Source organism: Shewanella sp. Shew256, assembly GCF_002196695.1.
Classification (GTDB): domain Bacteria; phylum Pseudomonadota; class Gammaproteobacteria; order Enterobacterales; family Shewanellaceae; genus Shewanella; species Shewanella mangrovisoli.
In genome coordinates, this window is the sequence record NZ_NAJR01000001.1 from 1 (window position 1) to 57,671 (window position 57,671).

General features: G+C 48.7%; 54 protein-coding genes and 2 rRNA genes (1 of these 56 running past the window's edge). 22 read left to right on the plus strand and 34 right to left on the minus strand.

Annotation, left to right across the window (positions count from 1 at the left end):
* Window positions 1-106: ribosomal RNA gene (locus B5P39_RS00005) — 23S ribosomal RNA — on the plus strand; the annotation flags it as partial.
* A gap of 128 nt (window positions 107-234) precedes the next feature.
* Window positions 235-350 (plus strand): 5S ribosomal RNA (gene rrf, locus B5P39_RS00010).
* Window positions 351-578: 228 nt separating this feature from the next.
* Here rrf and hemB read toward each other — a convergent pair.
* From hemB to rraA, 12 genes are all read right to left on the minus strand, one after another.
* Entirely contained in the window at window positions 579-1,589 is a 1,011-nt protein-coding gene (gene hemB / locus B5P39_RS00015) for a porphobilinogen synthase (protein ID WP_088209981.1), read from the minus strand.
* 9 nt (window positions 1,590-1,598) lie between these two features.
* Window positions 1,599-3,476 carry a sensor domain-containing diguanylate cyclase gene (locus B5P39_RS00020; protein WP_088209982.1) on the minus strand — a complete coding sequence of 626 codons (1,878 nt, stop codon included), beginning with the start codon at window positions 3,474-3,476 and terminating at the stop codon, window positions 1,599-1,601.
* Window positions 3,469-4,272, minus strand: a complete 804-nt coding sequence (locus B5P39_RS00025) for a TatD family hydrolase (protein ID WP_088209983.1) — start codon at window positions 4,270-4,272, stop codon at window positions 3,469-3,471. The genes B5P39_RS00020 and B5P39_RS00025 overlap by 8 nt, the downstream gene beginning before the upstream one ends.
* A complete protein-coding gene (locus tag B5P39_RS00030; RefSeq protein ID WP_088209984.1) occupies window positions 4,272-4,808 on the minus strand; it encodes a hypothetical protein in 537 nt (178 codons plus the stop codon). The genes B5P39_RS00025 and B5P39_RS00030 overlap by 1 nt, the downstream gene beginning before the upstream one ends.
* A 44-nt stretch (window positions 4,809-4,852) precedes the next feature.
* A complete protein-coding gene (gene tatC, locus B5P39_RS00035; RefSeq protein WP_011718487.1) occupies window positions 4,853-5,602 on the minus strand; it encodes a twin-arginine translocase subunit TatC in 750 nt (249 codons plus the stop codon).
* A 3-nt stretch (window positions 5,603-5,605) separates the two neighbouring features.
* A complete protein-coding gene (gene tatB / locus B5P39_RS00040) occupies window positions 5,606-6,049 on the minus strand; it encodes a Sec-independent protein translocase protein TatB (protein WP_086902291.1) in 444 nt (147 codons plus the stop codon).
* Window positions 6,050-6,055: 6 nt separating this feature from the next.
* Complete coding sequence (tatA, locus tag B5P39_RS00045; RefSeq protein ID WP_011718485.1) at window positions 6,056-6,313, minus strand: Sec-independent protein translocase subunit TatA; 258 nt, start codon at window positions 6,311-6,313, stop codon at window positions 6,056-6,058.
* 59 nt (window positions 6,314-6,372) lie between these two features.
* The gene (gene ubiB / locus B5P39_RS00050) at window positions 6,373-8,022 is read right to left on the minus strand and encodes a ubiquinone biosynthesis regulatory protein kinase UbiB (RefSeq protein WP_011718484.1); all 1,650 of its coding nucleotides are present in this window, start codon (window positions 8,020-8,022) and stop codon (window positions 6,373-6,375) included.
* Window positions 8,019-8,639, minus strand: coding sequence for a ubiquinone biosynthesis accessory factor UbiJ (locus tag B5P39_RS00055; protein ID WP_088209985.1), 621 nt, complete (start codon window positions 8,637-8,639; stop codon window positions 8,019-8,021). Before B5P39_RS00055 ends, ubiB begins: the two co-directional genes overlap by 4 nt.
* Window positions 8,639-9,394, minus strand: a complete 756-nt coding sequence (gene ubiE / locus B5P39_RS00060) for a bifunctional demethylmenaquinone methyltransferase/2-methoxy-6-polyprenyl-1,4-benzoquinol methylase UbiE (protein ID WP_011624280.1) — start codon at window positions 9,392-9,394, stop codon at window positions 8,639-8,641. The genes B5P39_RS00055 and ubiE overlap by 1 nt, the downstream gene beginning before the upstream one ends.
* Before the next feature lie 241 nt (window positions 9,395-9,635).
* Window positions 9,636-10,688: a formimidoylglutamase gene (locus tag B5P39_RS00065; protein ID WP_088209986.1), complete on the minus strand. Its 1,053-nt coding sequence runs from the start codon at window positions 10,686-10,688 to the stop codon at window positions 9,636-9,638.
* 130 nt (window positions 10,689-10,818) lie between these two features.
* A complete protein-coding gene (gene rraA, locus B5P39_RS00070) occupies window positions 10,819-11,304 on the minus strand; it encodes a ribonuclease E activity regulator RraA (RefSeq protein ID WP_011624278.1) in 486 nt (161 codons plus the stop codon).
* Window positions 11,305-11,627: 323 nt separating this feature from the next.
* Between rraA and B5P39_RS00075 the strand changes: the two genes are divergently transcribed.
* The 4 genes from B5P39_RS00075 to B5P39_RS00090 all read left to right on the plus strand — a co-directional run bounded on the left by B5P39_RS00075 (window position 11,628) and on the right by B5P39_RS00090 (window position 15,535).
* Window positions 11,628-11,876: a YgjV family protein gene (locus B5P39_RS00075; protein ID WP_011073879.1), complete on the plus strand. Its 249-nt coding sequence runs from the start codon at window positions 11,628-11,630 to the stop codon at window positions 11,874-11,876.
* Window positions 11,877-12,233: 357 nt separating this feature from the next.
* Window positions 12,234-12,746, plus strand: a complete 513-nt coding sequence (locus tag B5P39_RS00080; protein ID WP_088209987.1) for a phosphatase PAP2 family protein — start codon at window positions 12,234-12,236, stop codon at window positions 12,744-12,746.
* Window positions 12,747-12,819: 73 nt separating this feature from the next.
* The gene (locus tag B5P39_RS00085; RefSeq protein WP_088209988.1) at window positions 12,820-13,860 is read left to right on the plus strand and encodes an MJ1255/VC2487 family glycosyltransferase; all 1,041 of its coding nucleotides are present in this window, start codon (window positions 12,820-12,822) and stop codon (window positions 13,858-13,860) included.
* Between the two features lie 139 nt (window positions 13,861-13,999).
* On the plus strand, window positions 14,000-15,535 hold the full coding sequence (locus B5P39_RS00090) for a thioesterase (RefSeq protein WP_088209989.1): 1,536 nt from the start codon (window positions 14,000-14,002) through the stop codon (window positions 15,533-15,535).
* A gap of 15 nt (window positions 15,536-15,550) precedes the next feature.
* On the opposite strand, the gene B5P39_RS00095 is transcribed toward B5P39_RS00090, so the two are convergent.
* The 4 genes from B5P39_RS00095 to B5P39_RS00110 form a co-directional block, all read right to left on the minus strand.
* The gene (locus tag B5P39_RS00095) at window positions 15,551-16,162 is read right to left on the minus strand and encodes a DedA family protein (RefSeq protein WP_088209990.1); all 612 of its coding nucleotides are present in this window, start codon (window positions 16,160-16,162) and stop codon (window positions 15,551-15,553) included.
* A gap of 168 nt (window positions 16,163-16,330) precedes the next feature.
* Entirely contained in the window at window positions 16,331-17,251 is a 921-nt protein-coding gene (locus B5P39_RS00100) for a manganese-dependent inorganic pyrophosphatase (protein WP_011624271.1), read from the minus strand.
* 143 nt (window positions 17,252-17,394) lie between these two features.
* The gene (locus B5P39_RS00105) at window positions 17,395-17,856 is read right to left on the minus strand and encodes a YhcH/YjgK/YiaL family protein (RefSeq protein ID WP_011718475.1); all 462 of its coding nucleotides are present in this window, start codon (window positions 17,854-17,856) and stop codon (window positions 17,395-17,397) included.
* 127 nt (window positions 17,857-17,983) lie between these two features.
* On the minus strand, window positions 17,984-20,377 hold the full coding sequence (locus B5P39_RS00110; RefSeq protein ID WP_088209991.1) for a TonB-dependent receptor plug domain-containing protein: 2,394 nt from the start codon (window positions 20,375-20,377) through the stop codon (window positions 17,984-17,986).
* Window positions 20,378-20,683: 306 nt separating this feature from the next.
* On the opposite strand from B5P39_RS00110, the gene B5P39_RS00115 reads away from it, so the two are divergent.
* From B5P39_RS00115 to B5P39_RS00145, 7 genes are all read left to right on the plus strand, one after another.
* Window positions 20,684-21,739 (plus strand): alpha/beta hydrolase, encoded by a 1,056-nt coding sequence (locus B5P39_RS00115; RefSeq protein WP_088209992.1) that lies wholly within the window; start codon window positions 20,684-20,686, stop codon window positions 21,737-21,739.
* 143 nt (window positions 21,740-21,882) lie between these two features.
* On the plus strand, window positions 21,883-22,458 hold the full coding sequence (locus B5P39_RS00120; protein ID WP_088209993.1) for an LON peptidase substrate-binding domain-containing protein: 576 nt from the start codon (window positions 21,883-21,885) through the stop codon (window positions 22,456-22,458).
* Window positions 22,459-22,510: 52 nt separating this feature from the next.
* A complete protein-coding gene (locus B5P39_RS00125; protein WP_088209994.1) occupies window positions 22,511-23,437 on the plus strand; it encodes a pseudouridine synthase in 927 nt (308 codons plus the stop codon).
* A 308-nt stretch (window positions 23,438-23,745) separates the two neighbouring features.
* Window positions 23,746-25,134, plus strand: coding sequence for a hypothetical protein (locus B5P39_RS00130; protein WP_088210388.1), 1,389 nt, complete (start codon window positions 23,746-23,748; stop codon window positions 25,132-25,134).
* On the plus strand, window positions 25,131-26,459 hold the full coding sequence (locus tag B5P39_RS00135; RefSeq protein WP_088209995.1) for a glycosyltransferase family 2 protein: 1,329 nt from the start codon (window positions 25,131-25,133) through the stop codon (window positions 26,457-26,459). The genes B5P39_RS00130 and B5P39_RS00135 overlap by 4 nt, the downstream gene beginning before the upstream one ends.
* Entirely contained in the window at window positions 26,459-27,514 is a 1,056-nt protein-coding gene (locus B5P39_RS00140) for an HlyD family secretion protein (protein ID WP_088209996.1), read from the plus strand. Before B5P39_RS00135 ends, B5P39_RS00140 begins: the two co-directional genes overlap by 1 nt.
* 207 nt (window positions 27,515-27,721) lie before the next feature.
* On the plus strand, window positions 27,722-28,087 hold the full coding sequence (locus tag B5P39_RS00145; protein ID WP_088209997.1) for a hypothetical protein: 366 nt from the start codon (window positions 27,722-27,724) through the stop codon (window positions 28,085-28,087).
* A gap of 1 nt (window position 28,088) precedes the next feature.
* Here B5P39_RS00145 and B5P39_RS00150 read toward each other — a convergent pair whose 3' ends face one another.
* Window positions 28,089-29,936 (minus strand): alkaline phosphatase D family protein, encoded by a 1,848-nt coding sequence (locus tag B5P39_RS00150; protein WP_088209998.1) that lies wholly within the window; start codon window positions 29,934-29,936, stop codon window positions 28,089-28,091.
* Between the two features lie 180 nt (window positions 29,937-30,116).
* Between B5P39_RS00150 and B5P39_RS00155 the strand changes: the two genes are divergently transcribed.
* The 4 genes from B5P39_RS00155 to B5P39_RS00170 are packed head-to-tail and all read left to right on the plus strand — an operon-like array spanning window position 30,117 to window position 33,384.
* Window positions 30,117-31,046, plus strand: coding sequence for a dTDP-4-dehydrorhamnose reductase family protein (locus tag B5P39_RS00155; protein WP_088209999.1), 930 nt, complete (start codon window positions 30,117-30,119; stop codon window positions 31,044-31,046).
* Window positions 31,039-32,328, plus strand: coding sequence for an ATP-binding protein (locus tag B5P39_RS00160; RefSeq protein WP_088210000.1), 1,290 nt, complete (start codon window positions 31,039-31,041; stop codon window positions 32,326-32,328). Before B5P39_RS00155 ends, B5P39_RS00160 begins: the two co-directional genes overlap by 8 nt.
* A complete protein-coding gene (locus tag B5P39_RS00165; protein WP_086902272.1) occupies window positions 32,325-32,876 on the plus strand; it encodes a response regulator transcription factor in 552 nt (183 codons plus the stop codon). Before B5P39_RS00160 ends, B5P39_RS00165 begins: the two co-directional genes overlap by 4 nt.
* 31 nt (window positions 32,877-32,907) lie before the next feature.
* On the plus strand, window positions 32,908-33,384 hold the full coding sequence (locus B5P39_RS00170; protein WP_088210001.1) for a hypothetical protein: 477 nt from the start codon (window positions 32,908-32,910) through the stop codon (window positions 33,382-33,384).
* A gap of 64 nt (window positions 33,385-33,448) precedes the next feature.
* On the opposite strand, the gene B5P39_RS00175 is transcribed toward B5P39_RS00170, so the two are convergent.
* From B5P39_RS00175 to B5P39_RS00220, 9 genes are all read right to left on the minus strand, one after another.
* Entirely contained in the window at window positions 33,449-34,159 is a 711-nt protein-coding gene (locus tag B5P39_RS00175) for an SDR family oxidoreductase (protein ID WP_088210002.1), read from the minus strand.
* Between the two features lie 25 nt (window positions 34,160-34,184).
* On the minus strand, window positions 34,185-35,762 hold the full coding sequence (locus B5P39_RS00180) for a cryptochrome/photolyase family protein (RefSeq protein WP_088210003.1): 1,578 nt from the start codon (window positions 35,760-35,762) through the stop codon (window positions 34,185-34,187).
* A gap of 591 nt (window positions 35,763-36,353) precedes the next feature.
* Window positions 36,354-37,223 (minus strand): hypothetical protein, encoded by an 870-nt coding sequence (locus B5P39_RS00185; RefSeq protein WP_088210004.1) that lies wholly within the window; start codon window positions 37,221-37,223, stop codon window positions 36,354-36,356.
* A 496-nt stretch (window positions 37,224-37,719) separates the two neighbouring features.
* Window positions 37,720-38,307: a DMP19 family protein gene (locus tag B5P39_RS00195; RefSeq protein ID WP_088210005.1), complete on the minus strand. Its 588-nt coding sequence runs from the start codon at window positions 38,305-38,307 to the stop codon at window positions 37,720-37,722.
* A 79-nt stretch (window positions 38,308-38,386) separates the two neighbouring features.
* A complete protein-coding gene (locus B5P39_RS00200; protein ID WP_011624252.1) occupies window positions 38,387-38,773 on the minus strand; it encodes a gamma-butyrobetaine hydroxylase-like domain-containing protein in 387 nt (128 codons plus the stop codon).
* A gap of 153 nt (window positions 38,774-38,926) precedes the next feature.
* The gene (gene hslU / locus B5P39_RS00205) at window positions 38,927-40,255 is read right to left on the minus strand and encodes an ATP-dependent protease ATPase subunit HslU (RefSeq protein ID WP_088210006.1); all 1,329 of its coding nucleotides are present in this window, start codon (window positions 40,253-40,255) and stop codon (window positions 38,927-38,929) included.
* Window positions 40,256-40,273: 18 nt separating this feature from the next.
* Window positions 40,274-40,798, minus strand: coding sequence for an ATP-dependent protease subunit HslV (hslV, locus tag B5P39_RS00210; RefSeq protein WP_011073856.1), 525 nt, complete (start codon window positions 40,796-40,798; stop codon window positions 40,274-40,276).
* A 157-nt stretch (window positions 40,799-40,955) separates the two neighbouring features.
* Window positions 40,956-41,549: a type II secretion system protein gene (locus tag B5P39_RS00215; RefSeq protein WP_088210007.1), complete on the minus strand. Its 594-nt coding sequence runs from the start codon at window positions 41,547-41,549 to the stop codon at window positions 40,956-40,958.
* Window positions 41,550-41,970: 421 nt separating this feature from the next.
* Window positions 41,971-42,576: a response regulator transcription factor gene (locus B5P39_RS00220; protein ID WP_088210008.1), complete on the minus strand. Its 606-nt coding sequence runs from the start codon at window positions 42,574-42,576 to the stop codon at window positions 41,971-41,973.
* Window positions 42,577-42,783: 207 nt separating this feature from the next.
* Here B5P39_RS00220 and B5P39_RS00225 point away from each other — a divergent pair, with 207 nt between their 5' ends.
* On the plus strand, window positions 42,784-44,589 hold the full coding sequence (locus tag B5P39_RS00225) for a sensor histidine kinase (protein ID WP_088210009.1): 1,806 nt from the start codon (window positions 42,784-42,786) through the stop codon (window positions 44,587-44,589).
* An 85-nt stretch (window positions 44,590-44,674) separates the two neighbouring features.
* Here B5P39_RS00225 and B5P39_RS00230 read toward each other — a convergent pair whose 3' ends face one another.
* Window positions 44,675-45,586, minus strand: a complete 912-nt coding sequence (locus B5P39_RS00230) for a LysR family transcriptional regulator (protein ID WP_088210010.1) — start codon at window positions 45,584-45,586, stop codon at window positions 44,675-44,677.
* Window positions 45,587-45,696: 110 nt separating this feature from the next.
* Between B5P39_RS00230 and B5P39_RS00235 the strand changes: the two genes are divergently transcribed.
* From B5P39_RS00235 to B5P39_RS00245, 3 genes are read left to right on the plus strand one after another with little or no spacing between them, the layout of a single operon-like run.
* Window positions 45,697-46,833, plus strand: coding sequence for an alkene reductase (locus B5P39_RS00235; RefSeq protein ID WP_088210011.1), 1,137 nt, complete (start codon window positions 45,697-45,699; stop codon window positions 46,831-46,833).
* Window positions 46,833-47,477, plus strand: coding sequence for an ester cyclase (locus B5P39_RS00240; RefSeq protein ID WP_088210012.1), 645 nt, complete (start codon window positions 46,833-46,835; stop codon window positions 47,475-47,477). The genes B5P39_RS00235 and B5P39_RS00240 overlap by 1 nt, the downstream gene beginning before the upstream one ends.
* A complete protein-coding gene (locus B5P39_RS00245) occupies window positions 47,474-48,478 on the plus strand; it encodes a polysaccharide deacetylase family protein (protein ID WP_088210013.1) in 1,005 nt (334 codons plus the stop codon). Before B5P39_RS00240 ends, B5P39_RS00245 begins: the two co-directional genes overlap by 4 nt.
* A gap of 60 nt (window positions 48,479-48,538) precedes the next feature.
* On the opposite strand, the gene B5P39_RS00250 is transcribed toward B5P39_RS00245, so the two are convergent.
* The 5 genes from B5P39_RS00250 to B5P39_RS00270 all read right to left on the minus strand — a co-directional run bounded on the left by B5P39_RS00250 (window position 48,539) and on the right by B5P39_RS00270 (window position 54,889).
* Window positions 48,539-49,699, minus strand: a complete 1,161-nt coding sequence (locus B5P39_RS00250; protein ID WP_176399842.1) for a putative sulfate/molybdate transporter — start codon at window positions 49,697-49,699, stop codon at window positions 48,539-48,541.
* Window positions 49,700-49,977: 278 nt separating this feature from the next.
* Complete coding sequence (locus tag B5P39_RS00255; RefSeq protein WP_088210015.1) at window positions 49,978-51,366, minus strand: tetrathionate reductase family octaheme c-type cytochrome; 1,389 nt, start codon at window positions 51,364-51,366, stop codon at window positions 49,978-49,980.
* 47 nt (window positions 51,367-51,413) lie between these two features.
* Complete coding sequence (locus tag B5P39_RS00260; protein WP_088210016.1) at window positions 51,414-53,144, minus strand: DUF3373 domain-containing protein; 1,731 nt, start codon at window positions 53,142-53,144, stop codon at window positions 51,414-51,416.
* 178 nt (window positions 53,145-53,322) lie between these two features.
* Complete coding sequence (locus tag B5P39_RS00265; protein ID WP_088210017.1) at window positions 53,323-53,652, minus strand: c-type cytochrome; 330 nt, start codon at window positions 53,650-53,652, stop codon at window positions 53,323-53,325.
* Between the two features lie 505 nt (window positions 53,653-54,157).
* Window positions 54,158-54,889 (minus strand): SDR family oxidoreductase, encoded by a 732-nt coding sequence (locus tag B5P39_RS00270; RefSeq protein WP_088210018.1) that lies wholly within the window; start codon window positions 54,887-54,889, stop codon window positions 54,158-54,160.
* Window positions 54,890-55,050: 161 nt separating this feature from the next.
* Between B5P39_RS00270 and B5P39_RS00275 the strand changes: the two genes are divergently transcribed.
* Window positions 55,051-55,890, plus strand: a complete 840-nt coding sequence (locus tag B5P39_RS00275) for a LysR family transcriptional regulator (protein ID WP_011718450.1) — start codon at window positions 55,051-55,053, stop codon at window positions 55,888-55,890.
* A 63-nt stretch (window positions 55,891-55,953) separates the two neighbouring features.
* On the opposite strand, the gene B5P39_RS00280 is transcribed toward B5P39_RS00275, so the two are convergent.
* Together B5P39_RS00280 and B5P39_RS00285 are read right to left on the minus strand one after the other, a co-directional pair.
* On the minus strand, window positions 55,954-57,492 hold the full coding sequence (locus B5P39_RS00280) for a tetratricopeptide repeat protein (RefSeq protein ID WP_088210019.1): 1,539 nt from the start codon (window positions 57,490-57,492) through the stop codon (window positions 55,954-55,956).
* A gap of 117 nt (window positions 57,493-57,609) precedes the next feature.
* Window positions 57,610-57,671, minus strand: partial view of a mechanosensitive ion channel family protein gene (locus tag B5P39_RS00285; protein WP_088210020.1) — the 3' portion only. 775 nt of this gene lie beyond the right edge of the window; only the last 62 of its 837 coding nucleotides appear in the window; the start codon falls outside the window, past its right edge — the gene reads right to left on this strand; it ends in the stop codon at window positions 57,610-57,612.

Consider the following 57,671-nt stretch of genomic DNA (forward strand, 5'->3'; position numbering starts at 1 on the left):
AAGTCCACTAAAGAGCCGTTCGAGACTAGGACGTTGATAGGTCAGGTGTGTAAGCGTTGTGAGGCGTTGAGCTAACTGATACTAATGACTCGAGAGGCTTAACCATACAACCCAGATGGGTTTTACTAAGTAGTACTTAGCTTGAATACAAACACTTAAGAAGTGCAACTCAAACAGCTTTCCGAATTTAATTTACTGCCTGCAAAACAAGACGGGTAGTGAATAACAAATTTGCTTGGTGACAATAGCATTGTGGTCCCACCTGATCCCATCCCGAACTCAGAAGTGAAACGCAATCGCGCCGATGGTAGTGTGGGGTCTCCCCATGTGAGAGTAGGTCATCGCCAAGCGCCTAATTTTCTCGTGAAGAGAGCATGAAGCCAGCTGAATAAGCTGGCTTTTTTGTTTTTGGCTTTTTCAATTTCTTCTATTCTTCCTTTTATTCGCCTCTGCGAAAACTATACTCATTGCCTGCTTATCGATTTGAACGATAAAGAGTCGTTCCAAGAGCTTTGTTCGAGCCAATAAAAAGGGCAGCGTATGGCTGCCCTATGCTTAGAATTGTTTTCTAAACCCGATTATTTAGCTTCTTTTAGCCACTGTGCTGCACGTTTGGCAAAGTAGGTTAGGATGCCATCTGCGCCAGCGCGTTTGAAGCATAGCAGCGATTCCATGACGATGGCCTTTTCCGCTAACCAACCATTTTGAATGGCCGCCATATGCATGGCATATTCGCCACTCACTTGGTATGCGAAAGTGGGCACTGCTAATTCGGTTTTTACGCGGTGAACGATATCTAGGTAAGGCATACCAGGCTTCACCATCACCATGTCTGCGCCTTCTTGGATGTCTAGCGCAACTTCATGCAGCGCTTCATCGCTGTTGGCCGGATCCATTTGGTAGCTATGTTTATTGCCACCTTTTAGGTTGCCTGCTGAGCCGACGGCATCACGGAAGGGACCATAGTAGCTTGAGGAGTATTTGGCTGAATAGGCCATGATTTGGGTGTTTACATGGCCTGCAGCTTCCAGGGCTTGGCGAATCGCACCAATACGACCATCCATCATGTCCGATGGCGCAACAATGTCTGCACCCGCTTCGGCATGGGATAATGCTTGTTTCACTAAGATCTCAGTAGTGATGTCATTCAGGATATAGCCTGTTTCATCGATAATGCCGTCTTGACCGTGGGTTGTAAAAGGATCTAAAGCCACGTCAGTCATGATACCCAGCTGTGGGAAGGCCTTTTTCAGTTCACGCACGGCGCGTTGCACTAAAGCGTCGGTATTGTAGGCTTCTTCTGCCATCAGCGATTTCTTCTCTGCTGGCGTAACTGGGAACAGGGCAATTAACGGAATACCGAGTTCGACTAGCTCTTCGGCTTCTTTTAACAGTAAGTCGATAGAGTAGCGCTCAACCCCTGGCATTGAAGCAACTTTTTCACTGCGATTAGTGCCTTCGAGCACAAACATGGGATAGATCAAGTCATTGACTGTTAGATGGTTTTCAGCCATCAGGCGACGGCTAAAGTCATGTTTACGCATGCGGCGCATTCTGCGCTGAGGGAAGGCACTGGTAATGATGTTCACATTAGACTCCTAAGTAGGTTCTGTTTGTGCTGGCGCATACAATTTGACTTGATTGCGTCCGCTATTTTTTGCCTGATAGAGTGCCTTGTCGGCTTGCTCTAATAATTCGGTACTGTGTTGGTCGTTACTGATCACGTCGGCACTGACACCGATACTCACGGTCAAGGGAATGGGCTTTCCTTCCCATTCTAGGCCGATGCTAGTCACTGCATCTCTTATGCTTTCAGCGACTTGAATGGCGCCTTCCGCAGTCGTATTGGGGAGAATAATAGCAAACTCTTCACCACCAAAACGTGATACTAGATCGGTTGGTCGTTTTAAATGTTGCTGCAAGGTTGTCGCAATCACTTTTAAGGCCTGATCCCCTGCTAGGTGGCCGAATTGATCGTTAATCGATTTAAAGCGGTCGATATCCAGCATCAGTAAGGCGATGGGGGTTTCTTGGCGACGGCTGATCCGGCTCTCGGCGAGTAGTCGTTTATCAAAGGCGCTGCGGTTTTTCACGCCGGTTAAGCTATCGATAGTGCTCTGTTCGGTAAGTTTTTGGTTAACTTCATGCAATTCGCGCAGGGTGATCTCAAGCTCTAGGGTACGCTCTTGCACCATCTGTTCGAGTCTTTCATTGGTTTCCGCTTCCACTTTTAAGGCTTCTTCGCGCGCACTACGGATCTTTTGTGCTTGCTTGAGGGCTTCCTGTTGAATGCGGAGCTTAGATTTGCGCTCATCGTTATAGCGGATAGCGAGGACCAGCGACATAAAGATGATTTCGAAGGTGAGCCCAAGCATCACCGGCGTTTGCGGCTTGATATTGAACTCGATAACACTCAAATAGAGTAGGCTGCTGATGCAGGCGCCAGTAAGCATACTCACCCAGCCGATGGTATAGAGCTTTGCCAGCTTTTGACCGTTAATGGCTTGTATGATGGCGAGTATCATCATGATGATGCTGAGTATCGCTACCGAGATTATCTCGATATACAGCACGGTTCCGTAGCGCAAAAAGGGGACTAAAAGCCCAACAAGAATAATGTAGACCGCGCTGTAGCGGCACATTAATAACATCCGGCGGTTATAGTATTTCAGTTGCAGGATTTTCTCGGTGAACATTAGGGCAAAGGCCATCACTAGAGGTAACAGCACGGGCACCATCAGTTGCTGTAACGCTGGCCAATTGGGCCAGAGAAAACGGAATGCATAACCATTGATCGTGGCCACTAATAGCGTCATGCATAGGACATAACCTGAGTAATAGCTATAGCTGAATGAACCAGAGGCCAAGGCGATAAACAGACTGAAAATCCCTATCGCGGCGAGCACGCCGAGCTGAAAGCCATGCTCAACGGCAGTTGATTCGGCAATTTGAGCTAAATCATTGGCTGACCAAAGGCTGAGAGGTATTGCCGCACTGCCTTCGGTAACGATGTGTAGATAGAAGGTATGTTGCTCATTGCTGCTTAGTTTAAAAGGATACAGAAAGATATTGCTCGGCAGTGGGCGGTTCTTATAGAGCAGTGTATCCCCCATCTCTGTGGTGTTGATGAGTTGGTTATTCACCAAATGGAAGATGGTCACTCTATCCAATAGCGGATTATCGAGGGCGAGAATGCGTGCAAGACTCTCATCACCACTCGTCAGGTTTACGCGAAGCCAAAAATCATGTTGGCTGAGGCGTTGAATATCATCACTGGTAAACTTGTGCCATTGCGACTTGGGCAACGCCTGAATATCGTCTAGCTGAGAGTTAGCATTGGAGTGCGTCACCATCAACCACGGGGTTAGGTTTAGTGGTGTAGGCGTGTGCTCATCTATGCTCATTGTATTGGCAAAGCTGCCAAATGATATGAGCATACCGAGTAACAAAACCAATAAACTGCCGAACTTAGCCATTCGCTTGACTCAAATTAAAAAAGGCTAGGCTATTTTGATAGCACTGTTTGGCAAATTCAGCCGCATTTTCACCCCGCAGATTGGCAATATATTGCGCGATATAGGGTAAGTATTCGGGTTTATTTTTACTGGACTTAGGCTTGGGCCGCATACTGCGTGGCAGCAGGTAAGGGCTGTCTGTTTCAATCAATAAACGCTCTTTCGGAATAAACGGGACGAGCTCGGCAAGTTCCTGGCCGCGCCTCTCATCACATACCCATCCTGTAATGCCTAGATGTAGATCGAGCTCAATATAGGCTTCCATCTGGGCATGTGTGCCAGTAAAGCAGTGCAGTAATGCTCCGCTGAGATGAGGGCGGTATTCTTTAACAATACTTAAAAAATCAGCGTGGGCATCTCGTTCATGCATGAGTACCGGTTTTTTGAGTTCAACCGCGAGTTCGAGCTGGTCGATAAACGCTTGGCGCTGGGCCGGGCGAGGGGAGAAGTCCCGGTTGTAGTCTAGTCCGCATTCACCGACGGCAACGACTTGTGGCGCTTGGCAGAGTGTGGTTTGTAACTGTTTGGAGTCCGTCTGCCATTCGCTAGCATGGTGGGGATGTACGCCTGCGGTGCAGTAAAGCTGGTTGGGATACTGTTGGCATAATTGAATGGCGGCGGTGCTTTCAGTTAAATCGCTGCCAATAACAATTAACGGCGAAACCCCTTGGTCCGCCGCTGCTTGTACGATTTGCGCTATGTCTGGTTCGAGTGCGCTGCCAAGCAAGTTGACAGCGATATCTATATAAGATGACATTATTTTAGGCGCTTTACCCTCACCTTAGCATTACGACTTTCAGTGCCCATTAAGAAAGAGCCAAGCGCGGCTTTTTCGATAAATACCTTTTCACCGACTTTTAGATTGAATTTACGGTTTTCGGTTTGTTTCCAAACTTGGCCATTGGTAAAGGTAACTTTTAAAGCGCCGTAGGCATCTTCTGCTATTGACTCCACATCGAGATAAATCTTGTCGGTCGTATTTTCTTGGACGCGTTTAACTTCCATACCGAAATTATCTTCGATATTGGTCGCGGCAGCTGCAGCTGCAACAGGAGCTGCAGTCGCCACAGCTGCAGGGGCTGCTGTGGGTGTGACAACGGGGGCGACCGCTATCGGTGCCGTGGTGTTATTGGTCACTGTGGTGACTTGAATGCTTGCCGCGAGGTTGTCATAACATACCAAGCGCTCGAGCTTGTCCGTTATCCCTGCACATTGAGTTAATTGCTGCTCAATCGCGGCATTAGCCTGTGCAGATACCAGTAACACTGCACCTGTCAGTAGAGTAAAACGCATCCCAGTTTCCTTATTATTATTTTCCTCTAATGCCGATTAAGGCATTAGTCGTTCGTTGATTCTTCTTCGTCGGACTCGTCATCAGCTTTACTGTAAAAACGAGCCGCAAATAATCCGCCTTCGAACAATAACAGCATTGGTACGGCAAGCATAGTCTGGGAGATAACATCCGGTGGCGTTAACAGCATGCCCACCACGAATGCGCCGACAATGATATAAGGGCGTTTTTGTTTGAGATCTTCAGGCGTGGTGACACCCGCCCAGCAAAGCAGGACTACGGCAACCGGGATTTCAAAGGACAGGCCAAAGGCAAAAAACAATTTCAGCACAAAGTCGAGATAGCTGCTGATGTCGGTTGCTACCTGCACACCCTCGGGGGCCGTGTTGGCAAAGAAGCCAAATACCACAGGGAATACAACGAAATACGCAAAGGCGATCCCTAAGTAAAACAGCACTGTGCTACTGAATAGTAGCGGCATGACTAAGCGTTTTTCATGCTTATACAAACCCGGCGCCACGAAGGACCAAATTTGATAGAGCACGTAGGGTACTGCCACAAAAAATGACAGGACTAACGTCAGTTTGAAAGGGGCGAAGAAAGGTGCGGCGACATCGGTCGCAATCATGCTGCCACCTAAGGGCAAAGACTGCATTAAAGGGATTGCCATGTAGTGGTAAATATCATTTGCCCAATACACGCTACAAATGAACACGATTAACACACTGGCAATGGATTTAAGCAGCTTGGACCTGAGTTCAAGCAAATGGCTGATAAGTGGCTGCTGTTGCGACATGAATTATCCGTTAGCTTTCGGGTTGGAACGGGTATCCTCGCCCTGATTGGATTCGCTAGTGGGGGCGGAGGAAGCCGAAGGGCTCGCCTCTGTAGAAACACTCTGGCTCGCAGGGTTGTGGATCTGGTTTTCCGGTGCGGGAACATCTTGCACTTGGTAAGGACGATTCACAGACTGTGCTGCTTGCTTTAACTGGTCGATCGACTCTTGCAGTTCGGGTGAGAGGTTAGATAGACCTTTACTCTCTGCTTTTTTGAGGTCGGCGTGCAACTGCTCGATCTTTAGCTCTTGCTCAAGTTCTTCTTTGACTGAGTTGGCCATGCGTTTCATCGCGCGGATCCAACCTGTTACTGAACGTACTGCAACCGGTAGACGTTCGGGGCCAAGTACCACAAGCCCCAGAACACCGATCAGCAGCAGCTCCATAAAGCCGATACCGTCAAACATAAAGAGTTACGCCTGTTCTTTGTTAGACTCAGGTTTCTTTTCAGTCGCCTGTTGGGTTGGTTGTGCAGTTTGTGCTGTTTGCACTGATTTTGCTGCTTCAGCATCTTCTAACGCTTTTTTATCTTCATCTGAAGACATGGCGTTTTTAAAGCCCTTAACAGCACCACCTAAATCACCACCCAAAGAGCGTAATTTCTTTGTTCCAAACAATAAGACAACGATTAACGCGATGATAAGAAGTTGCCAAATACTAATGCCACCCATGAAGGTATCCTCTTAATTGATATCGGTTCTATTATGAACCTCTGATTAATTAGTGCTAGCTAAAATTTACGATTCTTTGGCCTAGATCGCCATCCGATAATCCACAACACCGCGCCTGAAATCAGACACACGTAAGGGCTCCACAGTGTAGCGTCTTGGTTGAACAATAACGTGCCGCAGATCAATAAAATTGCAGAAGTGATGAGCAAGTAATTACTCTTGTGTGCTTGCTGCTGATATTTCAGATACTTATCTAGCATTTGTTGCTGAGAACTCAGCAATTTCCTGCCTAATTTAAGGTTATCGTAAATTAGCTCAGGGAATTCCGGAAGCTTATCAGACCAATATGGCAGTTTTGTGGATACCTTTTTAAACATTGCCTTAGGGCCCACTTGCTCGGCCATCCACTGTTCTAAAAAGGGTTTCGCCGTTTGCCAGAGATCCAGCTGCGGATAGAGCTGACGTCCTAAGCCTTCGATATAGAGTAATGTCTTCTCGAGCAGCACGAGTTGAGGCTGCACGACGATATCGAAGTGGCGTGCGGTGCGGAATAGTTCTAATAACACATGGCCGAAGGAGATTTCATCTAAGGGCTTGTTAAACATAGGTTCACAAACGACTTTGATGGCTTGTTCGAAGGCTTGTAGATCGGTTTTTTCCGATACCCAACCCGACTCGATATACAGCTGCGCGATACGGTGGTAATCACGATTGAAAAACGCGAGGAAATTTTCCGCTAAATAGCGCTTATCGACTTCGCTGAGAGTGCCCATAATGCCGCAATCAAGGCCGATATAATAAGGATTCTCGGGATGTTCGCGGGAGATAAAAATATTCCCTGGATGCATATCGGCATGGAAAAAGTTATCGCGGAACACTTGGGTGAAAAACAGCTCCACGCCACGCTCGGCCAAGAGTTTAAAGTTAGTGCCCTGTGCCTTCAGCGCGGCGATATCCGACACCGGAATACCGTAAATGCGCTCCATCACCATTAAACGTGGATAGCAAAACTCTTCGTAAACATACGGAATATAGAGCGCGTCTGAGTCGAGGAAGTTATTGCGCAGCTTAATGGCATTGAGTGCTTCAAGCTTAAGATTGAGCTCACCTAAAATAGTCACGCGGTAATCTTCAATCACCTCAGAGGGGCGCAGGCGATTCCCTTCACCGAGGAGATAATCGATGACCTTAGCCGTTTGCGACATCAACAATAAGTCGGCTTGGATTTTAGTTTCTACATTCGGGCGCAGCACTTTTAATACCACGGCCTTGCCGTTGGATTTAAGCGTGGCGGTATGCACTTGGGAAATCGAGGCTGAGGCTAATGGTGTTTCGTCAAAGTCGTCGAAGTAGCTCTCGATGGGGGCTTTAAGTTCGGCTTCAATCGCTTGACGCGCCAAAGCGCCATCGAAGGGCGGAACTTTATCCTGCAACATGGCAAGCTCATTGGCCCACTCATCGCTGAGTAAGTCACGGCGGGTTGACAGCATTTGCCCGAGCTTAATATACACGGGGCCAAGCTCTTGCATCGCCAGCTTTAAACGCTCGCCACCGGATTTGCCTTTGTGCTTATTGCGGATCCAAAAAAGGCTGTTGCGTGCGAGTTTAAAGTACCAAGGGGTCATCTTTGGCGGTAATACGTCATCTAACCCATATTGCAGTAGGGTTTTAATGACATGATAACCGCGGCGGATACTGGCAAGGGTCATGGCTTAATTTGGTCTCTTAATTTGGCAATCCGTTGTTCGAGCGCACGAGTATCGTCAACTAAGTCATCCATTTGATCGCAAAAATGAATGAGTTCAATCCGGTGTGGCGCAAGGCGATATTCTTCGATAGCAAGTTGCCCCAAATGCGAGCGGGTCTTACGCAGTACCTCAAGTGCTAAGGTTTTAGCCTGCAGTCCCGTGCTCAGCAGTTTATGGGTCGGCCCATCGCCTAAATAGCGCGACAGTGGCTCGGCAAAATCAAACTCTATGCTACGCAGATAATGGCTGAAGCTTTGTAACAGATTGAGGTCACCTTCGAGGCTGAGCTTATCTTGCTTGATGAGTTCGGTGAGGTTAGCACCCTCTGTCACGCGGTAGAGCGTCGTAGCATCGGCATGCAGACTGACATCCACATCGCCTTCATAGCGACTCAGCACTTGAATTTCTTTGGCGAAGACTAAGTAAATTGGCCAGCTGAGTTGTGATAATTGAATGCGAAAGACTTTGCCATGTAACTGACGCTGGCGAGCATAGGCGTCGCCAGCTTGGGTCTGAAGTTGCTTCAGACCCATCTCAATGGCGGCGCAGGCAAGTAACACCACTTCTTGCGGCATCATTAGAATTTATAACCGCGGTGCAGGGCAACAATGCCGTCGGTCATGTTGGTGTAATCGACCTGTTCAAAGCCCGCATCGACCATCATTTGCTTGAGGGTCTCTTGGTCTGGGTGCATACGAATCGACTCGGCTAAATACTCATAGCTGTCCGCGTCTTTCGTAATGATTTCACCCATTTTCGGCAGCACTTTAAAGCTGTATAAGTCATAGACTTTACGCATCAACTCGTGCTGTGGCTTAGAAAACTCTAACACTAATAACTTACCGCCAGGCTTAAGCACGCGGTTCATTGAACGCAGCGCCGCGTCTTTATCGGTCACGTTACGCAGACCAAAGGCGATCGTGATGATATCGAAGTGGTTATCGGGGAAAGGCAGCGCTTCGGCGTTGGCTTGCACATAGCTCACATTGCCAACGATGCCGCGGTCACGCAGTTTAGTGCGGCCCACTTTCAGCATAGAATCGTTGATATCCGCTAATACCACTTCACCTTTTTCGCCCACTAAATGGGAGAACTTAGCGGTTAAATCGCCAGTACCACCCGCAAGGTCGAGTACTTTCATGCCGGGGCGCGCGCCAGAGACTTCAATGGTGTAACGCTTCCAAAAACGGTGAATACCGAAGGACATAACGTCATTCATGATATCGTACTTGGCGGCAACCGAATGAAACACGCCGGCAACGAGATCGGCTTTTTTATCCGCCTCTACGGTTTTATAACCAAAGTGGGTATTTTTAGATTCGCCCTCAGACATCAATGTATTCCTATTGTTTTGCAAAGTATTAGTGGCGAGTGTAAGCCATCGCCTGCATTTGCTGAATCTTTGATCTATCACTCTGTGATCGAGTTAGTAAACTCTCCTCAAGGCGTTGGCTTGAGGCGTTTGGCATTGGCCAATGTTGAGTGCGCCGACCCGATAAAATGGATTGGCATTAGACCACAATATCAGGATTTGGTGAATAGCTTAGCGCCCACAAGGGCGCAAGCTTAACATGCTATTGGGCTAAAAAATGACGCCTTGCCTGCACATAGGCATAGATTAACTCGCTGATACTCTGGCCGACATCCCTAAATCCGGCTTCAATTCCCGCCTCATGGCAGCTCGGCGCGGCTTCGGCTAAGTGCAAATAAGCACAGGGACAATGGCTGGCGATGTAACTGATATAGTGCGCGGCATCGAGCAGCGGAATGCCCGCCGCCGTTGAGGCGCTGCTGGGCATTTTTGCTATGGCATCGACATCGAGCTCTAATCCAACGGGCAGGGCGGTGTGATTGAGTTTGCCGGCAATCTCCTGTAGCGCCTCAGCGAGGCTCACTTCGCGACGAATCCAAATCTGTTGCAGGCTATGCCAAGTGCCACCAAAGTCAGACAGTTGCTGTAAATTTGCCTCGCTGTTTTTGAGCTCGTGTAAACCGAGCACATGGTAATAACCCAGCGCGCCGCGATCGGCCGCATAACTAAAGCCATTACCGCTGTGGCGCCCTTCGAGTAAGCGAAAATCACTGTGCGGATCTAAATTCACCGCGGCAACTTGGCGTTGATAATGGGCCGAAGTCGCCATTAACAGACCGTAGGCATTGTTGTGACCGCCGCCAATCAGTATGGGTTCAAGCCCTGCTGCTTGTATGGCGCTAACGATGCTAATCACCCGTTCATCGAGTTGCTCAACCGCCTGGCGTAGTTGGGTTAGGCTCGCGCCTTCGCCATCTTGCGCCTGTAATTGCAGATCCGCCGTATGAACTTGCCCTAAAATCAAGCATTCGGCGCCCGAAAGAAAACGATTCGACTGTAAATTCAACCATTGGCGCATGCTGGTGGTAAAGGCATCGGTGGCACCGCCTCGACCTAGGTTAGCTCTAGGGCCGATATCTTCCCCAACACCTAAAATGGCAAATTGCGCCCCGTGGGCTTTAGCGGTGGCGAGTATCGCCTCGAGCGGATGTTCGTGATTGGCCAAATGCACACATTGACCAATTTTGGTTTCACCCGCTCTTGGGCTCACTAAGCTGGCGACATCGGCTTGTGTAAATGGAATAAATTCAGACATGGATTCGTATTCTTATCGGTAGGGACTGGGATATTGTGGCGTACCCAAGGACGAATATTCAATGGGACTTAGCGAAAAACAGCCAATAAAAAAGCCAGCTTAGCTGGCTTTCTTGATAGGTAATTTGTCATTACTCAATGTCGAGTGGTTCTGGCGACAGGATAATGCCAGTGTTGTCGGCATAGATATGATCGCCTGGGAGGAAGGTTACGCCGCCAAAGTTGACCGGAATTTCCACTTCGCCCACTGAATTGCCATCGGCACCCACTGGAATTGAGGCAAGGGCTTGAATGCCGATATCTAATTCTTCCAGCGCATCCACATCGCGTACTGAACCGTAAACGATAATGCCTTCCCAGTTGTTGTTGACTGCGATTTCAGCGATAGATGCATCGATCAGGGCGCGGCGTAATGAGCCACCACCGTCAACCAGTAAGACTTTACCTTGGCCATCTTCTTGTAAGACCTCGGTGATTAGGCCGTTGTCTTCAAAGCACTTAATTGTGCTGATAGAACCGCCAAAAGAGCTACAACCACCGTAGTTACTGAACATGGGCTCGACTACATCTACGACATCTAAGTACATGTCACATAGTTCTGAGGTGTTGTATTCCATATTTACACTCCTATTGATCCGCGTTGCGTACAGTTTAGCGAGTTTACGCCAGTATAAAAGGGATTACTGAAAAGAAAAGTGTTATCAATCACGGTATTGTTGCACTTGGGGGTTAACACTTCTGTTGTAAACTTTCGTCACTTAACAGGGGGTTGTCCTCAAAACTTGATATCGGTCATTAAATAACGGTTTTTTATTACAACTCTGTTGCGTGTTTTGGTATTATATCCCAAGTTTAAATTAACTTACTTAACTTAATTTGCTTTAGGGGCAAGGACCCCCCGTTACGCTTATGGACGGTAGAGGGCCTTCGAGAGGTGCCTATGGAAGCTGTAAACACAATTGAAATTATTGGTTATTTTGCCTCAGTGATGGTGGCAATTTCACTTATGATGAAGAACATCATCTGGTTAAGATGGTTAAACTTTGTCGGCTGTACCCTGTTTGTAATCTACGGCGTATTTATTTCAGCCTGGCCAGTTGCAGGTATGAACGCTTTCGTAGCCTGTATTAATATCTATCATCTGACGAAAATTTACCGCGCCAAAGCGTTGGAACAAGCCGTCGCTTGAAGGTTTTCTGACAGTGTTGCCCAAGCTTAGCATCAGGGCAGCACTGTATCTCCCGGCACGTTTTCCTTAATCTTTGCAGTCATTACTTCATCCCTCGCGATTCATTCCCTCTGCGCTAGTGTCATAAAACTTTAGGCCTGATGTCACTTTGCCGTCATCGGGAGTTCTTAGTCTCACCTTAACACTGAGTACTTAAGCAATATCTGTTTAAGTCGCCATAGGGTTTAGCGTGGGGTTCTATCGTGAAATAGTCGTCTGACAGGGCGTTAAAATATGCAGACGCTAACGGTTGTCGAGAGAATGCACTCATTAACATCGCCATGATACTCGCTGGCATGCCAGCAAGGAGCCTGTTTTATGTTGAGTTACATTACAGACTTAGATAAGCGCATGTTTTATCGCATTGTAGGTTTGAGCCAACGTCACGGTGTTTATGACTGGGCGAAGCGGATATCGGCAACTGGAGATGGGCATGTGTATTTGTATCTTGCCGTCGGGTTGATGCTGACACACTCCCAAGGACAGAGCCTGTTCAATCTGCTGTTGGCGAGTTTTTTGGTTGAATTGCCGCTGTACTTATTACTCAAAAATAGCATTCGCCGCACTCGGCCCTGTCACGCATTGGTTGGGTTTGAGAAGGGATTCGAACCTTCAGACAGATTCAGCCTACCTTCGGGGCACACGGCGGCCGCCTTTGTGATGGCCACGAGTGTGGCGCAGGTGTATCCCGTGGCTGCGCCTCTTGCTTACCTGTGGGCACTCAGTATTGGTGCTTCACGCATCGCACTTGGGGTGCATTACCCTTCTGATATTGCTGCAGGCGCCGTGTTAGGTACGGGTGCTGTGCTGCTCGTGCATCCTGTGATTTAACCCAAATCAGGCGCTTATTCGTTGGATATCTCCTTGATTCACCACTCTTTCATTCACAATTAAAGGATAAGCAATGCGAATACTCTACGGAGTTCAAGGCACAGGGAATGGCCACCTAAGTCGTGCTCGAGTGATGGCAAAAGCCTTAATTGAGCACAATATTCAAGTCGACTTTTTGTTTTCGGGGCGTAAGCCTGAGCATTTTTTCGATATGGAGTGTTTTGGGGAGTATCGCGTACAGGCGGGAATGACCTTTGCAACCCACTCTGGGCGGGTGAATGTGCCACAAACGGTAAGACAAAATTGCTCCTTGTCATTGCTTAAGGATATCCAAGCATTGGATTTGAGTTGCTACGACCTAGTGCTGAATGATTTTGAACCCGTATCCGCATGGGCGGCGAGGCGTCAAGGAGTCCCTTCTATTGGGATAAGTCATCAAGCGGCCTTGACGCATCCTGTACCTAAGTTGGGAAGCACTTGGTTTAATGAGTTACTACTCAACTATTTTGCGCCAGTAGATGTGGCACTGGGGTGTCATTGGCATCATTTTGGTTTTCCGATCCTACCTCCCTTTGTTGAAGTCGATGCCAGTCCGATTGAACATACCCATCAAATCTTGGTGTATTTACCCTTCGAAGAGGCGGATGCGATCGCCGCATTTTTTAAGCCATTTACGGATTATCAGTTCTTGGTGTATCACGCTAAGCAGCCGACTGCACCGCTCGCCGACCATATTCAATGGCATGGTTTTAACCGTGACGGATTTAAACAGCACTTAGCGAGCTGCGGTGGGGTGATTGGTAATGCGGGATTTGAGCTGGCGAGCGAGGCGCTGACCTTAGGTAAGAAGTTGTTGGTCAAGCCGCTGATTGGGCAATTTGAACAGTTGTCGAATGTTGCAGCGCTCCAATTATTGGGCGCGGGTGACAGTATGATGAGTCTGGACATGGGCGTGGTTAAACGTTGGCTCAAGGCGGCATCGCCAAATCCCATCGCCTATCCGCAGGTGGGCGATGCCTTAGTGAAATGGATTTGCAGCGGTCAGTGGCAACATACCGCGCCATTGTGCGATGACCTTTGGAGTCAAGTAAAGCTGCCCGACACCTGGCGCTAACTCGAGTAAGCATGATGATAAAAGGCGTCGTCGACTCTAGCTGGAAATTTGGGGTTAGCGTATAATTTGGCCAATTTTGCTGTTAGCCCCAGCAGCGTGTCTATATTGGCCTAGTCTGGCCACAATTTAGTTGTCATAAATGAGCCTTAAGAAGTTTACGCAGTACAAGTTACTGTTTTTAATGTTGTTGTCCCTCGGTATTTTGCTTCCTTTTATTCCTGACCAAGCCTATCACATCCCCGGCCCTGATATTGCTACGCAAAATCTGCATGTGATTGAATTTAATGATCAAGGTCAGCCCCATAACGATGGACAATGGCAAGGACTCAAGGCGCGGATTTTACAACCCAATAATGGCACGGCTCCCGAACTGCTGATTTTTGTCCACGGCTGGCACCACAGCGCTAATCCAACGGACGAAAACTTTGTCGCGTTCGAGCAGTTTTATCAGCAGATGGCGGCATCCGACTCCCAGCGTAATCTATTGGGTTTATACATAGGCTGGCGAGGCGACAAGCTGGATCCCTTCTGGCTCGATGGCTCAGAGGATGCCACCAGTTGGATTGAGCCGCTGGATTTTCCGACCATTTTACAGCGTAAAGCCGTGGCCAAGCGCATAGGGAAAACTGGGCTATCGCAGTTGCTGGATAAGCTGGATGGGTTAGTAGCTGAGCATCAATTACTGCGTTATACCGTTATTGGTCACAGCCTTGGCGGCTTAGTGGTGCTGCACGCCAGTAAAGATAGAATCAAGGCGGCCATCGATAATGAGCAGGATAATCCGAATCTTTTCTTACTGTTAAATCCTGCCGCGCCGGCGCAGGATTTTAAGCCACTCGATACGCTGATGAGCTTAGATAGGCAAAAACCGAGTATGGTAGTGCTGCAATCTAAGGGTGATTTTGCGGTAAAAGAGGCCTTTAATTACATCAAGGACGGCGAGCGGGCGCTGGGTAACTCTTGGGCTATTACCCACGATATCGATAAATGCTCTGGCGGTAATTGTTCGACTCCAATGAAGATGCCTTCGGCATTAATGGCTCACGATCAAATTCCAGGTTGTATGATGACCTTGCCGCATTCGGGCTGGAAAATCCGTGCTCGCCTGCAGGCGCGGCGCAGCGTGCAAACCTGTCCTGACGCCAATATGCAGGCAGTATGGGTGCTGGCCGTGTCCGATGAAATTGTCTCTGGGCATAATGGTATTTTAACGCCTGACCACGCCAAGGCGCTGTCTGAAGTCATGGGTATGATTGATTTATATCGAAATCAACTGCCTAAACATGCGGTCGAAAGCCCTGCGAATGAAGATTTAGCCACGTTGGCACCAGACTCTGAGACAACAAATACCAGCGATACACAAACCAGTGCCCCAGCAGAACCCATGGTGCTAGTCGAGCCGCTACCTGAAGGCGAACAACCTAAGCCACAAGAGGCTCAAGCACCGAGTGAGGTGAGTCCCCCAGTTACGCCGTCACAAGCCGATGAACAAATACAGCCGCAAGCGACGGATGGTAAACCGAGTGACGTTGATGATAAGACCAAACAAGAGGCAACAGAGTCCACGGACAAGCAATCAATAATCAATGCCGAACCTCAATCTCAGAAAAATACTGCTAACGAGACTCCGTCGAATGAACCGACTCAGCCTCAACCTAAGGTAGAGACTGAGTAAAGGATCGTATTCGCCTTACTGATTTTTAACCTGCCATTTACGCCAGCTAAAATGAAGTAAAAGGACTAAAAGCAGGCTAACGATCGCCCATGTAGGGTATTTATGTTGATGATAAAACGCGAGTATTGGGGCGATTTCATCGCGGATTAATACTGGGCCTAAGCCAAAAAGTGTTACCCAAATGCTGGTGGCGAGTAGGTTGCCCATCACGAATCGCTTAAAGGGCATTTTTGCTAGCCCACAGCCAATAAACATAAACTGCTTAAGCCCCTCGACAAAACGGCTGAGCACTAAGGCTGCAATACCATATTGGCCAATTACACAGTGAATTTTGTCTTCTAGCTGCTGCTTTATCCAACCTTTTCGTAGCAATACCTCGCCGAAGCGGCGACCGATAAAGTAGCCTAAACTGTTGCCACTTAGGGCAGCGGCGCAGGCAACAATGAGGACTAATGGCAGCGACATTTGCCCCGTCGCGGCTAATAAACTGGCAACAATAAGTAATGATTGTCCCGGTGCAGGAATCCCAAATCCCTCGACGGCAATGGCCACGAATAGCAGCAGATAACCGTATTGCTGCAACCAAGGTGTCATTTCGGTGATTAGGTGTTGTAAGGCTTCTGGCATGATGAAAACAGAGTGCGAGAATGAATCATCCCATCTTACTCGGCGTTGCCAAATTTAGGATAGCTTTATGAGCAAAGTTTCATGCCGATTTTATGGTGGTGACTAAACCGAAGGCACAAAAAAGCCGAACTGAGTTCGGCTTTTTATGTATTACAACTAAATGGTCGCCTAAGCGAAAGCGGCCTGCAGTTGTGGCACAACTTGCTTCTTACGGCTTAATACGCCGTCTAACCACACTTTGCCATCGACTGGGGTTTTGCCGTAGGCACGGTTAACCAGATCTGCATCGTCAGACACCACTAACAGCTCTGAGCCTTCTTTCATAATGTCGGTCAGCAGTAACAGTACGCTGTGACGGTTGCCTTCAACCTTCAGGGCTTTGATATCGGCTTCCAGCTCGGCTTTGATTGAATCAAATACTGACAGATCAATCACTTCTAACTGGCCGATACCCACTAAGTTACCGTTCATGTTGAAGTCTTTAAAGTCGCGCATTACGAGGTCACGGGCTGGCGTGCCTTCAACAGCCGATTTTACCTTGAACATTTCCATGCCCAGCGCTTTAAAGTCTTCAACGCCAGCGATTTCGGCTAAGGCTTCAACGCAGCGGATGTCTGCTGTGGTGCAGGTAGGTGATTTGAAGATCACTGTGTCGCTCAGAATGGCGCACATCATGATGCCAGCGATATTTTTAGGGATGGCAACTTGGTGGAAGTCGTACATCATCTTGATCACTGTGTTGCTGCAACCAACAGGGCGGATCCAGCACTCTAAAGGCGTATCAGTGGTCAGATCGCCTAATTTGTGGTGATCAACGATACCTACGATAGTCGCTTGAGCGATATCGTCCGGTGCTTGAGTCAGTTCAGAGTGGTCAACAATGTAGACCTGCTCGCCAGCATAGCTGGTTTTGTATTCTGGCGCTTCAAAGCCAAAACGCTCCAGAATGAAAGCGGTTTCGGGTGATAATTCACCTAAACGTGCGGCAACGGCTTCTTCACCGATTTGGTTTTTTAAATAAGCTAACGCGATAGCACCGCAGATTGAATCAGAATCGGGGATCTTGTGACCGACAACGTACATAGGCATTTCAGGGACTCTCCTTTAAATTTGTGGCAATTTTAACAATATTTCGCCCGATTCGGAAATAGCCAAAGCGCATATCACTGCGCCCTTAAGTCGCTATTCCACTAAAAACCGACCGCTGGCTGTGGCCATCATTCACACAGCTGTTAGATCTTCACTTTAATCACGACTTTACGCACCGCTGTCGGTGTATCACTCGTGCCGGGCATATGCATATCGCCGGGGAAAAATAATGCGAACATACCCGCCTTTAGCTGAATGTAGGAGGCGTTGGCTTTATTCGACTCGTAATCGAACTCGGCGTAATCGTGCTTTTCGAAATAAGGTTTTGATGGGGTTTGGCCGGCCAATGGTAGATAACCAAACTCTTCTTCGCCACTGACCACATACTGCACATCGATGTATTTTTGATGTACTTCAAAGGGTTCGGTTGATTGTGGTTTGGTGTGGTAATCGTTGACTATCACGAAAATATCTTCGCCATCGAGGGGATAATTGCCAACGGGCAATTGGCTAAAGTCAGTGCTGGCAAGATGCGCTAATGCCGTGGCAATGCGCGGGCTGAGTGATTGATAAATATGGCGATTAGCTAAGGTATCGACAATCATGGGGTACTCGATATGGCGTAAGTAAATGAGTGAATTGTAAAGATTATAATCAGTTCACCGCCGTTAGAACATAAGCGATAGACATAAAAAAACAGGCCATAAATGGCCTGTTTTCATTGTTTGCGGCTTAGTAAGTGTACTTGGCCTCGAGGAAGTAGTATCCCCCATTAAATCCAAACGGTGTATTGGTTAACGGATAGACGAAAATACCATTGAAGTTATTGTCATCTGGGCGTTTTTCAGGATACACATCAAACAAGTTTTGTACGCCAGCGGTGAAGCTTAAGGCATCGGTTGCGGCGTAGCGCACGGATAAATCCATCACCCATTGGTCACTGTAATTCACATCACCCGTTGAGTAACCCACAGTGTAATCGCCGAAGTAGCTGAGGCGAATGTTCGTCTTAAAGTCGCCTAATTCATGGGTCAGACCTAGGTTACCCGTATTGTGTGGCGTGGCCGAGGTCATGCGGGTTTGTTCGATATTATCGAAGAGTTTAGGGCCGAGTCCGTCCAAAATTTCAGGGAAATGAATATCTTGGATTTCAGTTTTGTTATAGGCGTATGCCAAGTTGGCGCGTAAATCGCCCCAATTGCCGAGATCAAAATCTTGGCTCACCACTAGATCGACACCGCGAGTACGAGTATCGACGGCGTTAATAAAGAAGCGCGCAGATTCAGCATTGGTATTGGCCAGCGCCGCAGCAACTGCCGGTGAGTCGTTTGGCGTCACTGAGCTTGAGAGGATAATCCTGTCATCGATTGAAATCTGATAGGCATCCAAGGTTAGGGCTAGACCCGTATCATTGGTGTACACCAAGCCTAAGCTGAAGGATTGCGACAGCTCTGGGTCGAGCTCGTTAATGCCTAGGGCTTTAGTCACTGGCGATAAGGTGTTGAAAGTGCCTGATTCTGTTGGCACTAACTGGCCCGTAGTCGGATCAGGATTAAACAGGGTCGAGATATTGCTGAAGTACAGCTGTTGCACGCTCGGCGCTCTAAAGCCTGTGTTCACTGTGCCGCGCAGGGCTAAATGGTCGGTGAAGTCGTAACGGCCCGCGAGCTTCCAACTGGTGTTGCCGCCAAAGTCTGAATAGTTTTCGTAACGCAGCGCCGCCGCCCAATAAAACTCTGTGGTTAATTGGTTTTCAAGCTCGACATAAACACCGGTATTGTCGCGAGTCTCATCGACTTCCGATTCAGGCGTAAAGCCAGTGAAGCCTTGGCTGCCCGCAGCACGGTTATCATAACCGCCATTGGTATATGAACCCGGTTCGCCCGCCTCAATCTGATAACCGTTTTGGCGCCAAGAGACGCCCGTCGCCACTAAGATCTCTGAGTCATTGGCAAAGTTATAGTAGCGTGAGGCATCGATATTCAGATTTGCTTCGCTGGTGGACAGGGTTCCAGCATCGAATTCCGTCGGGCTATCTGGGCCGAGTGATGCGTTTAAGGTGTTTACAATGTTGTATTCGAACGAGTTTCCGCCATAGCCCGCTGAGGTGTCGATATTCCATTCACCGAGGGTGAATTCATAACCTAGGACTAATGATGAATCGATGATCTTAGGATTGATCTGCGGTAAAAAGCCGTCGGGATACAGTTCGGTCAAGTTACGAGCATCGAGCGCGCGGCGATAAAATGCGCCGGATTTGGTTTCACGCTGGCTAATGCCACCGAAGGCATAGAGTTTACTGTCGCTTGAGAAAGGCTGCGCTGCGTTGATAAATAAGCCTAAGTTATCGTATTCGGCGTCGCCCACTTGGTGGCTCTTGCGGTTGAAAGTCGCTTCACGCGGATCATCTGAACCGTCTGGCAGCTTAGGATATTGTTGGCGTGGATCTAAGCCTGCGCGGTTGGTGCTGTCTTTATGGTGAGCTTCAACGCCAATATTCACAAACCCGTCGTTGTTTAGGCTGATCCCGTGGTTTACACCAACGCGCCATTGTTCACCGTCACCCAGATAGGTTTGTCCCGCTTGAGCCGAGACGTTACCGCCTTGGTCGTTGTCTTTTAAGACTACGTTGATAACACCAGCAATTGCATCTGAGCCGTATTGTGCCGAGGCGCCATCACGCAGGATTTCGATGCGTTTAATTGATGTCATCGGGATTGCGTTCAAATCGACGTTAGATGAGCCCTTGCCGACAGTGCCACTTAAATGCACCAGCGCTGAACCATGGCGGCGTTTGCCGTTTACCAGTACGAGCGTGTGATCAGGTGACAGACCGCGCAAGCTGGCAGGACGCACCGCATCTGAGCCATCGGTGACCGATGAGAAGGGGAAACTGTAACTTGGCGCGGCAAATTGCAGCGCCTTAGCGGTTTCGGTCATACCGGTGGATTCGAGTTGCTCCGCAGTAATGATATCGACGGGGGCAACGCTGTCGGTTGCGGTGCGCAGGGCGATCCGCGAGCCAACCACTTCAATTTTCTCAAAGCTGCTGGCCTGTTCTTCTGCGTGTACGACAGGAAAAACCAAAGTTGAAGATACTGCTAATGCGATAACGGCTGGACGCATAAAACCTCTCAATGTGGAGTAACCTTTAGGCTGGAACGAAAACATTGAACCAACGAAAGTAACAATTCGATAGGGCGAAGGTTATCACTGTAACAATTGTTACATCTAGACAGAAAAGAACTAACTCAGAGCTTACTGTTCTAGATAATTCTTTAAAGCCAGTCGAATATGTCGCCACTTGGGTGTGATGGGCTAAGTGAATAAAATCATCTAGATCCATTAGGTGTGTTGAAGGTTTATCGCGCTTGGCGGCTGTGTTTTAATGGCACGAAACATCAGGTTTGAGGTACTTTAAGGAGTTAAGTTTTGCCCGCATTACGCTTTCTTGCAGGTCCTACGGCCTTTAACATTATCAGGGAACAAGGTCTGCATCCCGATGCTTTTACACAACTATTGGCTGCATCCGGTGGACCCAAATGGTTAGGGATTGCGGGTCTTGATAAGTATCTCTTCACGGAATTTTTTAAGCAGCGTAAGACACCGCTTTATACCTTAGGGGCGTCCTCTGGGGCGTGGCGTTTAGCCTGTTTGGCGCAGCAGGATCCACTACAAGCCTACGGACGTTTAGAGGATTACTATATTGGCCAGCGGTATGAAACCATACCGACACCGCAGGAAGTGAGCGAGCAGGTAAAAGGTATAGTCCAAGGCATTCTCGGCGAGACGGGCGGGCGCGAGATAGTGAATCATCCCTTTATTCACAGTCACTTAATTGCATGCCGGGCTAAACATATCAATCGCCTTAGCCATAAATTGCCCTTGGCAGCAGGGCTAGCGATGACGGCCGCGACCAACCTCATTAGCCGTAAAACCTTGGGCTGGCATTTCGAGCGAGTGGTCTTTAGCCAGCAAGTGGCATCATCGCCCTTTAAGCAACTTGCGGATTTACCCAGCCAGCAGGCGCAGCTCACCGAAACCAATATGAATTCAGTGATGTTAGCGACGGGATCGATTCCCCTAGTGCTCGCACCCGTGTCTCAAATTGAGGGCGTTGCCACAGGGCAATACTATGATGGTGGCATCACCGACTACCACTTCGATTTGCCCTTATCCCATGCTACGGGCTTAACCTTGTATCCGCATTTTTATCCCCATATGAGCCCAGGATGGTTCGATAAATCCTTAACCTGGCGCCGTGCAAGCACCAATTACCATAACGCCTTGGTACTGGCGCCTTCGGCGGAATTTGTGGCTTCGCTACCCTTTGGTAAGGTGCCCGACCGTGAAGACTTTAAGCAATTGGATACGGCGCAGCGAATGCAGTATTGGCGCCGCTCTGTTGCCTTGAGCGAGCGCTTAGCCGATGAATTTGCCGAGGTGTGTGCAAAAGGAAATATCACCGCACACTTAGCACCGCTGTAAGGCGAGAGCGGCAAGCAAGCCTAAATTCTTTTTTGCTGTCAGCGACTTTAGGAAGGAAATTATTTCTCCTGCTACACTCTAAACTAATAAGGGATGCGGCTAGTTTTTGAGCGTTTCCTTCTATGAGTGGGCAGGAGGTTGCTATGCAAACACGAGAAATGGCGTTAATTATGCGCGATGCCTTGTTGCTGCCACAGGGAAGGATTGAGGTTCGCGTGGTAGAGCCGGGTCAATTACGCATGGTCGCGGATGTGTTAAAAGGCAAATACGATTTGGCCTTTGCGGCGATGAAACCCAGTGGGACTCCGCCCTGTTATCCCACTGCCACTCAGTGTGACATCATCGATTTTAATCAGCTGGAAGATGACTCCCTCAGCATAGTGTTAGAGGGGCGTCAAAGAGTCAGTATTCTCTCGGCGGCACAGACGAAAGATAAGCTGTGGATATCCCGCACTTTGCCCTGCCAAAATTGGCAGGAAGAGCCAATAGAAGGGGAGTTCGAGCTGATCAGTGCCGCATTGGAACAATTCTACGAGGTCAATCCTGACTTGCTGGAACTCTATTCCCAAGTGCATTTAGAGGATGCGGCTTGGGTGAGCCAACGTTGGTTAGAAGTGCTGCCCATGTATAACCGCGATAAGCTAGTGCTGGTGAATCAACCCGACTGCCACAAAACCATGGATTTTGTCCTGCAACTCATCAAGTCCCATGTGGACTGAAAAACCACACAGAGGCTAAAATAGCGGTTCATTATCGCCGCTAGTTGTTTCTATGACTCAAACCGCCCGTGCCGCCCAACCTTCCTTTGTAGTGCTTCCCTTAGAAGTGGTTGATAAACCAACCGTATTTGCTTTTTTGATCGAGCATTATGCCCATATTGGCGAAGCTGTTTGGCGCCAGCGGATCCTCGATGGCAAAGTGCATTGGCAAGACGGCAGCTTAATTGGGTTGGATACTCCCTATCGCCCGACGGCGAGGGCTTACTACTACCGTGAAGTCCCCGTCGAGGCACAAGTCCCCTTCGAGTCGCCGATTTTGTTTCAAGATGACAATCTTATCTTGGCCTACAAACCGCATTTTTTACCTGTCACCCCGAGCGGCGATTATGTGAATGAGTGCCTAGTACACAGATTACGCTTAAGCACTGGGATAGACACTATCGCTCCAGCCCATAGGTTAGACCGGGAAACTGCAGGCGTTATCCTGATGACGACTCGCCCTGAGACGCGGCATATTTATCATCAGCTATTTATCGATGATGCGATCCGTAAAGATTATCAAGCGATTGCCAAACTCACCCCAGAGATTATGGCGCAATATGCCTGTGGCGAATTAACCTTGCCACTGCATTGGACGGTGAAAAATCGCATGCAACGCAGTGAGCCCAGTTTCACCATGAAGATAGTCGAAGGTGAGGCAAATACGCACTCTGAAATCAGCTTAGTAGCGATTCATGGGGAGTTTGGTTTATTCGAGTTAAGCCCGATTACGGGTAAGACGCACCAGCTGCGGGTCCATATGCAAAGCCTCGGTATGCCATTGTTAAATGACCGCTTTTATCCGACCTTATACCCTAAAGGACCGGATGATTTTACCAAGCCGCTACAACTCTTGGCGCAGCGATTACGTTTTGTCGATCCTGTCTCTGGCAACAAACATGATATTCAATGCGAACATTTGTGCCTGAAAGTTGATTAATGATGCATATTTGTTATTGGCGAGTGTTTTATTGGTGGCAATAGATCTGGTTTTGAGTAATTAATTTATTTTTTATGTTTTAATTTAATACTGTTTATAAATAATTAAAATCAATATTCGTTTTGTGACTTATGATTTGATATCTTATTTTTGCATCTAATATGATGCCCTCATTCTTCCTGCCTTCTCAATGCTAAATGCGTTAACTATCTCCTAATGAATATCTAGGTGGGGACTATTCTTTGTTTATTACATGGAACTTTATATTTAGCTGATAAATATATTCCTACTTAGTGCAAGGTTTTGATATGGCAACAGTATATACCGCAAATGTTGTAGATAATTGTTCTTACGACGATTTTGTTTGGATCGGTCCCTATAATCACTGTGTGTGGCATCCGCAGTTTGAAGCATTTAACTCGGTCGAGGCTCTGCTAGAGCTAAAACTGTCTCCCCAATGCATAGTCTTATCATTACAGGCCGAAGAACAAGATAAGTGTTTACGAGCACTTAGGAAAAATGACGCCACCTTTTTAAGCCATATATTGGTATGTCATGAGAGTGCGTTGTCACCCTATTTAGCCAATGGAATATGGAATGCGGAATATGATGAAGGCTATCAAATATATCAACTGAAGAGACAACAAATTAAATTAGATTATCAGGATGACCCTCGTTATAAGTTGCTGGCTTATTTATGGAGTCATCAGGATGCGATATTAGAACCGCATTCCGTACCAGAAAAGTCTTATCTCTATGATTATCCGTTATTACGCTGTTTTGGAATTAATCCAGAGGAGAGTTTTAGCTGGTTGGGCGAATTACAAAAATCTCAGTTAATTGAAAAGGCTGAATTATCTAATCGATTACGTTTTTGCCCTGGTTGTCATTCGGGGCATCTTAATTACATCGATGTGTGTCCCCAATGTCATAGCATAGATACCGAGCTGCAGAGTAGTTTGCACTGCTTTAATTGCGGTCATGTGGGGGCTCAGGCTTCTTTTCGTAAGTTGAATACGCTGTGCTGCCCTAACTGCTTGCAGAATCTGCGGCATATTGGGGTGGATTACGATCGCCCGATAGAAAATCAACATTGTAATAGCTGCCAGACCTTATTCGTTGATGCCGTAGTCGAGGCGAAATGTCTGCATTGTCAGCTCAGCAGTAAGCTTGATTATTTACACGTGAGAAATGTTTACAGCTTTAAGCTGGCGATCCCGGGACGGACCTTAGTGCGTCAGGGGCGCTCGCAATCTTGGTTTGCCCTAGAGCCGGGCGAGCAAATGACCAGTGCTCAGTTTTATTGGCTGCTGGATTGGCAGAATAAATTAGCAAAACGTCACCATCAAACCCATTCCATTTTGTCGATTCAAATGTTGAACGTGGATGAGTTTTTGGCAACAGAAGGTGAGGCCAAGGGCTTTGCCCAGCTCGATGCCTTGCAAGAGCGTCTGCGGAGCGTGATCCGAGTAACCGATGCCTGCAGCAACTATACCCGCGACGGTTTGTTGATGTTATTACCCATGACGGAGATGGGTCAGCTTAAGAGTATCTATAGCAAGTTGTTCAATCTCAAAGAGCTGCAATCGGCATCCAAAATTGAATTAAGTGTAAAAGCCCTGACCTTACCCGCAGACATGGGTGAGAATGTGGGTGAGTGGCTAACGGATCAATTACTCAAAGCTAAGCCAATATGAGTGAATTCAACACCATCAGCTATATGGTGCTCGATATCTGGCACCAATTGGATGAACATTTAAGCTTTTTCGCTTGGCTAGTGCCGCTTATTTTGCTGTATGAGGCACCGCTGATGTTGTTGGTGCTCACTGGCATTATGCGGTTTTACTACACCCACTTTGTGCAGGTGCCTCGGCAGTCGCTGTATCACCCTAAAGTGTCCTGCGTGATCACTTGTTATGCCGAGGGTGAGGCCGTCAAATCGACCATAGATTCCTTTATCGAACAGGTATATGACGGTGAGATTGAGATCATCGCCGTTGTCGATGGTGCAGTGCAAAACGCGCTGACCTATCAAGTGGCGATGGCGGCGGCCAAGGCCTGCCAAGCACCAAATCGCAAGGTGGTGGTGTTGCCAAAGTGGCAACGTGGTGGCCGAGTGTCGACTCTCAATGCTGGCCTCTCGGTTGCCACGGGGGAGATAGTGATCAATGCCGATGCGGATACTTCCTTCGATAACGATATGGTGTCGCAAATCGTGCCCTATTTTGAAGATCCTAATGTGCCCGCCGTGGGTGGCGCATTAAGGGTGCGCAATGTGAATGAATCGATACTGACGCGCATGCAGTCAATTGAATATCTGATCTCCATGCAGGGCGGCAAGACAGGACTTGGCCAATGGAATCTGCTGAACAATATCTCCGGCGCTTTTGGCGCCTTTAGGCGGACATTTTTAATTCAAATTGGCGGCTGGGATACCCATACCGCCGAAGATTTAGATTTAACTGTAAGGATAAAGCAGTACTTTAAGCGTTATCCCAATTGGCATATTCCGTTTGCGACCTTAGCCATAGGCCACACCGATGCACCGGCCGATCTCAAAACCTTAGTGTTACAGCGCCTACGTTGGGATGGGGATTTGTTGTTCCTGTATTTTCGCAAACACTGGCCAGCTTTTACGCCTAAGTTGCTGGGCACTGGGACCTTTATCTTTACCTTGCTCTATGGCTTCTTACAAAACGTGTTGATGCCCTTTGTCATCGTTTTTTATTCCATTGGGATAGTGATGAGTTATCCGTGGCAGTTTATTACCTCGATTTCGTTCACGATTTACGGCTTCTATTTTGCCATCTTAGTGTTCTTCTACTTGATGGTGTTGTTGGCGATTTCGGAGCGGCTGTCACAGGACTTACGTTTAGCCATTTGGTTACCTTTATATCCGTTCTATGCGCTGTTTATGCGTATGGTGTGCCTGTTTGCAATCTTGAACGAAGTTTTTCGCCGCTCCCATGAAGAAAGCTCAATGGCGCCATGGTGGGTATTGAAACGTGGGAGAAAGTTTTAATGAAAATCAACTATCAGCCGAGCGACAAGGCGCAGCGTCCAACGGATGACAACGGCATTGGGGTAAAATACGCCGCGGCTAAACGTGGCGGTTTTAAGGGGCGCTGGTATTTGTTATTAGCCCTGGTCATTACGCCCGTTGTTGTGGTTGGCTGGATATTGCTGCGTCCGCATTTGTTTATCTTAGCCAGTGGCATAGTGACGACCGAGCCCTTAGAAGTACGCGCTCCCAGTGCGGGAGATGTGGCTTCGATCCTAGTGAAACGGGGCGATGTGCTTACTCGTGGCGCAAATATTTTGACCTTAGTCGATGCACAGTTAGATGCGCAAATTCGCGAGTTGGAGAAGCAACTCGCTCAGCTGGAGCAGGATAATCTCAGCCTTAATGCCGAGATCCTCACGCAATTACAGCAGCGTATCTATGTGGCTGCCGAGGGGGTCACTCGACAGAATGGGTTGCTCGACAGTTTTGAGCGTTATCAGCGTAAAGGGGTGGTTCCTACTGCGGATATGGCAGCCGTGTTACAGGCGCACACGGCTTCAAAAATGGCGCTCGAACAGGCCAAAGTCGATTTAATGCAGGCGCGCCAAGGGCAGAAAACGGAGGTGCTCGCGGGGCCAATCGCACAGTCCAAATACAATGTTGAGTTGCAGCTTGCAAGGTTAAAAGCGCAGGAATCGCAATTGCATATCAAGGCGCTTAATTCGACGCGGGTCGTCGATGTATTAGTGCAAGCGGGCGAGCATATTGTCGAAGATAGACCCTTAGTCTTGCTCTCGGGCCGTGAAACTGCGGTGATCTTCGCTTACCTTGAACCTAAGTACTTGGAATACACTGATATAGGTCAAAAGGCGACGATAAAACTCCCTAATGGCACGCGGATCCGCGCCGAAATTTCAGAGCCAACCGAGTTAGTGGGGCGTTTACCTAAACAGTTGTCAGGTCCCTTCGATGGGGAAAAGCCAGTATTGCAAATTACCTTAAAGCCAGAGGTCGTCGTACCAACGTCGATCGAGGGCGTGCCAGTTGAAGTGAGCTTTGATTATCTTTGGTAGTTCGCCTTCTTAAAGTGAATGCTTTAAGACTCATGCCGCTTGCAAGGGATGGCGAGCGGAGCGTCAAATTATGGGTGTACAAATTTTAATACTCTTCTGCGGACATCAGCTTAGGCCTTAAACTGGTGAGAGGAGCGCTTCTATGGTTATGATACTGTCCGACTAAAGTTTCAGTGCTGCGTTTTATCGGCCAATTAGGATGGTAAGATGACCAAATCTGCAATCGTTTCAATTTTACTCTGTGCCGCTGTGTTGCTGGGCGCCATGTATTTTGGCGGCTGGACTAAGCATCCCTATGTGCAAGAGCTAACGACGGAAATCCGTAAAGCCAGCGCGGTGATCGAGCCGAAGAAACCGAATGCCGAGGCGATGCAGAACGCTGACAATCAAACTGATGTGTCGTTACAGCCCAAGGGCGTTTGGGACCAGATGCGTGATGATGCAACGCCGCAAAAACGCCTCGAGTCCCAGCTATTTAAACAGAGCTTGCCAAATCAAGAAGCCACCGCTAAACCTGTGGATTCAGGTGCGGGTGCAACTAGCGCAGAAGCGGCAAAACACAACCCTGTTTAAGCTATTCCTGCCTCGGTGGTTCGAACCGAGTCTCGGTCATATCCCCATGTAAAACAGCAATTTTTGTCGGTTCACCATCTTCAGCTAACACCAAAATTCCTATCCCACTGCGGTTGACTAAACGCTTGCTGCGCTCGCCATTAGGGCGCCGACCACGCAGCGACATTCGCTTACGTTTAGTGAAGAGATTTAACGGCGAGAAGTGGCCGTACAGCCAGCCATTGAGCTTATCGAAGAGTGGCAGTAGCTTCTCGGGGAACTGGTTTTTAATCCCGCTACAGGTAATTTGATAAATATTCGGGCTACTACGACGAAAGCGAATGCTGATGTCATAGGCGAAGGAGTAGTGCACATCCCCCGAGAGGATCACAAATTGCTCTGGGGTCTTGCGGTGCATAAAGATGCTCAGTAGGGCATTGGCGGCGCCAGGATGTGCCATCCAGTTTTCGGCATCGACCAGCAGCGAGGCGCCCATTAGCGTCGCCATGCGTTGCACGGCTTCAATCACCTTGACCCCAAACATGGGCGCAGGGGAGACGATAATCACCTTAGATTGACCGAGTAGCGCCTGTTGTAAATCCATCAAGGCCTCCCAGTCCATTAACCCCGAGGGTTTAGCGAGATTGGATTCACTGCGCCAGCGGCGGGTGCGGGTATCTAACACGACCAGCTTAGGCGAAGTGTCTAAGGTGTAATGCCATTGCTCGAATCTGAGTAACAGATCGATTAATTCATCTTGAGTTTCTGGCGCTGGGCGGGTGAAAAAACCATCTAACAACGGCCGAACCTCGGCATCAAACTGGCCCGGTGCGTTGCCTAAACCTTGGAATAAGGTATAGGCAATCAAGGCGTTACCAATAATGCGCTTCGAAAAGGCATGGCCGTAGGCCGCCTGCTCCCACTTGGCGGTGAGGTTCCAATCGTCGGTGATGTCATGGTCATCGAACATCATATACACAGGAATATGCGCCATCAGGCGCCTAACCTGTTTTAGCCCCGCCTTAAAGGCCAATAGGTTTTGCCATTCCCGCTGCCAACGTAGCTGATTCGCCGCCGAGAGTCCCTCAACCTCCTTGGGTAAGTCGATAAGCTCCCATAATTCGGGCGACCAAGTCAGCAGATACAGGGCAATCATCTCATTGAGACTGACTAAATGGTTTTCGGCAATCGATGAAGTAAAAATCGGATGATTGATATACCAGCGCCAGAGCGCGGTTTTGGCGGGATATTCGGTGCGTGGCAGTAGGTCCTTATGGCGTAAATATAAATGCTCGTGCTGGTAACTTAATGCTTCGCTTCCCGCAATATTGGCGCCCTGAAAGGCTTCATGGTGCAAACCCAGTTTTTCAATCACTTGACCTATGGCGCATAGCATAGGGCCTGCCACATCATCCACATAGACCTGATCGCCGCTGAGCATCAATAGCGCAGGGCGTTCGTTATTGCCTTTATCGATAAGCTGGGCGAGTTTGGTATCGGCGGCGACTAAGGCATCTTCACTGTGGTGATGGGGATTGCGGCATGAGCCATGCCATACCTGTGTCAGTGCTTGGCTAAAGTAAAGATGAGGCGAGTTAGCATCGCCATAACTCAACGCTTTGACGTTACTAAATAGGTCATCAATGCCCTTGGCCGAGACGCGATATTGGATAACCATTTGAGGCGCAAGTAATTCGGGGCGCGACAGGCGAAGTAAATACTGAAAGGCATGCTGACCGAGCGGCACACAGTGCACTTCTTCCTCTGTTAACGAATAACTTTGCTCCCCTAAGGTAAGCTGTAATTCGCTTAACGGCTCGCGGCTCACAAACCAGAGAGTAAAGTGTGAGGCGTCGCAGTGGCGCAGCATGGGGCCTGCAAGAATGAGGGGAAGTGCTTGAGTCAAATTCAGCCTTTTGGTCGTTAATCGGGTTAAGTGGTACAAACTCGATGAGGTTGAGCACAAGCAAATAAGAGTAAACAAGTGCGTTGAATATGAAAAGCTTTTAGAATTATGAACCAAATGAATGGCTAAGGATCGCGGGGCAATATGGCAAACATTATGGTAACGGGCGCAACCGGATTACTCGGCAGGGCGGTCGTCAAACAGTTAACCGCCGTGGGTCATAGGGTGATTGCCACTGGTTTTAGCCGCGCCGAGGCGGGGATTTATCGGCTCGATTTAACCCAAGCCGCCGAGGTTGAAGCCTTTATTGCCCGTGAGCAGCCCGAGGTGATAGTGCACTGCGCCGCCGAGCGTCGCCCCGATGTGTCCGAGCGCTCACCAGAACATGCCTTAGTGCTGAATTTGAGCGCCAGCCAAACCTTAGCCGAGGTCGCTAAAACTCACCAAGCTTGGTTGCTTTATATTTCCACCGACTATGTGTTTGATGGCACTACGCCGCCCTATGCCGAAGATGCTGCGCCCAATCCGGTCAATTTTTATGGTGAGTCTAAATTGCAGGGCGAAACCTGTGTGCTGAACGCCGACAGCGGTTTTGCGGTGTTACGTTTACCTATCCTCTACGGCGAAGTGACTCAACTGAGCGAGTCTGCGGTATTGGTACTAATCAACCAATTGTTGGATAGCAGACCGCAGCGGGTCGACCATTGGGCCATTCGCGCGCCAACATCGACGGCAGATATTGCCAATGCCATCGCTAAGCTCATCCAGCGGCAGAGTGACGGCGCCTATGTATCGGGGATCTACCATTTTAGTGCCAAGCAAACCATGACTAAATACCAAATGCTGCTCAGCTTAGGTGAACTGCTAGGGATAGATACTGCGCATTTACTTCCTGAGCAAACACCCATGGATAGCGCCAAAAGGCCGCAAAATTGCACCTTAAGTTGTGGGCGTTTAGCGGCATTGGGGATCCACTCTGAGCTTGATTTTAAGGCTGGGCTTAGTCAGGCACTTAGCCAATCCTGCGCGGCACTGGCGGCGGTAGGCTGTCGTTTAAGGAATCACCATGGTTAAGATTTTAGGCACCAATTTACAAGCCGCCGACCAAGTGGCACTGCTTCGAACCTTAGGCTTATTGTTGCAAATCGGTTTGACGCTGTTTGCCGCCGACACCTTTGGCCTGAGTTTGCAAATGGAGCCCCTAGTGCATGTGTTTGTACTGGAGGTGTTGTATTTGTCGCTCACCTTGGCATTGCGTAAACCCTTGTTTGCGAAAGAGCGTGGCCTGTTTATTGCCCTGAGTCTCGATACCTTGTTTTGGATCTCTTGGCTGTATTTTTCGGGCGGGGCGACCAATGCGTTTATCTCCTTACTGCTATTACCCATAGCGCTCGCCGCCGTGACTCTGCCGATTTGGGCACCTTGGAGCCTAACGGCGATCTCAACGCTTGCCTATAGCCTGATGATTTTTACCGTGCCTGAGTCGCAAATGCATCACCATGGTATGGATATGAGCTCCCACTATCTCGGCATGTGGTTTAACTTTGTGATTTCGGCACTGGTATTGACCACGAGTGTGGCGTTAATTGCCAAGCGCATGCGCCGTCAAGATGCGCAGCTTGCCTATATGCGCGAAGGACAACTGCGGCAGGAGCAATTGTTGGCGCTCGGCACCGTCTCTGCGCAAATGGCCCATCAATTGGCGACGCCGCTATCGACACTGCGATTATTGCTCGACGAATTAAGGGACGAACAACCCGAACCTTCGGTCACGGTTGTTGAGATGGAAACTGCATTAGGCCGCTGCGAACATACCTTGACCGAACTGCGGCTGGCGACTGAGTCGATTCGCGACCGTCGTCAGCGGCCACAAAAGGTCACCGAGCTGGTGGCCGGATTAAAGCAGAAAACCCAATTGCTGATGCCGCAAACTGAACTCAACTGGTTGATCACCTGCGCCCCTAAGCAGTTGGAAGAGCAACAGATCTTAACCGATATGAGCCTAACCCCCGCTATTATGGCCTTGATTGAAAATGCCGCCCGCGCCAGCGCCGAAATCTTAGGTGTCGCTCAAGTGGATATCAGTCTCGATAGCGCGCCAAGTGAAGGGCAGATCTATTTGCAGATCCGTGATTATGGCGCGGGTATCGCTCCCTCATTATTGCCACAATTGGGGACCTTATTAATCGAGAGCCCCAAAGGCTTAGGCGTGGCCTTGCTGCTGAGCCACGCCAGCCTCGAGCGTTTGGGCGCGGAGTTGATCCTCGCCAATCATCCTCAAGGGGGCACAGTGGCGCAAATTCGTTTTACCCTCTTGCAGCCTAATGCATCGGCCACGACGACGGAGGCGCTATGAAACGGCTATTGATTATTGAAGACGATCAGGCACTTGCGGGCGTGCTCGCGCGGCGGTTGACTCGCCATGGTTTCGAATGTCGCTTAAGTCACGATGCCAGTAATGCGCTGCTGGTGGCGCGGGAGTTTTGCCCTAGCCATATTCTGTTGGATATGAAACTGGCCGAGGCCAATGGCCTGAGCTTGATCGTGCCCCTGCGTAATCTGTTGCCTAAGGTGATCATGGTGCTGCTAACGGGCTACGCCAGCATTGCTACCGCAGTAGAGGCGATTCGCCTCGGCGCTGACAACTATCTTGCTAAACCCGTCGATACCCAAACCTTGTTGGCGGCCTTCGAGGTCAATAGTCAGGCGAGCGCACTGCCAGAAGATGAAATCGATGACTCGCCGCTCAGCCCTAAACGGCTGGAATGGGAGCATATTCAGCAAGTACTCAATGCTAATCAGGGCAATGTGTCGGCTACGGCCCGCCAACTGGGGATGCACCGCCGTACCTTGCAGCGTAAGTTATTAAAGAAACCCGTGAGTGAAACCGGGCCGATCAAGTAAACGAGAATTTGCTCAAGGAAGGAGTCGTAGTATGCGTGAGTATGATGGGATTGAGGTGCGTTATCGCGGGCCCGATGCCGATTTAGCCAAAAGCTTGCAAGTGATTGAAAACCTGTTGGGCTTTGCCCCCGATCCGCAGCAGTTAGACTTTGATTTATCCTTTTGGGCAGGTGGTGCTGGGGTACTTGATAAGCTGGCAATCTCCTGCAATGTTTCGCCCGAGCAGTGGCAAACACTCAAGCAAAAGCTGGATTTATATTCCCCCGAACAGATGATAGCTAGGGAAGATTGCCGCGAAGACTTTATCTGGTTAGTTGCCGATGATGAGGAATGCGGTGATATTTTGGCGGCTTCGGTACAATTTATTAATGACAACAAGGCGCCGTTTCAAGAAGCATGCGATATATCGCAGTCAATCCACTTTGGCTATATGAGCGATGTGAATAATTGGACGGCAGTATGGGGGCAAGGCAGCAGAATCAATTATGCCTACTTTTGTGAAGGTTAAGAGTTGTCAGGGCTAAGCGCTGTCAGTACTGAAAGCTGCCAAGTTTAACTATTGCCAATATTTGCTACCAAGGCAGCTCAGCACCATCGTAGGCCAAAAAGCTGCCCGTTTGTGCTGGTATGGCATTGGCGATAATACTCACCAAACATTGGGCGACGTACTCTGGTGTAAACAGCTTTTGTTTGGGTACGTTCTGCTGAAAAGGTTTGGATAATCGCGTATCCGTGGTGCCGGGATGCAGTGCTAGCACCACGCAGTGTTTCATCGTTCTTTGCCATTCAATCGATAGCGTTTTAAGGAACATATTCAGCGCCGCTTTCGAGGCGCGATAGCTGTACCAACCGCCTAATCTGTTATCACTAATGCTGCCAACTTTGGCCGATATCACTGCAAACCTTGCCGACTCACTGCGCTTTAACGTGGGTTCAAAGTGCTTTGCCAGCATCATACTGGGCAGCGTGTTTAGCTTGATATTGTGCAGGAAAAAATCCCCATCGAGTGCCTGCACGCTTTTTTCTGGTCCCTTATCCTCTGTGTGCAGCATCCCAATACAGTTGATTAGCCAATCTAATTGGGGAATGTTTTGACTCAGTTGCTTAATCTCCTCCTCAAGGGTGATATCCAGCTGATGCCAGATAACGCCATCGTCTCGTTCTGTATCTGGCTGATGATGTTTATAGGTCGCATGGAGAGTGGCCTCGGGATAGGTTGCGCGCAGCTTATTCACCATGGCGTGACCTATACCACCGCTACCGCCTAACACTAAAATATTCATCGCGTATCTCCCATGCGAAGAGCCTCTATAGGCGTTCAAGTTGCGCTAGATGTTGTTCGGCCGTTGCCAGAATGGCTTGCCTTGCTGCCTCATCGGTTTTATCCCAAGTGCGGTACAGCATGGCGATGCGTGGATTGTGGGAGAGTTGTGCGCGGTGTTTATCCATAAAGCGCCAATACAGGCTATATAATGGGCAGGCGAGGGCGCCGCTACGTTCTTTTATCTTGTAATGACAACCGCCGCAATAATCACTCATTTTATTGATATAACTGCCGCTCGCGGCATAGGGTTTAGTGCCGACAATACCGCCATCGGCGAATAGCGCCATACCGCGAGTATTGGGCATTTCGACCCACTCAATCGCATCCACATACACGCCTAAGTACCACTTATCCACCTCATCGGGGGCGATTTCGGTCAATAAACAAAAGTTGCCAATCACCATTAAGCGTTGAATATGATGGGCATAGGCATAATCGAGTGACTGAGATAAAGCATGGTGTAGGCAATTCATTTGAGTCTTGCCACTCCAAAAGTAGTCGGGCAGCTTGCGCGTGGCCTCAAGAGCATTAATGCTGGCGTATTGCGGCATATTGGCCCAATAGATACCGCGTACATATTCACGCCAGCCGAGAATTTGCCGAACAAAGCCTTCGACCTGAGCTATCTCAATAAAAGGGTTTGCATGATAGTGCTCAATCACCGCATTGATCACTTCTAATGGGCTGATAAGTTTGGCGTTTAGGCTAAAGGACAGCCGACTGTGATACAGGCTCCACTGCGCTGGATGTTGCTGAGTCATTGCATCTTGAAAGCGGCCAAAGGCGGGTAGGCAGTATTCACAAAAATACTGAAGTAATTCGAGGCTTTGCGCGCGGTTTATCGGCCAGAGCAAACGTGTATCCGCCTTGCCCATAGTATTAATCCCATGGCGTTGAAGACGCTCGAGAATATCTTGCACATTGTGGCCAAACATCAAGGGTGTGGGTAATGATTTAATATCTTGGGATTTAAGCTTTTGCCTATTGCTCGCATCAAAATTCCATTGCCCGCCAACGGGCTTGCCATCCTTTATTAAGATATTGAATCTTTTACGCATTCGCCGATAAAAATGCTCCATCAGCCTGTGTTGCCCTTGGGGAAATTCCCTATCAATTTCGTCAAAGGGGAATAAAAAGTGCTCGGTATCGACGCAATTCACAACGGCATTGGCCAACTTAAGCTGGCTTAATTGCGTGAGGAGTCGATATTCGTCAGGCCGTTGATATTCAAACTTAATCGCACCCGTTTCGGCAACATAGTGTTGTAGCAACGCGTTGAGATCGGCAAAGCCTTGGGTATCGTCGAGGGTGAGGTAACGCACTCGATGCCCCGCAGCGCCAAGCTCGCTGGCAAACTGCGCCATAGCGCCAAAAAACGCGCAGATCTTTTGCACATGATGGGTCACATAGGTGTTTTCTTGATGCAACTCTGCAATTAAATACAGCACCTTGGGATCGACTTGCTGATACCAAGTATGTTGGGCGTTTAGCTGATCGCCTAAAATCAGCCTAACCGTATGGAAGTGCTGTAATTGCTGCTGTGATTGCTGCCGTAATTGCATTAGCTGGACTCTGGTGGATGGTATTTGCAATTGAGGATTACGATGATATGGGCTGGTGGGATCAATCTGAAGATTGCTTTACGAGGGTAGTTTTATCGCTGTGATTTGGGATTGATTAACTGATTTGAATATCGAATCGGCTGAAGTGATGTAAAAGCAACGTCAAAGTCAAAGTCAAAGTCGTGGGGCTTCACCCCATGATTTTTTAATAAAGAGTCGACCAAAAGGGGAGCAACAGCAATTCCCTCTTGCCTCTTTATTTACAAGAGTGCTTGCCGAACAACGTCCATGTTTAATTGCCAGTTCGCCATCCATGGCTCTCGTTCGTATCGCTGCGTTGCAGCACTCACCCTAGCGAAGTTAGATGCATTGGTTAGTGGCTTCGTGCTTATTCGAAAATCGCTAACGCTTCCGATGGTACATCCCCTATTTATTAAATAAAGAATCCGAAAGCTAACTCGGCATCCATGCCTCGCTCACGCGATTTTCTTCAACGCCCTTCAGCAACTTCGCAGGGAAAGGTGAACTTCTGTCGCTTAGGTATTAACTTTTAATTCCAAAAGAGTCAGCTTGTCACATATTTTGGAAAATTTAATTGCCTTGTTGAACAACATATTTTTGAATCAACTCTCTATTTAATACCTGGTCTACTGATAACCTTTCTAAGGAGCGCAAGTCGAAAGATTTTAGGCTTTGAACATACTTTTCAATTTCCTTTGGCACTGATTGGTAGAAAAGATAGTAAGCTTGACCATGCATCTTGTTTTTATGTCGCTCTAGAAGAGGTTTAATTTCACTCCAAGTACCTATAGCCATATCCTCAACTTTTTTGAACCATCGTTTTGATGCTAGTTCGTTTCTACCGATCAAAACTATATCTACGGGAGGGATTAATGACGGAATAGCATCAGGCCAGACACAAGCAGTAACGGCTTTGCCTTTATAATTTAGTAACATAATTAATGGCACAAAAACATCATCTTCAACTTCTTCTTGAAGAGTTTCCTTATGAATATTCCAAGACCAGACAGCTTCCAGCTGTTCTGTAGGCAAACTGAAGACATCTGGATGATCTTCAAGAATTGATTGATATCCAAATTCATTACCATAAAGCCAACCGCTCGAAAATTCTTCCGAGTTAAAATCTCCAGAGCCCATTCCGTGGGTTTGAGGATCATCTACTTTCAAATTAAATGTTGATATAAATTCCCTCACCTCAGGCTCAGCTTCTTTGACAAAGAACGTTGGTCTAAAAAAGTTCATATTAAATACAATTGGGAAATATTCATTATCATCATCTTGCTCTTGGTATTCAAAAACAAAATATACTCCTGTGACTTCATTTTGATACCAAGCTTGTGAGTCTTCTAAGGTGTAATTTTTACGACCATGAAAATAAGAATCAAATTGCTCTTTCGAAAAATCCCCATTTTGGGGTTTCATAAATAGGTCATAACTCATCCACTCGCTCCCTAACTGGATTTAACACCATCATTGTTTTTATAGTTTGCATACGTATAACCCCAATGTTGAATATTTAGGGAAATAACATGCAACCAACTGATTTAAATTGATTTAGACGATAGCAAAAACCATTCAGGTTATAAAGTATACATGCGCATGATTTGTGATCGTTTTGTCTATTGATTGGAAGATTGGATAAGACAATTCTTTTGAGATAACAGCCAACACAGAAGTTACAGAATACACATCCACTCGGAGTTGCCGCAGGGCATTTGCGTTCGTTGCGTGATCGAGGCATGGATGCCGAGATAGCGTCAGTCGAATCAGGGACGAGCGTCTGACGCGATAGCATAAGGACGCTAAATGTCCAAGGGGCTTTCAACTCCGTTGGGGCGTCTTGGAGCATCCAAGGAGGATAGGACGAGCAGTCCTCCTTGGTCGGGGGTGGGGTGAAGCCCCACGACGTTAAGTGTTATTGCGATAAATAAAATATTTATCGGCTCGATACTACCAACCCAGTCTGTATCGCATAGCTCTCTAGTTTGATATCAAGATTATCCAAATCTTTATAAAACTGATCATCGAGTTGATTGAGTCGGGCTTCTGCTACTGGATTATCGGTTGCGGCGAGGCGTTGGTCTCTGTCGGTCGGGACGGGATGGTCGCCAAATACCGCCTGTTTAGCCTGTTGTAGTAGGGCTAACGAATGCAGAGCGCCAATTTGCTCAAGGCCGCGCTCGGCAACAGCATAATGCTCGCCCGATGAGTTATCGAAATACTGGATAAAGCCGCCGTTGTAGACTTCGCCTGAGAGGCAATTGACCGCGTAATAGTGCTGTGCTGCTTCGCTTAACGTGTGAAAGCCCTGCTTATTGTCGTGCACCCGCACCACTATTTCTCGCCACAGGGCTCTAAAAGGGCAGGTTTTATCTAATTCCCGCTCCTTTTGGTAATAGGCTTTTGCCTGTTCGATATTTTCACGATTGCCATTTTTACAGGGCATACATAAGCCCGCATTGCGTTCGGCTGTGCTGGGCATGATTAAGGTTTGGCAGGCTGTGCAGGGGACTTTTTCCGACATTATCTTTCCTTAGACTAGTCAGTGGGTAAGCACTCAAGGAGAGTCTTGAGCGCTCTCCTTGAACAAGGGCGATAATTTATTAGTTGTATTTTATATTCATCGCGATCAACGGTTCGCGGGAAGCCTTTTCGGCACGTAGGCGAGCTAGATATTTTTCCCATAGTTCCACTTGGTGAGTGGCGAGATCGTAAAGCACTTGCCAGGAGAATAAGCCTGTATCGTGGCCATCGTCGAAGACAATTTTTACCGCGTAGTTACCTACGGGTTCGATGCTGGTGATATTCACATTTTTCTTATGGGTGACCAGCTTAGGATTACCGTGACCATGCACTTCGGCGGAGGGGGAATAGACGCGTAACATCTCACAGCTGAGTTGATACTGCTCGCCGTTATCGAAGCTGATTTCTAAAATGCGCGATTTACGCTTGAGCTTAAGATCGGTGACATTGGGTGTGCTAGTGGTCATAGGTAGTGCCAAGAAAATACGGGGAATGGACAAGCTGTAACATAACAATTTGTGGCTAAGGTTACAAAGTGTAAGCCTTAGTCACAGTCACAATTTTGCACGAATGTTCGGTATCTTGGATACCGAACATTGCAGGCTGGATAACAGCCCTAGTTACAGGATAAAGCGGCTTAAGTCTTCGTCTTGAACCAGATTATCTAAGTGAGCACTCACATAATCGGCATCAATCACAAATGAGCTGCCAGACTTGTCGGAAGCCTCATAGGAGATATCTTCCATCAGCTTTTCCATCACGGTATGCAGACGACGGGCACCAATGTTTTCGGTGCGCTCGTTCACTTGCCATGCCGCCTTGGCAATGCTCTCGATGCCCGACTCGGCAAACTCAATGGTCACGCCTTCGGTGGCCATCAGTGCGATATATTGCTCGGTCAGTGAGGCATGTGGCTCAGTTAAAATGCGTTTAAAATCATCGGCTGATAACGCATCTAGCTCAACGCGGATCGGTAAACGGCCCTGTAACTCTGGGATTAAATCCGAAGGTTTTGCCATTTGGAACGCGCCCGAAGCAATAAACAGAATATGGTCGGTTTTGACCATGCCGTGTTTAGTGGTGACTGTGCAGCCTTCAACTAAAGGCAACAGGTCGCGTTGTACGCCTTCGCGGGACACGTCTGGGCCTGAGGTTTCGCCACGCTTACAGATTTTGTCGATTTCGTCGAGGAACACTATGCCGTGCTGCTCAACCAATTCAATGGCTTGCTCTTTTAAATCTTCCTGATTAACCAGCTTGGCCGCTTCTTCTTCGATCAACAGCTTAAAGGCTTCTTTGATCTTCATCTTGCGACGTTTGGCCGGTGCTTGGCCCATGTTTTTAAACAGGCTTTGCAGTTGGTTAGTCATTTCTTCCATGCCGGGTGGCGACATGATTTCGATACCTACTTGGGGCTGGGCAACATCGATATCGATTTCTTTGTCGTCTAACTGGCCTTCGCGCAGCTTTTTGCGGAAGATTTGACGGGTATTGGAGCTGGTATCGCTATCTGTGTTGTCCCACTCGTTTTTCGGCTTGGGCAGCAGGGCATCGAGAATACGTTCTTCGGCATGTTCTTCGGCGCGTTGGCGGCATTTACCCATTTGTTGCTCGCGGGTCAGCTTGATGGCGATGTCGGTTAAATCACGGATGATTTGCTCGACTTCTTTACCCACGTAACCCACTTCGGTGAACTTAGTGGCTTCAACCTTGATGAACGGCGCATTGGCGAGCTTTGCCAAACGGCGGGCAATTTCGGTTTTACCTACGCCGGTTGGGCCAATCATCAGAATGTTTTTTGGGGTGACTTCTTGACGGAAGTCGGCATCCAATTGCATGCGGCGCCAGCGGTTACGCAGGGCGACGGCGACGGAACGTTTGGCCTTTTTCTGGCCGATAATATGGGCATCCAGCTCGTGGACAATCTCACGGGGGGTCATTTCAGACATAATATTCCTCACGGGCTGTTAGTAGTTAAGTTCTTCAATTGTCTTGAATTGATTGGTGAATACGCAGATATCGCCTGCAATAGTCAACGACTTTTCTGCAATTTCCAGCGCCGATAATTCGGTATTTTGTAGCAGGGCTAATGCCGCCGCTTGGGCATAGTTACCGCCCGAGCCAATGGCGACTAAATCATGTTCTGGCTGCACTACGTCACCATTACCAGTGATGATCAGTGACGCTTCGGCATCGGCGACCACAAGCATGGCCTCGAGTTTGCGCAGCATACGGTCGGTACGCCAATCTTTGGCCAGTTCAACGGCCGATCGTAATAGATGACCTTGGTGCATCTCGAGCTTGGACTCGAAACGCTCAAATAGGGTAAAAGCGTCGGCGGTGCCGCCAGCAAAACCTGCCAACACTTTGTTGTGATATAAGCGACGCACTTTCTTGGCGTTACCTTTCATCACGGTATTGCCTAGGGAGACTTGGCCATCGCCGGCGATGACAACTTGGTTATTACGGCGTACTGATACGATAGTGGTCACTTTTGAATCCTCTTCTCTTGCCCGCAATGAAAATCCTGCGGTGGATGATGGAATAGATATGGGGATGGATGGTCAGATTTCAAGTGAAAGCGGAAAAAGCCACAGGGCGTTGGGGATTTTATGCCCTGTGGCTAAAGCGGGTATGCTTGGTGCGTTATTAAGGCTCAGGTGTAGAAAAGGAGGTACGACCGATGACAGTGCGGCCATCGAGGGGATAGTATTTTAGCTCCCAGTTCTCACTGCCAAAACGGCGATCATCCGACACATAGTTAAAATAACAATAAGTGTCAGGATCACTTATTGCGCCGCCAGCGTACCAGTAGACTATGTCGATATCGGATGCCTGTTGATTTTCCCAATTCGTGTGGGAGGTGAGGACAAAGTTCGGATTATCGAGTAAGGATTGCCACAGCTCACCGCAGAAAGCGCCTTGTAATTGCGTGCCTTGGTTACCGCTTTGGGCTGTGTCTTTTCCGAGGGGAAAGCCGGTAGTGGTGGAGTCAACTGTGCCATCACCATAGCAGGCAAGATTTTGGGTATAACCCGAGTGTCCGCCCGCAAGCCAACAACTGTGATACAGCTTCACACCAGAGGTAAAAGCGGCGAAGGCGGCTTTGGCTCGCGCATCGTGGGCGTCTTGGCTGAGATTCATAAAACGAGTGGCCGCGACCACGGCAAGAATCCCTAAGATGATGATAACGACCACCAGTTCGATTAGGGTAAATCCCTTAGATGTGTGTAGACGGCTCATACTGCTCACCTGTTGCTAAGATGGCGATATTCTAACTTAACTTTTAGCGATGATCATTAAGCTATTGATAGTATTTGAATTAGCAACATAAGGTTTACATTAGCCTCAGGCTAAATCCTTCGTCGTATTCTTTGATTGGGCAATGACTTAACGGGAATATGAACAGAATGGGGAAATAAAAAAGCCCCGAGAACACTGGCCGTTCTCGGGGGAAGGTTCAAAGCAGTGGATCTTTAATGCCTACGGGACATAAAGGAGAGAACCTAAGCCGAGTGTGGCAGTTTATTGCTTAAGCGACAAAGCTAAACTGACAAACTGCGACAGCTTGTCGCAGGGGGCTGTTTTGTGTCTCTTTAGCTAAGGAAAAGATGAGTTATCGAGTGCGACAGTCGGTAAGTCAGGCTTACGAGGTTCGTTGTGGCTAGGGCAATAGGGCATTGAGGTGAGCTAAATGCTGTACCAGTTCTGCCATATTGCTAACTTCGAGCTTTTTCATAATCTTAGCGCGATGGACTTCGATGGTTCTTAGGGATAAATACATGGCTTCGGAGATCTGTTTATTGGTCATGCCTTGAACCACATGGGCTAATACTTGTTGTTCGCGCTCGGTCAGTTGGGCAAATTTTTGCTGCAGATGTTGTTGTTCAAAACTGGCTTGGCTTTCTTTATGTGCTTTTTCAATCGCTTGAACTAAAGCTTTGCCGGACACGGGTTTTTGAAAAAAGTCGCAGGCGCCCTTGCGAAAGGCGCTTAATGCCATGGGTAAATCGCCGTGGCCCGTCAGAAAAATCCCCCCTAGCGGACTTTGGGTCTCGAGCAACTTTTGCTGGACTTCTTGGCCGGTGATCTCCGGCATTCGACTATCTAAAATCACGCAGCCCGCCTGGGTTAATGGGCATTGAGTTAAAAAATCCCGACCACTGCTAAAGGTTTGTACCTGATAGCCAAATTGTCCGAGCATAAAGCCTAAGGAATCGAGAATCGCCTCATCATCATCGACTAAATACAGTGGCAGCTTGGTGGACATGGTTTCCCTTGCGGTGGTTTGTTACTCCATTAGCTTAAGTCTGCCGGAGGGCTGGCTCAATTTTAAGCCGAGGTCTTGGGAGGTGTATCACTAAATTAGCCGAATCCCATGGGCTGGATCCGAGAGTTTGGCGTTATTCACAGCTTAATTTTTGCCTAGCTTATAGAGTGTCCCGAAGACAAAGGCATATAAGACAAGGCAATAGCAATGGTAACTTGGTGTAGGGCGCTAGTAGTGAGTTGCATCTTGAGCCTAATGGGGCTCAATTTGTCCTATGCCGATGAAGACATTACCCTGAATGAATTTAAAGTGGGGGTATTGGCCAATCATGGCGTGTTACAGGCGAAACAACGCTGGCAGCCAATGATGGATTACCTCAGCGAAAAAGTCCCCAATAGCCGTTTCGAAGTGGTGCCAGTGGATTTTAATGGCATGCGCAGCCAACTACTTAGCCACGATTTGCAATTTATTGTGACCAACCCCGGCCAGTATCTGCACTTGAGTAATAACTTTCCGCTCTCGTGGTTGGCGACCATGAAGAGTCGTAAGCATCAGGGCAGCACTTTTACCATAGGCGCGACCATTATTGTGCGTGCCGATAGTCCAATCCGCAGTTTGCAGGATCTACGGGGTAAGAATGTGGTCGCCAGCGATCCGCAGGCACTTGGTGGCTATCAGGCGGCGATGGGACTGCTGCATAAAATGGGTTATCTGCCGGAGCAGTTTTTCGGTGACGTGCGATTCTTAGGCTTTCCCCTAGAGCCGTTAATCTATCAGGTGCGCGATGGCAATGCCGACGCTGCCATTGCGCCTTTTTGTACCTTAGAGGAGATGATTGAAACCGGGCTTATCAATCAGGCCGACTATCGGGTTATTCATCCGACCAATCCCCCTGGGTATGATTGCGAGGTCAGTACCCAGCTCTATCCCAACTGGTCATTTGCGGCGGCGGATACCGTATCGCCGCGCATTACCATGCAAATCACCCGTGCTTTGTTTGACTTGCCCGCCGATCATGCGGCGGCGATTACCGCCGATACCTTAGGTTGGACGGCGCCAGTGAGCCAGCTCAAGGTGATTGAGTTATTTAAAGAATTACAGCTTCAAGGCGCGTCGCCGCCCCTGTATCAAACCGTCTATAAATGGATGGAGAAAAACAAAGAGTGGGGCGGGGTATTGCTGCTGATCTTTATCGTATCGACCATTTATCACCTGTGGCTTGAGTATAAATTTCGCCAAAAGAGCGAGTTTTTGGTCAGCACCGAGCGGCAGTTAAAGGATAAAGCCTTGCAGCTAGAGCGGTTGCAGAGTGCGGCGATTCTCGGGGAGATTGGTGCAGGATTGGCCCATGAGTTAAATCAACCCATAGCCGCCATTACTCAATACAGTGAAGGCGCCATGATACAGCTAGAAAGGCTGGGACAGGATAATCCTGAACTCTATGATATTTTGGGTAAAATCAACGCACAATCGATACGGGCGGGGGCTGTTGTGCACCGTATTCGCGGTTTGCTTAAGCGCCGTCAGGCCAAGGCTGAATCACTGAATGTCACCTTAGTCGTCAAAGAGGCCCTCGCTCTGCTACGGCGCGAGTTAGACCGCGCCGAGGTGCAAGTGACACTACAAGTCGAAGGTCATCCCTTTGAGTTGATGGGTGACAGTGTTGGCCTCAGTCAAATGTGGGTCAACCTAGTGAAAAACAGCCTCGATGCGCTGGAGGCCTGCAAGGATAACCGTGCACGGCAGCTAAGGATTGAGATCTATTATCACTCTAGTGAAATCAAAGTATTAGTCATAGATAATGGCGAAGGTTTACAGCGCCAAGCCAGCGAGTTAATGGCCTCATTTGCCTCCACCAAAGATGCGGGCCTCGGTTTGGGCTTAGCCATTTGTAAGGATGTTGTCAGCCGCCACCATGGCAGTATTCAAATTGAAAATTGTCAGCAATCGACACATGCCAGATTGCCTTGGCAACAGGGCTGTGTGGTAACTGTGGTGCTGTCTAAAGGCTAGTATTTCCCTTTAATAACCTGAAGATGCTCGCTTCGCGATTGAATCACTGTGGTTGTAATCAGCCAAGTTGCCTCTAAGCTAAGCCCTAAGGCGCTGGATATTCTTGGCTAAATTGCTGCAGTTTTTGCACTAAAAACTCAATGGTGCGGCGTATTTTATGGCTCGGGTAGTCGGTTTGCAGATAGACCAATTGCAGTGGCACTGCAGGTGCGAGTTTGTCGGCTAAGATAAGCTTTAGCCTGCCTTCGGTGACATCCTGCGCCACATCGAGCCAGCTCTTATAGGCGATACCTCGCCCCGCCAGCGCCCAATCGCGTACTACGGCACCGTCGTTACAAAAGCGTTTTCCTCTCACTTCAATCTCTACGGCTTCACCATTGTGGCTGAATTTCCACTTCTGCCATGGCTCACCGCCACGATTTAAAATCAACACTTGGTGCTGACTCAGTTCGTTCAGTGTTTGTGGCTCACCATGTTGAGCAAGATAAGCGGGGGAGGCGACGAGCACTCTTGGCGTCATCGACAGTTGGCGCCGTTTTAGATTGGAATCTTCAAGCTGGCCATAGCGTAGGGCTAAATGGATATTTTGATCGATAAGATCCGCCATATGGTCGCCAAAATAGAGTTGGATCGAAAGATCTGGCGCGCTATCCATCAGCTCATCTAACCAACCGCGGAACCGGCTGCGACCTATATCAGAGGGCAAGGCAATGCGTACTTCACCTTTCAGCTCGCCCCTATGTTCGGCCAAATTGGCGGAAGCGGTTTCGAGCAAGGCCAGAGCAGGCTTAGCGGCATCGAGAAAAATCCGCCCTTCTTCCGTGAGCTGCAATCGCCGTGTCGAGCGAGCAAACAGCTGACAACCTAGCTTTTTTTCAAGCCGTTGTAGGGCGGCGCTGGCGGCTGCGGGTGTCATTCCGACCTCTTTGCTGGCGGCAGATAGGCTTTCGAGCGCCGCGATACGCAGGGCAAGTTGCAGATCGTTTATATGGTACATATCAAATTATTTTTGAAAATGATTTAAATATATGGCTGATTATCAATATAGATTAATTAATGCACTATTGCACTCAGATATTCAAACTTCATTTATGGTTCGGAGTGCATATGAGTTTATTTACAGCCTATGAGTCAGCGGCACTGACATTACAAAATAGTATCGTGATGGCGCCGATGACACGGGCGCGTACCACGCAGCCTGGAAATATTCCCAACGACTTAATGGCGCAATATTACGCCCAGCGTGCGTCGGCTGGTCTGATCATCACAGAAGCGACCCAAATTTCGGACGACAGCCAAGGTTACTCTTTTACCCCCGGTGTTTATACCGAGGCACAAATTGCTGGCTGGAAAAAAGTCACTGCGGCGGTGCATCAAGCGGGCGGCAAAATCTTTAATCAAATCTGGCATGTGGGCCGAGTGTCCCATCCGATTTTTCAGCAGGGCGGGGCGCCTATTGCGCCTTCGGCGATAACCCCTGTAGGCACTAAGGTGTGGATTGTTGATGAGCAGCATCCCGAGGGACAAATGATGGACTGCCCCGAGCCGAGGGACATGACCCAAGCGGATATCGACCGCGTAGTGGCCGACTTTGCCAACGCAGGGACAAATGCCGTTGCCGCGGGTTTCGATGGTATCGAAATCCACGGTGGCAATGGTTATCTCATCGACCAATTTCTGCGAACGAATTCTAACCATAGAACCGATGCTTATGGCGGCACGCCTGAAAAACGTATTCGCTTTTTATTGGAAGTGGTTGAAGCGGTCAGTGCCAAGATTGGCGCCGATAAAGTAGGCGTTCGCCTCGCACCCTATGTGACTTTTAAGGATATGGCTTGCCCTGAGATAGTCGATACTATCCTGTTAGCCGCTAAGCATTTATCGGCGTTGGGCGTAGCGTATTTGCATTTGTCGGAAGCCGATTGGGACGATGCGCCGCAGGTGCCTGAGTCCTTCAGAATCGAGCTACGCAAAGTGTTTAAAGGCAGCATTATTGTGGCGGGGCGTTACGATGTCGAGCGTGGCAATGAGGTTATCGAAAAAGGTTATGCCGACTTAGTGGCCTTTGGTCGCGCCTTTATCGCTAATCCCGATCTGCCCTATCGATTAGCCAATCAATTACCCCTATCACCCTTCGATAAGGGGCCATTATTTGGTGGCAGTGCGGCTGGATATACGGATTATCCAAGTTATCAAGCGGCGCTGCGAGCAGTGGTCCGCTCTAGCGATGATGAGGTGGCATAATGCAACATCGCACTTATTGCGCCGTTACGCCTTGGATAAAAGTCGGTTTATGGAGCTCAGGATTACTCGGCTTAGCTATTTTGGGCTTTGCGCTTGCAAGTCTTAGCTTGGCGGCGTTTGCCGCTCAAGGGGGTTCTACCCAAGCCAGTGTTGATGTCAAAACTGCTCTTACTCCTAAGGTGACAGCAATGGAGCGGATCAGCGATGGTTCGTCACAGGCTGAATCTATTGCCCACGCCGCTTTGTTATACGCTAGTTTTTGGGATACCGGCGACCCAACATTTGCCCACTGGGCATTAGCGACCGATTTTATTGACCGCACTTTGCCAGAAGGTCGTGCACAGGGGATTACTGGTCCGCTCGAGGCCTCTAAAACCTTTAGGGCGGCGGTGCCCGATCTCTCTGTAACCGTTGAGCATCTGCTGGTGGTCGGTGACCGTGCGGTTGTGCGTCTCCGCTTTAATGGCCATTTTACCGGTGTCTTTGGTGAACAGCGTGGACAAGGGCAAAAAATTGATTTTCGTGCCGTAGATATGTACCGAGTGCGTGAGGGTTTCATCACAGACAACTGGCACCTTGAGGATTATCAGACGCTATTTAGCCAGCTTGCCGCTAAAGCTGTAACCACAGGAGCCAAGTCATGAACCCACGTCGACAATTTTTAAAGACCAGTTTACAGGCGAGCGGTGCCTTGATTGCAGGTGTAGGGCTAAGTCAGTCAGCCTTTTCCATGGGATTACCGAGTTTAGTGGCACTCGATGATCAAACACAAACTTCAATAGGAGGCAGTATGAATAAGCGTTTTTGGCCTAATGGCGAACAACTGGTGATCTCTATATCCATGCAGTTTGAGGCTGGCGCGCAGGATAAAAACGCCGAAGGTCCGTTTCCACCAATGGAGCAGGGTTATCCAGATACTATTACTCCCAGTTGGTACGACTACGGGATGAATGAGGGAATACCGCGTTTGCTACGTTTATGGCGTAAGCACAATATTCAGGTGACATCCCACATGGTGGGCCGCGCCGCCGAATTACATCCATTGCTGACAAAACAAGTGGCGGATGAAGGCCATGAGATTTCAGGCCATGGGCAGACCTGGACGCCACAATACAGTATGTCGCCAGCGCAGGAGCGTGATTCTTACATCCAGAGTATCAATACCTTAGAAAAAATCACCGGCCAGCGTCCCATAGGGTTTAATGCGTTTTGGATGCGTCACAGCACCCAAACCTTAAATATCCTGCAGGATCTAGGTTTTATCTATCATATTGATGATTTATCAAGGGATGAGCCTTCGATTATTCTTGTGCAGGGTAAACCGTTTGCCGTGGTGCCTTATACCTTACGTAACAATGATATAGGTCGCTTTGGTGGCAATACTGCGATGACGGCTGCCGCCTTCTTACAGGAGCTTAAAGATGAATTCGATATGCTCTATCAGGAAGGCGCATCCCGGCGGCGGATGATGTCGATTAGTGTGCACGACCGTATCGGGGGGACGCCAGGTCTTGCCAATGCCTTAGACAAGTTTATTCAATACGCGAAAGCACACTCGAAAGTGGGTTTTATGCGTAAGGATGCGATAGCGAAATGGGCGCTGGCACAAAAGGATACGCCCACCAATCCGGCAAGAACATTTTAAGGGATAAAACCACAGCACTGAGATGTGCTGTGGTTTTTACTTTCAGGGAGATATCGGTGCTTAACGCATGGCGAGCATGGCCCAAGTGCGGCGCCCCTGCTCGAGAAGAATGCCAACAGCCAGCCCTGCGGCGGCGTTCACAGCCAAGCAAGTGACTGCAGTTGCGAGGATCACAAAGATACAGAAGGGTTTACCATCGATAAGGCGTTTTGACCACGCCAGTTGCAAGCCACCGATTGAAAGCAAACTACCGAGAATTGCCACAGGAATAAGCCCTAGCAACCATGCAATTTGGCTATCCCAAAACAGGGCAATAACCACACAAGTACCGCCGAAGATTAATGGCGCAAGGTGAGTGCGCGCACCAAAGTGGTATTGCACCGCAAGGCCTCCCGCGCCATGACACATGGCCGCCGCCCCAAAAGGCGCGAGTAACAAATTGGCCAGCCCAGAGCTAATGGCCAAGTTTTTAGGCGTGAGTTTGGCGGCGTCTTCGGGGAATTTTTCCTGCGCCATGGCCGAGGTGGCTATCACCGCATTGGTTAAGGTGAGGGCGAGCTGTGGCAACACCAGTAAAATCGCCGCCGAGCTCCACTCATTGAGGCTAGGCCAAGCCAAATGCAGTGAGGCGCTCAAGGCGGGAATATTCAGGCTGCTAGTTATTTCGGTTTGGCTGTTGGCTTGCCACAACATGCCCGCTGCGATCACCAGTGGCATAGCAAGGTAACGTAACGGTAAGAATTTACTCACAAATAGCAAGGTAAACGCGCCGAGTCCGAGCAGCCAAAAGTCGCTCATCATCTTAGTGCCCATCCACATCAATTGCAGTCCAATAGCAAGCTGGATACCGACACTCACGGCTTGGGATAATTGTTTGGCAAGCCAAGTAATAGCACCACTAAACGCCAAGATTAACAGTATGATACCCATCAGCATAGCGCTGGCTTGCAACATCCCAGGCGTTAAGCCTTGGGCGATGACGAGGGCGGCGATGACCTTCATGGGTTGGACGGGAATAGGGCGGCGATAAAATAAGGCGCTTAAGATCGCGAATAGGCCGAAACCTAAAAATATCCCTTGAGGCGAAAATTGGTTTAGGGCAATTAAGCCCAGGACTAAGGGTAAAAAAGTACCTAGGTCGGCAAAGGCGCCGCTGGTTTCACCGAGTAAACGGTTAAGCGGTTGAGTCGGGTGCTGTGTTGGGGTTTTGCCCGCGGTCATAGAGGTTGCCACTATTGAACATTGCCTGATTAGGCAAAATAAATGCCATAAAAATCAGTTAATTTGACTTATAAACAGAGCCAAAGTCCTTTTCACGCCTGTAGGTTGAGACAAACTGGGACAGTATTATTTTTTAACTGCGGCGATTTGTCTTTGTTGGCAAAGTATAGCTGATAAAAAAGAGAGCTTAGCCAGCGGGTACTAAGCTCTCAAAGGTTTGCAGGGGAGCGATACTCGCTATGCCTTAAGTTTGGTTAGGCGATAGCGAGTGGAACGGCTTATGGTTGTTTATGCTTAGGGCCTTGCTTGTTTTTCATAGGGTCGCCTTGATAGCCCAAGGCTTGCCAATCGAGTCGAGTGCCTTTGTTGTGGCAGTCATTACAGTTAAGGGCTTGTTCTTTTGGAGACACCATGTGGTTGATACGCCACCACATTTCAGTGGCGGCAAAGTCATATTCACCACTGTATTTAATGCCTTTTTCCAACATGGTTGGATTGGCTTCCATACCTAGTTTCGCCGCTAAATTCCAATCAAACTCGCTCCAATATCCACCCTTGCCATAGGTTTTTGGGGTGATAAAGATGTTGAGTTTTTTGTCGTAAATTTGCTTACCGGTATGCACCTTAAAGGGATAAATCTTGGCTTTAGCATCGTTAATGTCGCCCATAGGGTAGGTCAGCTTAGTGACGACATTCGGGTCCATTTTGTCCCCCGCCATATAAGCGTTAGCGGTGCCGTTGTACCAAGCGTACTGGGGCTTGACCATTTTCTCCCACACGAAGTCACCCTTTTTCTTCTGATAGGTGTGTTTGCCATATTGATCTACGGTCTCAGGTTTATCATCACCCGCAGTTGACCAATCCCAGTGCATCTTGGTGGGTTCATTCTTAGCGAAGAAGGGAATATGGCAGGTTTGGCAAGCCACGGTTGCGGTATGGGTATTGAGCTTTTTGTTGCTGTGCGGCGCGCTCTCGTGGCAGTTCTCACAGCCTATATGGTCAATACCACCAGGGGATACACCCATGGCATTACCCGAGATTTGATGTTTTTCAGTGGTATGACAGTTTTGGCATTGGAAGTTATTGCCATCGCTGTCCATGTGCACATCGGTGGCTTTATCGGGATAGGCCATGGAGGAGTCGAGGTCCCCGTGCTTGACCGCATCACCACCGCCACCATAGAAGTGGCAGCTACCGCAGTTATCCCGCACGGGTTCACCCACGTTTTGCGCGATCTTCGCCAGATCGAGTTTTGCCATGGGCTCGCCTGCACCCGCGGGGTCTTTTACATAGGTGCCTGTGGTGTCGTGGCAGACTAGGCAGTCCACTTTGGTTTTGTCTTTAAAATCAAAGTTACTGTCCTTCCAGCCATAACCAGCGTGGCAGCTGGTGCAGCGAGGCTCGTTGCTGGAAATCGACACACAGAAGTTATTAATACTGTTTTTCTTACCGCGTAATACGGTTCTATCGGGGAGCTTTTGTTCTAACTCCCATGTCCAGTGGGAGGTTTTCATCATGTCTGTGGCTTGTTCTTCGTGGCAGGTTAAACACTGAGTTGTGACCTCAGAACCTGTGGCGAAGGGGCCTTTGAGAACGTCTTTATGGGGATTGGCAGCCTGCGCTTGCAACGCCATACCCGCTAAGGCAATAACAATGAGTTTTTTCATTCTGTACTCCCGCCCTCGGCGATACCGAGGGCTGAATGGCATTTAGGTTAGAAGTTAATGGTCAGCGAGGCGTTCACATCGAAGGCCTTATCGACCACTGGCAGCATTGAATAGGCTGAGCCCGCTAACACCTCATCGATTTTTTGTGGTGCGCCCACAGGCGTGCCGCTACCTGTGTATTCGTAGTCGTAGTAGAGCCCTGCCAGTTTGATAAACATTTTGGGATTGATATCAAAGATGTAATAGGCTTCGCCGACGTGGCCACGGGTGGCTAACTTGCTACCGATTGGGTCATCTTGGGCTTGAGTGAAAGGCGTCCAATATTTAGAACCGTAGTTATATTCCAAGCCAAACTTGCCGTAGGGCGCTGGGATTTGAATACCTACATAGATGCCATAACCATCTTTGGTATCGGCATCATCGCTGGTTTTCGGCACCATAATGATTTCGGTGCCTGTGCTGTTGAGCTCTGCTTCGAACACCGCATCGGATAACATGCCGCCGAACATGCCGGCATTGCCATTTGGCTCTGCGCGCGTCCAGCCTAGTGAGGCAAACCATTTGATATCGTTAGCTTCTTCCCGTGCAAAGCCAATACCGCCGAGGTACATATCACCAATGACGCCGCTGGGTTGTACTCGGGTGACAAAGTTAAAGTTGTCGAACTTTTGCATATCCTGGTACATGGTCGGAGCAAAAATACCCGCCAGTTGGGTCGGGAAGGCCATAGTGCCTTTAAAGCCGTCGTTGATGTCTTTGGCACCAAACACGGTAAATTGCAGGAAGTTAGTGCCGTCATTGATGGCATCGATATTAAAGCCGCCGAGGTGGGTATCCTTGGTGACTATGTCTCCAAACATTTCGCCATTACCCCATTGAGATTCAAAGCCTTGGCCATAACAGAAGCGAACCACTTGCCCCTCAACTCCAGTGATTTCCCCTAGGTTGTAGCCTAAGGTGGCACCGTCGAAGTTAAAGTTAACCAAATGGCCCGAAGGTGTGCCGCCACGCAGTTCGTTTTCACGGTAGTGGCTTGGTGGGCCATAGGTGGATGGGCGGCGGCCAATCGAGAGGTAAAACTCGGAGCCATTGATTTTTTTCCAGTCGAAATAGGCGCGCTCTACCCTTAACCAGTCACCACTGGTATTGCCGCTACTGGTGCCATCCATAGTAAATGAGCGCCAAGAATCAAATACTTGTACGCCAGTGGAGTCGCCCCAGTTTTTGTACATGCTCAGACGACCGGCAAAGCTAACGTTATCCCATACCTTGGCCTTAAGATTTAACCGCAGACGAGTGGTGTAAAAGATATCGTTATCAATATCTTGGATATGTTGCTGCGCGAGGACATAGGGCATCACGCCCTGTAACATGCCATTTTGAAAGGCGGCGGCCAGATCTGGGTTGGCTTGCATCATTTGCCCGAGTGGCGAGTTAGGATCGTTTGGCATCCCAAAGACGCCGGACATGGCCTTGGCGCCAAAGTCATTAAAGTTCACCTTAATGGCGGGGTTCCAAACGACATCGCGGTAATGCAGTGAGTGAGCCTTGGTTCTAAAGTCGCCAGTGATTTCAAGGCGGTCTAACGAGGTGTGGCGCTCGGTTTTATCGACACGGCTATTGAGTTCATCGAGCTGTTCGGTGATATCGGCCAGTTGTTGTTTCAGCTCGGCCATTTTTTGGGTGTCGGCAGGCGTTTCATTGGCGGCGGCAAAGGCTTGGCCAGACATAAACAGCGCATTCGCAACCAATATCGAAATGAGTGTAGGTGTACGCATAGGGTTTCTCCCTGAGTGTTCCGCTGGCACTGGCTTAAGGCCCTGTGCCAAATTTACCCAACAGGAGGCCCTGAGGTGTGCTCCCCATTTTTCTCTTATTGGGCTTGGTTTTTATTTCAATGGGTTAACTTACAGTTGCAGGCCTGCGGTTATCCCTTTGATTTCGGCTTAGCAGCGATTAACCGCAGGTTTGCGGTTGCTCCGAGTCGGCGGCATGGTCATACAGGAATTGCTGTATATCTTTGAGATCTTGTTCGGTGAGGTCGTTGAATACCTCAGGTTTGAGTTTGTGTTTATCTTTGTCGAAGAAGCGATCCCACTGGCTCATGGTTTTGCTCATTGGGGTTAGCTCGCCACCTTCACCACCTTGGCTATGGCAGGCTTTACATTCTTTTTTATAGAGGTGTTTCCCCTTTTTGGGATTGCCTCCCTCGGCGGCGTAGGCTTGAAGTCCCAAACTGCTGATTAGCGCGACGGCGATTGCGATCTTAGTTGAAGTTTTCATCATCTCATCCTTTCTTAATTGTCATTCACATGACTTTGTTGGTGGAATGTGGCTATTGCTTCCACCTTGTGAATAAATTTATCAAAGGTGATGGGATGTTTATTTGAGGTGTATCAATTCCATTAAAAAAATCTAATTGATAAAAATTTCATTGATAAAAATCTAATTGATTGGTGGTGGATTGATTTGGGTGGGAATTTACATTTTCAAAAACAATGATTTGTTTTTACTGCTAAATTAGCTTGTTGTGTCGCAGCTAGAGTTTTAAGTCAGAGAGGGCGAAAAAATGAGAGTGATCGAGTTAACACTTTGTAAAATTTGCGATCGCTAAAGTAGTCAATCGGAGTGATTTCGCCCGAAATCCACTTTGCTTAAGTGTGAATCTAGCGTAATTCGGTACAGTGGCTAGGGTTGAAGACGCTCGGTCGATTTCTAAGTTTTTAACGCAGCGGCATTCGCACACTGCGTTTCACCCATGACTATAGCGAGGTCGCGCCAAGCAAGTCTCTTAAGGTTGTTGGCGTGTCGGCGCTAACATTATCTCACGCACACAGACGTTTTGTGGTTGTTGCCAAGCAAATAATGCCGCGGCCGCAACGTTTTCGGGGGCAATCACGCCGCCCATTTGTTGCTTCCAATCATGGTAACCGGCTTTGATAGCATCATCCGTGGTGTGGCTTAAGAGTTCTGTCTCGACCGCACCTGGCGCAATGGTGATCAGGCGTACATCGTCCATTGCGACTTCTTCGCGGATATTTTCGGTTAAGGCATGCACGGCAAATTTAGTCGCGCAATAAGCCGCATGGTTGGGGAAGGTCTTACGTCCTGCGACCGAACTGATATTGATAATGGTGCCCGTTTTGCGCGCCTTCATTCCGGCTAAAACCGCATGGATACCATTGAGCACGCCCATCACATTGATATTGAGCATGCGGCTCCATTCGTTGGGATCTTGGGTATCGATTTGCCCAAGCAGCATGACGCCAGCGTTGTTGATAAGGCAACCGACTGGGCCAAACTGTGCTTCCGCTTGGTTAATGGCGACCTTGATGGCGGTGGTGTCGGTTACATCGACACCTATGGACAGGCTATTGGGTAACTCAAGGGCTTGCATTGGTTCTACACGGCGCGCCAGTAGTAATAGCGGGTGTCCAGCGGCGCTAAATTGTTTAGCGATGGCGGCACCTATGCCAGATGAGGCGCCAGTGATTACAACGAGGGGCTGAGTGGTTTTTGTCATTTGTCATTCCTATCTTTAGACGCGGTAAATAAGGTGGATTGATAGATCTCTAACTTGGGAGTCAGTATAAGTAGCGGTTTATAGACTGAAAAATACTTATTTCCACTGAATATGATAGGCTTTACCTATGACAGAATGTTGGGTTGATAGGGTGACGTTAGATGGTGGATTTACGCTTATTGCGGTTTTTTATCGCGATTTACGAAGAAAACAATATTACCGCGGCGGCAACGCGCTGTTATGTGAGCCAACCCTCGCTCTCGGCTGGGCTTAAACAGCTAGAGGAAGAGCTAGGCGGCGCCTTATTCGAGCGCAGTAAAAAGGGCGTAAAAGCTTTGGATAGCGCCCACTATCTGTATCCGCTGGCGGTTAAGTTGGTGGAGGAGGCCAGTAAATTACCCGCTCTATTTATGGCAAAAGCGAGTCGGCAAAAGTTGCGCTTAGCCGTGATGCCCGATCTGAGTCAGCGTCGCCTTGCTGGATTATTAACTCAAATCAATCAGGCGATTAGTCATTTAGATTTAGAGCTGGTGGATTATCAAAGTCCTGCGGATTGCCGATTAACCTTAGACAGTTTACGCCATGAGGATGAAGTGTTTTTTCCGTTATGGGAGGAGGACTATGTGCTATGTGTGCCAAGGGAGCATTCACTGGCCCAGGTTAGCAGTATTCGCCCCGAAGAGTTAAGTCAGTACGACTTTATTGAGTGCCCACCCTGCGAGGCGCACCAGCAAACCATAGGCTTACTCGCCTGCAGCAATTTGTCGCTCAATTTGGTGGCGAAGGCAGAATCTAAGTCTTTGGTGATGTCGTTGGTACTGGCGGGATTTGGGGTGAGTTTTCTCCCCGATGGATTAATCGAAGATGAGCCTAGGCTTAAACAGATTAAATTCGATGGGCCTCGGATGTTTCGCCGTATCGGTTTGTGTTATCCATCCCATCAAACCGTTGCGCCAACGTTGGCAACATTGTTGCGGCATTTGAGCAAAACCACGGCCTAAGCAGTGGTTTTAAGTGCAGGGGGTGGTCAAGCGGCTAAATCCCAGCATTCAGCAGCTTATCCCTTATTCGTTGGCCTGTAGGTAAGGTGCTAGCTGGGTTTCAATCCTCTCGATTTCATCTTGGGCATACAACAGCTCGGACTCCGTTAAGCGGGAGAGGGTCTGTTGTTGATACAAGAGTTGATCGCTATTCATCCCGTATTGACCAAAGTTGCGCAGTAATATGCTCGACCAAATATATGTTTGTACCGGTTTATCAATCGACTCATGACGGTTGATGTCAACGAGGGCTTGCATGCCATCTTGGCTGCCCAAGTCGGCGGCTTTGCGGTACCAAGTCTCTGCGGTTTGCAGCGCTTCGCGGCTCGGATGCTCGCCCTTGCGGCAGGTTTCTGCTTGGTTAAGATGGTAATACGCCTGCTGCTGATTGGGGATAGGGTGTTGATGCAAAAAGTTATTACACAGACTCTGGGCTTCGCGGATCTCTAAGGTGCCCAAGCGCTTACTGAGCTTCTCGTATGCGTCTTGATAGTCACTGATATGGCTCATGGCCGCCAATTGGTAATACATTAAGGCTTTAATCGGTTGGCGCGAGACGCCTAAGCCTTCCTCGTAGATTTTACCAAGGCCGAAGAGGGCTTCCTCTTGCCACTGGGACGCCAGCGTCTCGAATTCTGTTCTTGCCTGCTGGTAGTCATTATCTGTTTGTGGGTCGAGTAGTTTAAGGTGTGCCAGCGCTAACTTAGCAAAGACATTGTCAGCGGCGCAGGATTTTTCTAGCCAATGGCGGGCTTTGCCGTAGTCAACGGCAAAATCTTCACCATAGAGGAAACGTTTGCCTAGGTAATACTGGCGAAAATCATTTTCTGCGGCATATTCGCTGAGTAAGGCTTCGGCACGGACGAGATCCTTAGGGCCGCCTTGGCCTGAGGCCAGCATATGGCCTAAGTTATCTTTTGCGAGTTCATCACCGGCGGCGACGGCTTTCTCAAAGTATTCCCGCGCTTTGCTATAGTCTGGCGTGACACGTTCATCGTGCCAATACAGCGTACCTAAGTGGTAATAGGCATCTTGATTTCCTTGAGCGGCAGCCTTTTCGAACCAGTAAATGGCTTGGCTAGCATCGGGATCGAGAAAGGCTTGTCTGAGATACAAATAGGCGAGCTCATATTGAAACTCGACTTGCCCCGCTTCAGCACTGGCTCTGAGCTGTTCTACCTGCTCGCGTAACTGCTCGGGTGTTTGCGCCTCAGAGGCGACCAAGCTAGTCAGGGTGAGCATGGGTAAATATTGCGGATCGATTTCGGCGGCTTTTCGATACCAATATTCAGATGCCTTGGGATCGGTGGGGACTTGGGGGAATCGACCCGAATACAGCTCGGCCATGGCAATGGCGGCCACGGCGAAGCCTTTATCTACGGCCTGCTGAATATAGTCTAAGCCCGAGTTGACTTCGCCCTGATTGATTAATGTAAGTCCGTGATTGAGTAGCGCCGAGGGTTCACCCGCGGCAAGCGCTTCGGCTTGTATCTTCTTTTTTTGGTATTTGGCAAAAAGAATAAACAGAACGACAAAGGCTATAATGATAAGTATCAACGACATAGTATTCCATCACTATCGATATTTGGGCTGCACAGTAAACGCGTATCCCGACAAAATTGCAAGTTAACTGTGCCAGATGAGGCGTACAGTGGAAGCCATTCGCCTCGGCGGATGCGCTTACTTTTCTTGCAGATGAATTTCTCGCACTGGGCAAGCCATTTCGATACCAGCCTGTTTGA

Excerpts from the sequence above, each read along its gene's own strand:
- B5P39_RS00160 (WP_088210000.1), top strand. The coding sequence starts at position 31,039 with ATGGTTAAGATTTTAGGCACCAATTTACAAGCCGCCGACCAAGTGGCA.
- B5P39_RS00095 (WP_088209990.1), bottom strand. The coding sequence starts at position 16,162 with ATGCCAGAAGCCTTACAACACCTAATCACCGAAATGACACCTTGGTTG.
- B5P39_RS00030 (WP_088209984.1), bottom strand. The coding sequence starts at position 4,808 with ATGCGTTTTACTCTACTGACAGGTGCAGTGTTACTGGTATCTGCACAG.
- B5P39_RS00240 (WP_088210012.1), top strand. The coding sequence starts at position 46,833 with ATGCAACATCGCACTTATTGCGCCGTTACGCCTTGGATAAAAGTCGGT.
- B5P39_RS00260 (WP_088210016.1), bottom strand. The coding sequence starts at position 53,144 with ATGCGTACACCTACACTCATTTCGATATTGGTTGCGAATGCGCTGTTT.
- B5P39_RS00165 (WP_086902272.1), top strand. The coding sequence starts at position 32,325 with ATGAAACGGCTATTGATTATTGAAGACGATCAGGCACTTGCGGGCGTG.
- tatB (WP_086902291.1), bottom strand. The coding sequence starts at position 6,049 with ATGTTTGACGGTATCGGCTTTATGGAGCTGCTGCTGATCGGTGTTCTG.
- ubiE (WP_011624280.1), bottom strand. The coding sequence starts at position 9,394 with ATGTCTGAGGGCGAATCTAAAAATACCCACTTTGGTTATAAAACCGTA.
- tatA (WP_011718485.1), bottom strand. The coding sequence starts at position 6,313 with ATGGGTGGCATTAGTATTTGGCAACTTCTTATCATCGCGTTAATCGTT.
- B5P39_RS00140 (WP_088209996.1), top strand. The coding sequence starts at position 26,459 with ATGAAAATCAACTATCAGCCGAGCGACAAGGCGCAGCGTCCAACGGAT.
- B5P39_RS00275 (WP_011718450.1), top strand. The coding sequence starts at position 55,051 with ATGGTGGATTTACGCTTATTGCGGTTTTTTATCGCGATTTACGAAGAA.
- B5P39_RS00110 (WP_088209991.1), bottom strand. The coding sequence starts at position 20,377 with ATGCGTCCAGCCGTTATCGCATTAGCAGTATCTTCAACTTTGGTTTTT.
- B5P39_RS00120 (WP_088209993.1), top strand. The coding sequence starts at position 21,883 with ATGCAAACACGAGAAATGGCGTTAATTATGCGCGATGCCTTGTTGCTG.
- B5P39_RS00055 (WP_088209985.1), bottom strand. The coding sequence starts at position 8,639 with ATGATGCCGCAAGAAGTGGTGTTACTTGCCTGCGCCGCCATTGAGATG.
- ubiB (WP_011718484.1), bottom strand. The coding sequence starts at position 8,022 with ATGACCCTTGCCAGTATCCGCCGCGGTTATCATGTCATTAAAACCCTA.
- B5P39_RS00225 (WP_088210009.1), top strand. The coding sequence starts at position 42,784 with ATGGTAACTTGGTGTAGGGCGCTAGTAGTGAGTTGCATCTTGAGCCTA.
- B5P39_RS00230 (WP_088210010.1), bottom strand. The coding sequence starts at position 45,586 with ATGTACCATATAAACGATCTGCAACTTGCCCTGCGTATCGCGGCGCTC.
- B5P39_RS00245 (WP_088210013.1), top strand. The coding sequence starts at position 47,474 with ATGAACCCACGTCGACAATTTTTAAAGACCAGTTTACAGGCGAGCGGT.
- B5P39_RS00020 (WP_088209982.1), bottom strand. The coding sequence starts at position 3,476 with ATGGCTAAGTTCGGCAGTTTATTGGTTTTGTTACTCGGTATGCTCATA.
- B5P39_RS00085 (WP_088209988.1), top strand. The coding sequence starts at position 12,820 with ATGCGAATACTCTACGGAGTTCAAGGCACAGGGAATGGCCACCTAAGT.
- rraA (WP_011624278.1), bottom strand. The coding sequence starts at position 11,304 with ATGGAATACAACACCTCAGAACTATGTGACATGTACTTAGATGTCGTA.
- B5P39_RS00105 (WP_011718475.1), bottom strand. The coding sequence starts at position 17,856 with ATGATTGTCGATACCTTAGCTAATCGCCATATTTATCAATCACTCAGC.
- B5P39_RS00025 (WP_088209983.1), bottom strand. The coding sequence starts at position 4,272 with ATGTCATCTTATATAGATATCGCTGTCAACTTGCTTGGCAGCGCACTC.
- B5P39_RS00250 (WP_176399842.1), bottom strand. The coding sequence starts at position 49,699 with ATGACCGCGGGCAAAACCCCAACACAGCACCCGACTCAACCGCTTAAC.
- tatC (WP_011718487.1), bottom strand. The coding sequence starts at position 5,602 with ATGTCGCAACAGCAGCCACTTATCAGCCATTTGCTTGAACTCAGGTCC.
- B5P39_RS00175 (WP_088210002.1), bottom strand. The coding sequence starts at position 34,159 with ATGAATATTTTAGTGTTAGGCGGTAGCGGTGGTATAGGTCACGCCATG.
- B5P39_RS00065 (WP_088209986.1), bottom strand. The coding sequence starts at position 10,688 with ATGTCTGAATTTATTCCATTTACACAAGCCGATGTCGCCAGCTTAGTG.
- B5P39_RS00130 (WP_088210388.1), top strand. The coding sequence starts at position 23,746 with ATGGCAACAGTATATACCGCAAATGTTGTAGATAATTGTTCTTACGAC.
- B5P39_RS00215 (WP_088210007.1), bottom strand. The coding sequence starts at position 41,549 with ATGAGCCGTCTACACACATCTAAGGGATTTACCCTAATCGAACTGGTG.
- B5P39_RS00280 (WP_088210019.1), bottom strand. The coding sequence starts at position 57,492 with ATGTCGTTGATACTTATCATTATAGCCTTTGTCGTTCTGTTTATTCTT.
- B5P39_RS00170 (WP_088210001.1), top strand. The coding sequence starts at position 32,908 with ATGCGTGAGTATGATGGGATTGAGGTGCGTTATCGCGGGCCCGATGCC.
- B5P39_RS00100 (WP_011624271.1), bottom strand. The coding sequence starts at position 17,251 with ATGCCTATGTACGTTGTCGGTCACAAGATCCCCGATTCTGATTCAATC.
- B5P39_RS00125 (WP_088209994.1), top strand. The coding sequence starts at position 22,511 with ATGACTCAAACCGCCCGTGCCGCCCAACCTTCCTTTGTAGTGCTTCCC.
- B5P39_RS00265 (WP_088210017.1), bottom strand. The coding sequence starts at position 53,652 with ATGATGAAAACTTCAACTAAGATCGCAATCGCCGTCGCGCTAATCAGC.
- B5P39_RS00090 (WP_088209989.1), top strand. The coding sequence starts at position 14,000 with ATGAGCCTTAAGAAGTTTACGCAGTACAAGTTACTGTTTTTAATGTTG.
- B5P39_RS00220 (WP_088210008.1), bottom strand. The coding sequence starts at position 42,576 with ATGTCCACCAAGCTGCCACTGTATTTAGTCGATGATGATGAGGCGATT.
- B5P39_RS00145 (WP_088209997.1), top strand. The coding sequence starts at position 27,722 with ATGACCAAATCTGCAATCGTTTCAATTTTACTCTGTGCCGCTGTGTTG.
- B5P39_RS00180 (WP_088210003.1), bottom strand. The coding sequence starts at position 35,762 with ATGCAATTACGGCAGCAATCACAGCAGCAATTACAGCACTTCCATACG.
- B5P39_RS00200 (WP_011624252.1), bottom strand. The coding sequence starts at position 38,773 with ATGACCACTAGCACACCCAATGTCACCGATCTTAAGCTCAAGCGTAAA.
- B5P39_RS00075 (WP_011073879.1), top strand. The coding sequence starts at position 11,628 with ATGGAAGCTGTAAACACAATTGAAATTATTGGTTATTTTGCCTCAGTG.
- hslU (WP_088210006.1), bottom strand. The coding sequence starts at position 40,255 with ATGTCTGAAATGACCCCCCGTGAGATTGTCCACGAGCTGGATGCCCAT.
- B5P39_RS00080 (WP_088209987.1), top strand. The coding sequence starts at position 12,234 with ATGTTGAGTTACATTACAGACTTAGATAAGCGCATGTTTTATCGCATT.
- B5P39_RS00270 (WP_088210018.1), bottom strand. The coding sequence starts at position 54,889 with ATGACAAAAACCACTCAGCCCCTCGTTGTAATCACTGGCGCCTCATCT.
- B5P39_RS00155 (WP_088209999.1), top strand. The coding sequence starts at position 30,117 with ATGGCAAACATTATGGTAACGGGCGCAACCGGATTACTCGGCAGGGCG.
- B5P39_RS00185 (WP_088210004.1), bottom strand. The coding sequence starts at position 37,223 with ATGAGTTATGACCTATTTATGAAACCCCAAAATGGGGATTTTTCGAAA.
- B5P39_RS00135 (WP_088209995.1), top strand. The coding sequence starts at position 25,131 with ATGAGTGAATTCAACACCATCAGCTATATGGTGCTCGATATCTGGCAC.
- B5P39_RS00235 (WP_088210011.1), top strand. The coding sequence starts at position 45,697 with ATGAGTTTATTTACAGCCTATGAGTCAGCGGCACTGACATTACAAAAT.
- B5P39_RS00255 (WP_088210015.1), bottom strand. The coding sequence starts at position 51,366 with ATGAAAAAACTCATTGTTATTGCCTTAGCGGGTATGGCGTTGCAAGCG.
- B5P39_RS00150 (WP_088209998.1), bottom strand. The coding sequence starts at position 29,936 with ATGCTGCGCCACTGCGACGCCTCACACTTTACTCTCTGGTTTGTGAGC.
- B5P39_RS00195 (WP_088210005.1), bottom strand. The coding sequence starts at position 38,307 with ATGTCGGAAAAAGTCCCCTGCACAGCCTGCCAAACCTTAATCATGCCC.